Origin of the sequence: Streptomyces sp. NPDC050528 (assembly GCF_044457795.1) — a bacterium.
Taxonomy (GTDB): Bacteria; Actinomycetota; Actinomycetes; order Streptomycetales; family Streptomycetaceae; genus Streptomyces.
On sequence record NZ_JBITHH010000022.1, the window covers coordinates 1 to 56,123 of the forward strand.

The 56,123-nt window shown below is 70.7% G+C and carries 54 protein-coding genes (1 of these 54 running past the window's edge); 39 read left to right on the forward strand and 15 right to left on the reverse strand.

Annotated elements, in window-relative coordinates; all coding sequences use genetic code 11:
* Nucleotides 1–144 precede the first annotated feature (144 nt).
* Nucleotides 145–645: a transcriptional regulator BldD gene (gene bldD, locus ACIBK4_RS47830; RefSeq protein ID WP_003956405.1), complete on the reverse strand. Its 501-nt coding sequence runs from the start codon at nt 643–645 to the stop codon at nt 145–147.
* A 252-nt stretch (nt 646–897) separates the two neighbouring features.
* On the opposite strand from bldD, the gene pyrR reads away from it, so the two are divergent.
* The 13 genes from pyrR to metK all read left to right on the forward strand — a co-directional run bounded on the left by pyrR (nt 898) and on the right by metK (nt 15,283).
* On the forward strand, nt 898–1,479 hold the full coding sequence (gene pyrR, locus ACIBK4_RS47835) for a bifunctional pyr operon transcriptional regulator/uracil phosphoribosyltransferase PyrR (protein WP_366323163.1): 582 nt from the start codon (nt 898–900) through the stop codon (nt 1,477–1,479).
* 118 nt (nt 1,480–1,597) lie between these two features.
* On the forward strand, nt 1,598–2,575 hold the full coding sequence (locus ACIBK4_RS47840; RefSeq protein ID WP_399006024.1) for an aspartate carbamoyltransferase catalytic subunit: 978 nt from the start codon (nt 1,598–1,600) through the stop codon (nt 2,573–2,575).
* A 5-nt stretch (nt 2,576–2,580) separates the two neighbouring features.
* On the forward strand, nt 2,581–3,867 hold the full coding sequence (locus ACIBK4_RS47845) for a dihydroorotase (RefSeq protein ID WP_399006026.1): 1,287 nt from the start codon (nt 2,581–2,583) through the stop codon (nt 3,865–3,867).
* Nucleotides 3,864–4,442 (forward strand): hypothetical protein, encoded by a 579-nt coding sequence (locus tag ACIBK4_RS47850; RefSeq protein WP_399006028.1) that lies wholly within the window; start codon nt 3,864–3,866, stop codon nt 4,440–4,442. The genes ACIBK4_RS47845 and ACIBK4_RS47850 overlap by 4 nt, the downstream gene beginning before the upstream one ends.
* Nucleotides 4,439–5,581, forward strand: coding sequence for a glutamine-hydrolyzing carbamoyl-phosphate synthase small subunit (gene carA / locus ACIBK4_RS47855; RefSeq protein ID WP_399006030.1), 1,143 nt, complete (start codon nt 4,439–4,441; stop codon nt 5,579–5,581). Before ACIBK4_RS47850 ends, carA begins: the two co-directional genes overlap by 4 nt.
* On the forward strand, nt 5,574–8,882 hold the full coding sequence (gene carB / locus ACIBK4_RS47860) for a carbamoyl-phosphate synthase large subunit (RefSeq protein ID WP_399006032.1): 3,309 nt from the start codon (nt 5,574–5,576) through the stop codon (nt 8,880–8,882). The genes carA and carB overlap by 8 nt, the downstream gene beginning before the upstream one ends.
* 76 nt (nt 8,883–8,958) lie before the next feature.
* Complete coding sequence (locus ACIBK4_RS47865) at nt 8,959–10,068, forward strand: quinone-dependent dihydroorotate dehydrogenase (protein ID WP_399006034.1); 1,110 nt, start codon at nt 8,959–8,961, stop codon at nt 10,066–10,068.
* Nucleotides 10,065–10,910, forward strand: coding sequence for an orotidine-5'-phosphate decarboxylase (pyrF, locus tag ACIBK4_RS47870; protein WP_399006036.1), 846 nt, complete (start codon nt 10,065–10,067; stop codon nt 10,908–10,910). The genes ACIBK4_RS47865 and pyrF overlap by 4 nt, the downstream gene beginning before the upstream one ends.
* A 288-nt stretch (nt 10,911–11,198) precedes the next feature.
* The gene (locus ACIBK4_RS47875) at nt 11,199–11,522 is read left to right on the forward strand and encodes an integration host factor (protein WP_019059734.1); all 324 of its coding nucleotides are present in this window, start codon (nt 11,199–11,201) and stop codon (nt 11,520–11,522) included.
* A 59-nt stretch (nt 11,523–11,581) separates the two neighbouring features.
* Nucleotides 11,582–12,175, forward strand: a complete 594-nt coding sequence (gene gmk, locus ACIBK4_RS47880) for a guanylate kinase (RefSeq protein ID WP_078652511.1) — start codon at nt 11,582–11,584, stop codon at nt 12,173–12,175.
* 40 nt (nt 12,176–12,215) lie between these two features.
* Entirely contained in the window at nt 12,216–12,488 is a 273-nt protein-coding gene (gene rpoZ / locus ACIBK4_RS47885; RefSeq protein WP_019059732.1) for a DNA-directed RNA polymerase subunit omega, read from the forward strand.
* 132 nt (nt 12,489–12,620) lie between these two features.
* On the forward strand, nt 12,621–13,823 hold the full coding sequence (coaBC, locus tag ACIBK4_RS47890; RefSeq protein WP_399006040.1) for a bifunctional phosphopantothenoylcysteine decarboxylase/phosphopantothenate--cysteine ligase CoaBC: 1,203 nt from the start codon (nt 12,621–12,623) through the stop codon (nt 13,821–13,823).
* Nucleotides 13,824–14,074: 251 nt separating this feature from the next.
* Entirely contained in the window at nt 14,075–15,283 is a 1,209-nt protein-coding gene (metK, locus tag ACIBK4_RS47895; RefSeq protein ID WP_393763705.1) for a methionine adenosyltransferase, read from the forward strand.
* Between the two features lie 77 nt (nt 15,284–15,360).
* Here the strand turns inward: metK and ACIBK4_RS47900 are convergent, their stop codons facing one another.
* The 6 genes from ACIBK4_RS47900 to ACIBK4_RS47925 form a co-directional block, all read right to left on the reverse strand.
* Nucleotides 15,361–16,479 carry a hypothetical protein gene (locus ACIBK4_RS47900; RefSeq protein WP_399006042.1) on the reverse strand — a complete coding sequence of 373 codons (1,119 nt, stop codon included), beginning with the start codon at nt 16,477–16,479 and terminating at the stop codon, nt 15,361–15,363.
* A 26-nt stretch (nt 16,480–16,505) separates the two neighbouring features.
* Complete coding sequence (locus ACIBK4_RS47905) at nt 16,506–18,446, reverse strand: ABC transporter substrate-binding protein (protein ID WP_399006044.1); 1,941 nt, start codon at nt 18,444–18,446, stop codon at nt 16,506–16,508.
* Nucleotides 18,443–19,195 (reverse strand): TIR domain-containing protein, encoded by a 753-nt coding sequence (locus ACIBK4_RS47910; protein WP_399006046.1) that lies wholly within the window; start codon nt 19,193–19,195, stop codon nt 18,443–18,445. The genes ACIBK4_RS47905 and ACIBK4_RS47910 overlap by 4 nt, the downstream gene beginning before the upstream one ends.
* A 13-nt stretch (nt 19,196–19,208) precedes the next feature.
* Nucleotides 19,209–20,498 carry a helix-turn-helix domain-containing protein gene (locus tag ACIBK4_RS47915; RefSeq protein WP_399006048.1) on the reverse strand — a complete coding sequence of 430 codons (1,290 nt, stop codon included), beginning with the start codon at nt 20,496–20,498 and terminating at the stop codon, nt 19,209–19,211.
* Nucleotides 20,499–20,698: 200 nt separating this feature from the next.
* A complete protein-coding gene (locus tag ACIBK4_RS47920; protein WP_399006050.1) occupies nt 20,699–21,460 on the reverse strand; it encodes an ABC transporter permease in 762 nt (253 codons plus the stop codon).
* Nucleotides 21,450–22,364, reverse strand: coding sequence for an ABC transporter ATP-binding protein (locus tag ACIBK4_RS47925; protein ID WP_399006052.1), 915 nt, complete (start codon nt 22,362–22,364; stop codon nt 21,450–21,452). The genes ACIBK4_RS47920 and ACIBK4_RS47925 overlap by 11 nt, the downstream gene beginning before the upstream one ends.
* 98 nt (nt 22,365–22,462) lie before the next feature.
* Here ACIBK4_RS47925 and ACIBK4_RS47930 point away from each other — a divergent pair, with 98 nt between their 5' ends.
* Complete coding sequence (locus tag ACIBK4_RS47930) at nt 22,463–22,963, forward strand: TetR/AcrR family transcriptional regulator (RefSeq protein ID WP_399006054.1); 501 nt, start codon at nt 22,463–22,465, stop codon at nt 22,961–22,963.
* 61 nt (nt 22,964–23,024) lie between these two features.
* Nucleotides 23,025–25,178 carry a primosomal protein N' gene (locus ACIBK4_RS47935; protein WP_399006056.1) on the forward strand — a complete coding sequence of 718 codons (2,154 nt, stop codon included), beginning with the start codon at nt 23,025–23,027 and terminating at the stop codon, nt 25,176–25,178.
* Between the two features lie 216 nt (nt 25,179–25,394).
* On the opposite strand, the gene ACIBK4_RS47940 is transcribed toward ACIBK4_RS47935, so the two are convergent.
* A complete protein-coding gene (locus tag ACIBK4_RS47940; RefSeq protein ID WP_366434318.1) occupies nt 25,395–25,940 on the reverse strand; it encodes a hypothetical protein in 546 nt (181 codons plus the stop codon).
* A gap of 299 nt (nt 25,941–26,239) precedes the next feature.
* Between ACIBK4_RS47940 and fmt the strand changes: the two genes are divergently transcribed.
* Both fmt and ACIBK4_RS47950 read left to right on the forward strand, forming a co-directional pair.
* Nucleotides 26,240–27,184 carry a methionyl-tRNA formyltransferase gene (gene fmt, locus ACIBK4_RS47945; protein ID WP_399006059.1) on the forward strand — a complete coding sequence of 315 codons (945 nt, stop codon included), beginning with the start codon at nt 26,240–26,242 and terminating at the stop codon, nt 27,182–27,184.
* Nucleotides 27,185–27,601: 417 nt separating this feature from the next.
* Complete coding sequence (locus tag ACIBK4_RS47950; protein ID WP_399006061.1) at nt 27,602–29,020, forward strand: RsmB/NOP family class I SAM-dependent RNA methyltransferase; 1,419 nt, start codon at nt 27,602–27,604, stop codon at nt 29,018–29,020.
* A 309-nt stretch (nt 29,021–29,329) separates the two neighbouring features.
* Here ACIBK4_RS47950 and ACIBK4_RS47955 read toward each other — a convergent pair whose 3' ends face one another.
* The 3 genes from ACIBK4_RS47955 to ACIBK4_RS47965 all read right to left on the reverse strand — a co-directional run bounded on the left by ACIBK4_RS47955 (nt 29,330) and on the right by ACIBK4_RS47965 (nt 32,030).
* A complete protein-coding gene (locus ACIBK4_RS47955) occupies nt 29,330–30,502 on the reverse strand; it encodes a lactate 2-monooxygenase (RefSeq protein WP_399006063.1) in 1,173 nt (390 codons plus the stop codon).
* 164 nt (nt 30,503–30,666) lie between these two features.
* On the reverse strand, nt 30,667–30,939 hold the full coding sequence (locus tag ACIBK4_RS47960) for a hypothetical protein (RefSeq protein WP_399006065.1): 273 nt from the start codon (nt 30,937–30,939) through the stop codon (nt 30,667–30,669).
* Nucleotides 30,900–32,030, reverse strand: coding sequence for an acyl-CoA dehydrogenase (locus ACIBK4_RS47965; RefSeq protein WP_399006067.1), 1,131 nt, complete (start codon nt 32,028–32,030; stop codon nt 30,900–30,902). The genes ACIBK4_RS47960 and ACIBK4_RS47965 overlap by 40 nt, the downstream gene beginning before the upstream one ends.
* A 314-nt stretch (nt 32,031–32,344) precedes the next feature.
* Here ACIBK4_RS47965 and rpe point away from each other — a divergent pair, with 314 nt between their 5' ends.
* The 5 genes from rpe (at nt 32,345) to ACIBK4_RS47990 (ending at nt 35,544) form a co-directional block, all read left to right on the forward strand.
* A complete protein-coding gene (gene rpe / locus ACIBK4_RS47970; protein ID WP_366434324.1) occupies nt 32,345–33,031 on the forward strand; it encodes a ribulose-phosphate 3-epimerase in 687 nt (228 codons plus the stop codon).
* 78 nt (nt 33,032–33,109) lie between these two features.
* A complete protein-coding gene (locus ACIBK4_RS47975) occupies nt 33,110–34,156 on the forward strand; it encodes a sugar-binding transcriptional regulator (RefSeq protein ID WP_399006070.1) in 1,047 nt (348 codons plus the stop codon).
* Nucleotides 34,157–34,196: 40 nt separating this feature from the next.
* A complete protein-coding gene (locus ACIBK4_RS47980) occupies nt 34,197–34,583 on the forward strand; it encodes a ribonuclease domain-containing protein (protein WP_399006072.1) in 387 nt (128 codons plus the stop codon).
* A complete protein-coding gene (locus ACIBK4_RS47985; protein WP_399006074.1) occupies nt 34,580–34,897 on the forward strand; it encodes a barstar family protein in 318 nt (105 codons plus the stop codon). The genes ACIBK4_RS47980 and ACIBK4_RS47985 overlap by 4 nt, the downstream gene beginning before the upstream one ends.
* Nucleotides 34,898–34,932: 35 nt before the next feature.
* Nucleotides 34,933–35,544, forward strand: a complete 612-nt coding sequence (locus tag ACIBK4_RS47990; RefSeq protein WP_399006076.1) for a hypothetical protein — start codon at nt 34,933–34,935, stop codon at nt 35,542–35,544.
* A 12-nt stretch (nt 35,545–35,556) separates the two neighbouring features.
* Here ACIBK4_RS47990 and ACIBK4_RS47995 read toward each other — a convergent pair whose 3' ends face one another.
* Together ACIBK4_RS47995 and ACIBK4_RS48000 are read right to left on the reverse strand one after the other, a co-directional pair.
* Nucleotides 35,557–37,185, reverse strand: a complete 1,629-nt coding sequence (locus tag ACIBK4_RS47995; RefSeq protein WP_399006078.1) for an LPXTG cell wall anchor domain-containing protein — start codon at nt 37,183–37,185, stop codon at nt 35,557–35,559.
* A 76-nt stretch (nt 37,186–37,261) separates the two neighbouring features.
* Entirely contained in the window at nt 37,262–38,161 is a 900-nt protein-coding gene (locus ACIBK4_RS48000; protein ID WP_399006080.1) for a helix-turn-helix transcriptional regulator, read from the reverse strand.
* Between the two features lie 149 nt (nt 38,162–38,310).
* Between ACIBK4_RS48000 and ACIBK4_RS48005 the strand changes: the two genes are divergently transcribed.
* From ACIBK4_RS48005 to ACIBK4_RS48030, 6 genes are all read left to right on the forward strand, one after another.
* Entirely contained in the window at nt 38,311–38,649 is a 339-nt protein-coding gene (locus ACIBK4_RS48005; RefSeq protein WP_399006082.1) for a carboxymuconolactone decarboxylase family protein, read from the forward strand.
* 61 nt (nt 38,650–38,710) lie between these two features.
* A complete protein-coding gene (locus tag ACIBK4_RS48010; protein WP_399006084.1) occupies nt 38,711–39,118 on the forward strand; it encodes a cupin domain-containing protein in 408 nt (135 codons plus the stop codon).
* Between the two features lie 228 nt (nt 39,119–39,346).
* Complete coding sequence (locus ACIBK4_RS48015; RefSeq protein WP_399006086.1) at nt 39,347–40,363, forward strand: zinc-dependent alcohol dehydrogenase family protein; 1,017 nt, start codon at nt 39,347–39,349, stop codon at nt 40,361–40,363.
* Nucleotides 40,364–40,435: 72 nt separating this feature from the next.
* Nucleotides 40,436–41,206 (forward strand): glucose 1-dehydrogenase, encoded by a 771-nt coding sequence (locus ACIBK4_RS48020; RefSeq protein ID WP_399006088.1) that lies wholly within the window; start codon nt 40,436–40,438, stop codon nt 41,204–41,206.
* A 63-nt stretch (nt 41,207–41,269) separates the two neighbouring features.
* Nucleotides 41,270–42,241, forward strand: coding sequence for an aldo/keto reductase (locus ACIBK4_RS48025; protein ID WP_399006090.1), 972 nt, complete (start codon nt 41,270–41,272; stop codon nt 42,239–42,241).
* Nucleotides 42,242–42,302: 61 nt separating this feature from the next.
* Nucleotides 42,303–42,764 carry a DUF4279 domain-containing protein gene (locus tag ACIBK4_RS48030; protein WP_399006092.1) on the forward strand — a complete coding sequence of 154 codons (462 nt, stop codon included), beginning with the start codon at nt 42,303–42,305 and terminating at the stop codon, nt 42,762–42,764.
* Between the two features lie 50 nt (nt 42,765–42,814).
* On the opposite strand, the gene ACIBK4_RS48035 is transcribed toward ACIBK4_RS48030, so the two are convergent.
* Nucleotides 42,815–44,275, reverse strand: a complete 1,461-nt coding sequence (locus ACIBK4_RS48035) for an alpha/beta hydrolase family protein (protein WP_399006094.1) — start codon at nt 44,273–44,275, stop codon at nt 42,815–42,817.
* Between the two features lie 310 nt (nt 44,276–44,585).
* Here ACIBK4_RS48035 and ACIBK4_RS48040 point away from each other — a divergent pair, with 310 nt between their 5' ends.
* The 6 genes from ACIBK4_RS48040 to ACIBK4_RS48065 all read left to right on the forward strand — a co-directional run bounded on the left by ACIBK4_RS48040 (nt 44,586) and on the right by ACIBK4_RS48065 (nt 50,053).
* Nucleotides 44,586–46,052 carry a GuaB1 family IMP dehydrogenase-related protein gene (locus ACIBK4_RS48040; protein ID WP_366434338.1) on the forward strand — a complete coding sequence of 489 codons (1,467 nt, stop codon included), beginning with the start codon at nt 44,586–44,588 and terminating at the stop codon, nt 46,050–46,052.
* A 294-nt stretch (nt 46,053–46,346) separates the two neighbouring features.
* Complete coding sequence (locus ACIBK4_RS48045; RefSeq protein WP_399006097.1) at nt 46,347–46,925, forward strand: GNAT family N-acetyltransferase; 579 nt, start codon at nt 46,347–46,349, stop codon at nt 46,923–46,925.
* 15 nt (nt 46,926–46,940) lie between these two features.
* On the forward strand, nt 46,941–47,336 hold the full coding sequence (locus tag ACIBK4_RS48050; RefSeq protein WP_399006099.1) for a hypothetical protein: 396 nt from the start codon (nt 46,941–46,943) through the stop codon (nt 47,334–47,336).
* Nucleotides 47,337–47,592: 256 nt separating this feature from the next.
* Nucleotides 47,593–49,068, forward strand: coding sequence for an amino acid permease (locus ACIBK4_RS48055; protein ID WP_399006101.1), 1,476 nt, complete (start codon nt 47,593–47,595; stop codon nt 49,066–49,068).
* Between the two features lie 10 nt (nt 49,069–49,078).
* Nucleotides 49,079–49,531 (forward strand): Lrp/AsnC family transcriptional regulator, encoded by a 453-nt coding sequence (locus ACIBK4_RS48060; RefSeq protein ID WP_019059706.1) that lies wholly within the window; start codon nt 49,079–49,081, stop codon nt 49,529–49,531.
* Between the two features lie 93 nt (nt 49,532–49,624).
* A complete protein-coding gene (locus ACIBK4_RS48065) occupies nt 49,625–50,053 on the forward strand; it encodes a VOC family protein (protein WP_399006103.1) in 429 nt (142 codons plus the stop codon).
* 19 nt (nt 50,054–50,072) lie between these two features.
* On the opposite strand, the gene ACIBK4_RS48070 is transcribed toward ACIBK4_RS48065, so the two are convergent.
* Entirely contained in the window at nt 50,073–50,813 is a 741-nt protein-coding gene (locus tag ACIBK4_RS48070) for a GntR family transcriptional regulator (protein WP_399006105.1), read from the reverse strand.
* Between the two features lie 225 nt (nt 50,814–51,038).
* On the opposite strand from ACIBK4_RS48070, the gene ACIBK4_RS48075 reads away from it, so the two are divergent.
* The 5 genes in view from ACIBK4_RS48075 to ACIBK4_RS48095 are tightly spaced (at most 48 nt apart) and all read left to right on the forward strand, a layout consistent with a single transcriptional unit that may run on beyond the window.
* On the forward strand, nt 51,039–52,196 hold the full coding sequence (locus tag ACIBK4_RS48075; RefSeq protein ID WP_399006107.1) for an ABC transporter substrate-binding protein: 1,158 nt from the start codon (nt 51,039–51,041) through the stop codon (nt 52,194–52,196).
* A complete protein-coding gene (locus ACIBK4_RS48080) occupies nt 52,193–53,092 on the forward strand; it encodes an ABC transporter permease (protein ID WP_399006109.1) in 900 nt (299 codons plus the stop codon). The genes ACIBK4_RS48075 and ACIBK4_RS48080 overlap by 4 nt, the downstream gene beginning before the upstream one ends.
* Complete coding sequence (locus ACIBK4_RS48085) at nt 53,077–53,895, forward strand: ABC transporter permease (protein ID WP_399006111.1); 819 nt, start codon at nt 53,077–53,079, stop codon at nt 53,893–53,895. Before ACIBK4_RS48080 ends, ACIBK4_RS48085 begins: the two co-directional genes overlap by 16 nt.
* 3 nt (nt 53,896–53,898) lie before the next feature.
* Nucleotides 53,899–54,972: an ABC transporter ATP-binding protein gene (locus tag ACIBK4_RS48090; protein ID WP_399006113.1), complete on the forward strand. Its 1,074-nt coding sequence runs from the start codon at nt 53,899–53,901 to the stop codon at nt 54,970–54,972.
* A 48-nt stretch (nt 54,973–55,020) separates the two neighbouring features.
* Nucleotides 55,021–56,123, forward strand: the 5' portion of a protein-coding gene (locus ACIBK4_RS48095) for an HAD-IA family hydrolase (RefSeq protein WP_399006115.1). 373 nt of this gene lie beyond the right edge of the window; the window shows 1,103 of its 1,476 coding nt (coding positions 1–1,103); it begins with the start codon at nt 55,021–55,023; its stop codon lies off the right edge, out of view.

Here is a 56,123-nt window from a genome sequence, read left to right on the forward strand (position 1 = left end):
GGGGTGGGGGGGGGGGTGGGGGGCGGGGGGGGGCCCGCCCCCCCCCGCCCCCCCCCCCCCCGCGCGGGGGGGGGGGCGGCCGCCCCCCCCCCCCCCCCCCCCCCCCCCCCCGGGCGCCACGTTTCTGCTCAGACGTGGAGCGGCTCAGCTCTCCTCGTGCGAGACCGCGCGACGCGCGTCCGCGTCCAGCACGCCCCAGCTGATGAGCTGCTCGGTGAGGACCGAGGGCGACTGATCGTAGATGACGGCGAGTGTGCGCAGGTCGTCCTGGCGGATCGAGAGCACCTTGCCGTTGTAGTCGCCGCGCTGGGACTGGATCGTCGCCGCGTAGCGCTGCAGCGGGCCGGCCTTCTCGGCGGGCACGTGGGCCAGTCGCTCCAGGTCGAGGACCAGCTTCGGCGGCGGCTCGGCGGCCCCGCCCGGCGTGGTGCCCGGCAGCAGCTCCTGCACCGGAACCCCGTAGAAGTCCGCCAGCTCGGCGAGGCGCTGCACGGTGACGGCACGGTCTCCGCGCTCGTACGACCCGACCACGACCGCCTTCCAGCGTCCCTGGGACTTCTCCTCGACACCGTGGAGGGAAAGGCCCTGCTGGGTGCGGATGGCCCGGAGCTTGGCCCCGAGCTGTTTGGCGTATTCGCTGGACATATAGCTCCCGGACACTGTGTCGACGCGGCTGCAGTGTTTCCGCGCCGCGCGGCTGGTAACTCACTGTGAGGTTACGCAGCGTTACGCTTCCGCGTCAAGCCGAATGGTCCGCACCGGCTCTTCCGTGGTAGCGGTGTCCGATTACGCCATAGGGGTGATCTGGGGTGTCGCCTCGGCCTGCTACCGTGGATGGCGCAAATCCGACGTCCTTTAAGGTCCGTCCCGTGAGGCGGAGAAGGAGGTCCGTTTCTTATGGACACCCAGCAGTACGAGTCCGATGCCCGGCCGGTTCTCGAAGCCCCCGACATCGCGCGGGTCCTGACCCGCATCGCCCACGAGATCGTCGAGCGCGCCAAGGGCGCCGACGACGTGGTTCTCCTCGGCATCCCGACCCGGGGCGTCTTCCTCGCCCAGCGGCTCGCCGTCAAGCTCGAAGAGATCACCGACCGCAAGATCCCGGTCGGCTCCCTCGACATCACCATGTACCGCGACGACCTGCGCATGCACCCGCCGCGCGCGCTGGCCCGCACCGACATCCCCGGTGACGGCATCGACGGCCGCCTGGTCGTCCTCGTCGACGACGTGCTCTTCTCCGGCCGCACCATCCGCGCCGCCCTCGACGCCCTGAACGACATCGGGCGCCCCCGCGCGGTGCAGCTCGCGGTCCTGGTCGACAGAGGCCACCGCGAACTGCCCATCCGCGCCGACTACGTCGGCAAGAACCTCCCCACGTCGCTGCGGGAGACGGTCAAGGTCCAGCTCGCCGAGGAGGACGGTCGCGACACCGTGCTGCTCGGCGCCAAGCGGACCTCCTCGGGCGAGCAGCAGCAGTAGCACGCACGCGTACGGACCGTCGTACGCGCCGCCGCCCCTGCCTGCCCGGCTGTGCTCCCTGGGGGACACCCCCAGGCCCCCGGTCCCCAAACCTGAACTGCCTTACGGAGCCTGACAGATGCAGCGTCATCTCATCTCGGCCGCCGACCTCACCCGCGACGACGCCGTCCTGATCCTCGACACCGCCGAGGAGATGGCCAGGGTCGCCGACCGGCCGATCAAGAAACTGCCGACCCTGCGCGGCCGTACCGTCGTGAACCTCTTCTTCGAGGACTCCACGCGTACGCGTATCTCCTTCGAGGCCGCCGAGAAGCGCCTCTCCGCCGACGTGATCAACTTCACCGCCAAGGGGTCGAGCGTCTCCAAGGGCGAGTCCCTGAAGGACACCGCGCAGACCCTGGAGGCCATGGGCGTCGACGCGGTCGTCATCCGGCACGGGGCCTCCGGGGCGCCGTACCGGCTCGCCACCTCCGGGTGGATCGACGCGGCCGTCATCAACGCCGGAGACGGCACCCACCAGCACCCGACGCAGGCCCTGTTGGACGCGTTCACCATGCGGCGCCGGCTCGTCGGCCGGGACACCGGGATCGGGCAGGACCTGGACGGCAAGCGGATCACGCTCGTCGGCGACATCCTGCACAGCCGGGTCGCCCGCTCGAACGTCGACCTGCTGCACACCCTCGGCGCCGAGGTCACCCTCGTCGCCCCGCCCACCCTGGTGCCGGTCGGCGTCGAGTCCTGGCCCTGCGAGGTGTCGTACGACCTCGACAGCACGCTCTCCAAGTCCGACGCGGTGATGCTGCTGCGCGTGCAGCGCGAGCGCATGAACGCGGCGTTCTTCCCGACCGAGCGCGAGTACTCGCGGCGCTACGGCCTCGATGGCGACCGCATGGCGAAGATGCCCGAGCACGCCATCGTGATGCACCCGGGGCCGATGGTCCGGGGCATGGAGATCACCGCCGAGGTCGCCGACTCGGACCGCTGCACCGTCGTCGAGCAGGTCGCAAACGGAGTGTCCATCCGGATGGCCGTGCTCTATCTGCTTCTGGGCGGCAACGAACCCGCCGTCAGCCACGCCCGTATCGAGGAGAAGTAAGTCACATGAGCAAGATCCTGATCCGTGGTGCGAAGGTGCTCGGCGGCGAGCCGCAGGACGTCCTGATCGACGGGGAGACCATCGCCGAGGTCGGTGTCGGTCTCAGCGCCGAGAGCGCCGACGTCGTCGAGGCCGACGGGAAGGTCCTCCTCCCCGGTCTCGTCGACCTGCACACCCACCTGCGCGAGCCCGGCCGTGAGGACTCCGAGACCGTCCTGACCGGTACGCGGGCTGCCGCGAGCGGCGGTTACACGGCCGTGTTCGCCATGGCCAACACCTTCCCCGTCGCCGACACCGCCGGTGTCGTCGAGCAGGTCTACCGGCTCGGCCAGGAGCACGGGTACTGCGATGTGCAGCCCATCGGTGCCGTCACCGTCGGCCTGGAGGGCAAGAAGCTCGCCGAGCTGGGCGCCATGCACGAGTCGGCCGCCGGGGTCACCGTCTTCTCCGACGACGGCAAGTGCGTCGACGACGCGGTGATCATGCGCCGCGCCCTGGAGTACGTGAAGGCCTTCGGGGGAGTCGTCGCCCAGCACGCGCAGGAGCCGCGGCTCACCGAGGGCGCCCAGATGAACGAGGGTGTCGTCTCGGCCGAACTGGGGCTCGGGGGCTGGCCGGCGGTGGCCGAAGAATCGATCATCGCCCGGGATGTCCTGCTCGCCGAGCACGTCGGTTCCCGCGTCCACATCTGCCACCTGTCGACCGCCGGGTCCGTCGAGATCGTCCGCTGGGCCAAGTCCCGGGGCATCGACGTGACCGCCGAGGTCACCCCGCACCACCTCCTCCTCACGGATGAGCTGGTGCGCTCCTACAACCCCGTCTTCAAGGTGAACCCGCCGCTGCGCACCGAGCGCGATGTGCTGGCCCTGCGTGAGGCGCTCGCCGACGGCACGATCGACATCGTCGCCACCGACCACGCCCCGCACCCGCACGAGGACAAGGACTGCGAGTGGGCCGCCGCCGCCATGGGGATGGTCGGCCTGGAGACCGCGTTGTCAGTGGTGCAGGAGACCATGGTGGACACCGGGCTCCTCACCTGGACCGGGGTCGCCGAGCGCATGTCCGTCAAGCCCGCCGAGATCGGCCGGGCCACCGGACACGGGCGTCCCGTCTCGGCTGGTGAGCCCGCCAACCTCACGCTCGTCGACACGGAATACCGTGGGTCGGTGGACCCCGCGGGCTTCGCATCGCGCAGTCGCAACACCCCGTACGAGGGGCGTGAGCTGCCGGGCCGTGTGACGCACACCTGGCTCCGGGGCAAGGCCACGCTCGTCGACGGGAAGCTCACGTGACACCTCTGGAACTGACCCACCTCGCGGCCGGGGAGAAGTCCGCCCCGGTGACCGACTGGGCCGCCCGCATCGGCTGGCTCGTCGGCCTCGCCCTGTTCATCGCGCTCGTCTACTGGCTGATGCGCGAGGGCTGGAAGTGGCGCGGCACGCTCCAGGGAGACCTGCCGGACCTTCCCACCGCGCCGACCGACCCCGGTCCGGCGAAACTGACGATGAGCGGCCGCTACCACGGCTCCACCACCGCCGGGCAGTGGCTCGACCGCATCGTGGCGCACGGCCTGGGCACCCGCAGCCGGGTCGAGCTGACCCTGACGGAGGCCGGCCTGGATGTCGTACGACCGGGAGCCACCGACTTCTTCATCCCGGCCGGGGCGCTGCGCGAGGCCCTGCTCGGCAAGGGCATCGCCGGGAAGGTCCTCAGCGAGGGCGGTCTCCTGGTCGTGACGTGGGCGCACGGCGACCGGCTGATCGACTCCGGGTTCCGGTCCGACACCGCGGCCGAGCACGGTGAGTGGGTCGAGACCTTGAACAGCATGATCAACAAGAAGAGCATCGACACGGAAGGCGCACGATGACCACCTCCACCAGGGGAGCCGCCAAGGTTCCCGCCGTACTCGTCCTGGAGGACGGCCGGATCTTCCGCGGCCGTGCCTACGGGTCCGTGGGGGTGACCTTCGGCGAGGCCGTGTTCTCCACCGGCATGACCGGCTACCAGGAGACCCTGACCGACCCGTCGTACCACCGCCAGGTCGTCGTGATGACCGCCCCGCACATCGGCAACACCGGGGTGAACGACGAGGACCCCGAGTCGGCCCGCATCTGGGTCGCCGGTTACGTGGTGCGCGACCCCGCGCGCGTGCCGTCCAACTGGCGCTCCCGCCGCTCGCTCGACGAGGAGCTGCGCAACCAGGGCGTCGTCGGGATCTCCGGCATCGACACGCGCGCGTTGACCCGCCATCTGCGCGAGCGCGGCGCCATGCGCGTCGGCATCTTCTCCGGCACCACACTGCCCGACGACGACACCATGCTCGCCGAGGTGCGCGAGGCCCCGGAGATGAAGGGCGCGAACCTCTCTGCGGAGGTCGCCACCAAGGAGGCGTACGTCGTCCCCGCGATCGGTGAGAAGAAGTACACCGTCGCCGCCGTCGACCTCGGCATCAAGGGCATGACCCCGCACCGCATGGCCGAGCGCGGCATCGAGGTGCACGTGCTCCCGGCCACCGCGACCGTCGAGGACGTCTACGCGGTCCAGCCCGACGGCGTGTTCTTCTCCAACGGCCCGGGCGACCCCGCCACCGCCGACCACCCGGTCGCCGTCATGCAGGCAGTCCTGGAGCGCGGCACCCCGCTCTTCGGCATCTGCTTCGGCAACCAGATCCTGGGCCGCGCGCTCGGCTTCGGCACCTACAAGCTGAAGTACGGCCATCGGGGCATCAACCAGCCCGTCCAGGACCGTACGACGGGCAAGGTCGAGGTCACCGCGCACAACCACGGCTTCGCCGTCGACGCGCCCCTCGACAAGGTCTCCGAGACCCCCTACGGCCGCGCCGAGGTCTCCCACGTCTGCCTGAACGACCAGGTCGTCGAGGGGCTCCGGCTGCTCGACCGGCCGGCGTTCAGCGTCCAGTACCACCCCGAGGCGGCAGCCGGCCCGCACGACGCCGCCTACCTGTTCGACCGCTTCGTATCCCTGATGGAGGGCCAGCGTGCCTAAGCGCTCCGATATCCAGTCCGTCCTGGTCATCGGCTCGGGTCCGATCGTCATCGGCCAGGCCGCCGAATTCGACTACTCCGGTACCCAGGCCTGCCGCATCCTGCGCGCCGAGGGCCTCCGCGTCATCCTGGTGAACTCCAACCCGGCGACGATCATGACCGACCCGGAGATCGCCGACGCCACCTACGTCGAGCCGATCACCCCGGACTTCGTCGAGAAGATCATCGCCAAGGAGCGCCCGGACGCCCTCCTGCCCACCCTGGGCGGCCAGACGGCGCTCAACACCGCCATCTCGCTGCACGAGGCGGGCACCCTGGAGAAGTACGGCGTCGAGCTGATCGGCGCCAACGTCGAGGCCATCAACAAGGGCGAGGACCGCGACCTCTTCAAGGGCGTCGTCGAGGCCGTCCGCCAGAAGATCGGCTACGGCGAGTCCGCCCGCTCGGTGATCTGCCACTCCATGGACGACGTGATCGCCGGTGTCGACACGCTCGGCGGCTACCCGGTGGTCGTGCGTCCCTCCTTCACGATGGGTGGCGCCGGTTCCGGTTTCGCGCACGACGAGGAGGAGTTGCGCCGCATCGCCGGCCAGGGCCTGACCCTCTCGCCGACCACCGAGGTCCTCCTGGAGGAGTCCATCCTCGGCTGGAAGGAGTACGAGCTGGAGCTGATGCGCGACAAGAACGACAACGTAGTTGTCGTCTGCTCCATCGAGAACTTCGACCCCATGGGCGTGCACACCGGCGACTCGATCACCGTCGCCCCGGCGATGACGCTGACCGACCGCGAGTACCAGGTGCTGCGTGACGTGGGCATCGCGATCATCCGCGAGGTCGGCGTCGACACCGGCGGCTGCAACATCCAGTTCGCGATCGACCCGGTCGACGGCCGCGTCATCGTCATCGAGATGAACCCGCGCGTGTCCCGCTCCTCGGCGCTGGCCTCCAAGGCGACCGGCTTCCCGATCGCCAAGATCGCCGCCAAGCTGGCCGTCGGCTACACGCTCGACGAGATCCCGAACGACATCACGCGCGAGACCCCGGCCTCCTTCGAGCCGACCCTCGACTACGTGGTCGTGAAGGCCCCGCGTTTCGCCTTCGAGAAGTTCCCGAGCGCCGACTCCACCCTCACCACCACCATGAAGTCGGTCGGCGAGGCCATGGCCATCGGCCGCAACTTCACCGAGGCCTTCCAGAAGGCGCTGCGCTCGCTGGAGAAGAAGGGCAGCCAGTTCACGTTCGTCGGCGAGCCCGGCGACAAGGTCCAGCTGCTGGAGGAGGCCGTACGGCCCACCGACGGCCGGATCAACACCGTCATGCAGGCCATCCGCGCGGGCGCCACCCAGGAGGAGGTCTTCGCGTACACGAAGATCGACCCCTGGTTCGTCGACCAGCTCTTCCTCATCAAGGAGATCGCCGACGAGCTGGCCGCCGCCGACAAGCTGGACCCGGAGCTGCTCGCCGAGGCCAAGCGGCACGGCTTCTCCGACCAGCAGATCGGCGAGATCCGCGGCCTGCGCGAGGACGTCGTCCGCGAGGTCCGGCACGCGCTGGGCATCCGTCCGGTCTACAAGACGGTCGACACCTGTGCCGCCGAGTTCGCCGCGAAGACGCCGTACTTCTACTCGTCCTACGACGAGGAGAACGAGGTCGCCCCGCGCGAGAAGCCCGCGGTCATCATCCTGGGGTCGGGCCCCAACCGCATCGGCCAGGGCATCGAGTTCGACTACTCCTGCGTCCACGCCTCCTTCGCGCTCAGCGACGCGGGCTACGAGACCGTGATGGTCAACTGCAACCCCGAGACCGTCTCCACGGACTACGACACCTCCGACCGCCTGTACTTCGAGCCGCTCACGCTCGAAGACGTGCTGGAGATCGTCCACGCGGAGCAGAAGGCGGGACCGGTCGCGGGCGTCATCGTCCAGCTCGGCGGTCAGACCCCGCTCGGCCTGGCACAGGCACTGAAGGACAACGGCGTCCCGGTCGTCGGCACGTCCCCGGAGGCGATCCACGCCGCCGAGGACCGCGGCGCCTTCGGCCAGGTCCTCGCCGAGGCGGGCCTCCCGGCCCCCAAGCACGGCACCGCGACCACCTTCGTGGGCGCCAAGGCCATCGCCGACGAGATCGGCTACCCGGTCCTCGTCCGCCCGTCCTACGTCCTCGGCGGACGCGGCATGGAGATCGTCTACGACGAGACCCGCCTGGAGTCGTACATCGCCGAGTCCACCGAGATCAGCCCTTCGCGGCCGGTCCTGGTCGACCGCTTCCTGGACGACGCCATCGAGATCGACGTCGACGCGCTCTACGACGGCCACGAGCTCTACCTCGGCGGCGTCATGGAGCACATCGAGGAGGCCGGCATCCACTCCGGCGACTCGGCCTGCGCCCTGCCCCCGATCACCCTGGGCGGCTTCGACATCAAGCGCCTGCGCGCTTCAACGGAGGCCATCGCCAAGGGCGTTGGAGTCCGCGGACTGATCAACATCCAGTTCGCGATGGCCGGCGACATCCTCTACGTCCTGGAGGCCAACCCGCGCGCGTCCCGTACGGTTCCCTTCACCTCGAAGGCGACCGCGGTGCCGCTCGCGAAGGCCGCCGCCCGCATCTCCCTGGGCGCGACCGTCGCCGAACTGCGCGCCGAGGGCCTGCTCCCGGCCCACGGCGACGGCGGCGAACTCCCGCTGGACGCGCCGATCTCCGTCAAGGAGGCCGTCATGCCGTGGTCGCGCTTCCGCGACATCCACGGCCGCGGCGTCGACACGGTCCTCGGCCCGGAGATGCGCTCCACCGGCGAGGTCATGGGCATCGACTCCGTCTTCGGCACGGCGTACGCCAAGTCCCAGGCGGGTGCCTACGGCCCGCTGCCCACCAAGGGCCGCGCGTTCATCTCGGTCGCCAACCGCGACAAGCGCTCGATGATCTTCCCGGCGCGTGAACTGGTCGCCCACGGCTTCGAGTTGCTCGCCACCTCCGGCACCGCCGAGGTCCTCAAGCGCAACGGCCTGAACGCGACGGTCGTCCGCAAGCAGTCCGAGGGCGTCGGCCCGAACGGCGAGAAGACCATCGTCCAGCTCATCCACGACGGCGAGGTCGACCTCATCGTCAACACGCCCTACGGCACCGGCGGCCGCCTCGACGGCTACGAGATCCGTACGGCGGCCGTGGCCCGGTCCGTGCCCTGCCTCACGACGGTCCAGGCGCTCGCCGCAGCCGTCCAGGGCATCGACGCCCTCAACCACGGTGACGTGGGCGTGCGTTCACTCCAGGAACACGCGCAGCACCTGACCGCGGCCCGCGACTAGCAGCCGAAGAGGGGGACACCGGAAACGGTGTCCCCCTTCTCGTGAGGCTCACGAGGTTTCGAAGGACACCTGAGACATGTACAAGCTTTTCTTCCGTCTGGTCTTCAAACGGATGGACCCGGAGCAGGCCCATCACCTCGCCTTCCGCTGGATCCGGCTCGCCCTCCGGATCCCGGCGCTGCGGACGTTCGTCGCGGCGGCCCTCGCGCCCCGGTTCGAGGAGCTGCGGACCGAGGCCTTCGGGCTGCGCATGCACGGCCCGTTCGGGCTCGCGGCCGGCTTCGACAAGAACGCGGTCGCGATCGACGGCATGTCGATGCTCGGCTTCGACCACGTCGAGATCGGCACGGTCACGGGGGAGCCGCAGCCCGGCAATCCCAAGAAGCGGCTGTTCCGCCTTGTGCCGGACCGGGCGCTGATCAACCGCATGGGCTTCAACAACGAGGGCTCCGCGGCCGTGGCGGCCCGCCTGGAGGCTCGCGCGACGGTTTTCAAGACCGTCGTGGGCGTCAACATCGGCAAGACCAAGGTCGTCCCCGAGGAGGAGGCCGTCGGCGACTACGTGAAGTCGACCGAGCGACTCGCCCGGCACGCCGACTATCTCGTCGTCAACGTGTCGTCGCCCAACACGCCCGGGCTGCGCAACCTCCAGGCGACCGAGGCACTGCGCCCGCTGCTGACCGCCGTCCGCGAAGCCGCCGACCGCGTGGTGACCGACCGCCGCGTCCCGCTCCTGGTGAAGATCGCCCCGGACCTCGCTGACGAGGACGTCGACGCGGTCGCCGACCTCGCGGTCGAACTCGGTCTGGACGGCATCATCGCCACCAACACCACCATCGCGCGCGAGGGCCTCGGTTTGAAATCCGAACCCGAGCTCGTCAAGGAGACCGGCGGACTGTCCGGGGCGCCGCTGAAGGCCCGCTCCCTGGAGGTACTGCGCCGCCTCTACGCGCGCGTGGGCGACCGCATCACCCTCGTGGGCGTCGGCGGCATCGAGAACGCCGAGGACGCCTGGCAGCGCATCCTCGCCGGTGCCACGCTCGTGCAGGGCTACAGCGCCTTCGTCTACGAAGGGCCCTTCTGGGGCCGCGCCATCCACAAGGGCCTCGCCGCACGCCTGCGCACGAGCCCGTACGCCACCCTCGCCGACGCGGTCGGCGCCGACGTAAGGAAGCAGCCGGTATGAGCCCCCTCGAACCCTTCGGCGCACGTCTCCGCTCGGCCATGGACGAGCGTGGCCCGCTCTGCGTCGGCATCGACCCGCACGCCTCGCTGCTCACCGAGTGGGGCCTGAACGACGACGTGGTCGGCCTTGAGCGGTTCAGCCGCACGGTCGTCGAGGCGCTCGCCGACCGGGTCGCCGTCCTCAAGCCGCAGAGCGCGTTCTTCGAGCGCTTCGGCTCGCGCGGGATCGCCGTCCTGGAGAAGTCCGTCGAGGAGGCGCGCGCGGCCGGCGCGCTGGTCGTGATGGACGCCAAGCGCGGCGACATCGGCTCGACCATGGCCGCGTACGCCGAGTCCTTCCTCCGGAAGGACTCCCCGCTCTTCTCCGACGCGCTGACGGTCTCCCCGTATCTCGGCTACGGCTCCCTCGCCCCGGCGATCGAACTGGCGCGGGAGAGCGGCGCGGGCCTCTTCGTGCTGGCGCTGACCTCCAACCCGGAGGGCGGCGAGGTGCAGCACGCGGTCCGCGCGGACGGCCGGAACATCGGAGCGACCATGCTGGCCCACCTGGCGGCCGAGAACGCGGGGGAGACCCCGCTGGGGTCCTTCGGTGCCGTTGTCGGCGCCACCCTGGGCGACCTGTCGTCGTACGACCTCGCCGTCAACGGTCCGATCCTCGCGCCCGGCATCGGGGCGCAGGGGGCCACTCCGGCCGATCTTCCCGGGGTCTTCGGGTCGGTGCTGCGCAATGTCGTTCCGAACGTGAGCCGAGGTGTTCTACGTCACGGTCCCGACGTCGGAGCCCTCCAGGAGGCCTCGGATCGCTTCGCGGAGGACATTCGCGTCGCCTTTGCGACCGTCTGAGGTGTTCGAACGGGTCGATCGAGTCCTCCGATGAGTGGTTCGACGGGCGACTCCGGAGCGACTTGAGTCTGAATACATCCTCAAATCAGGGGCATTATGTCGGGAATGTCCGGCCTGGCGCAGGCTGACCAGGACTTTTCCTCTGTTCTCGCTGACTCTGGCGTCCCTGGCCGCTAGTCTCCGAGCAGAGTCAACGGGCAGCGTGTTGCTCGTAGCTCCCCAGGTGTGGGGCGACTAGGTTCCTCACCGGTCCGTATCCGACAGTTCGACATCCGAGGTGACGTAGGCGTGGCTCTTCCGCCCCTTACCCCTGAACAGCGCGCAGCCGCGCTCGAAAAGGCCGCCGCGGCTCGCCGGGAGCGGGCCGAGGTCAAGAATCGACTCAAGCACTCCGGCGCCTCCCTGCATGACGTCATCAAGCAGGGCCAGGAGAACGACGTCATCGGCAAGATGAAGGTCTCCGCCCTGCTTGAGTCCCTGCCCGGCGTGGGCAAGGTCCGCGCCAAGCAGATCATGGAGCGACTCGGTATCTCCGAGAGCCGCCGTGTCCGTGGCCTTGGTTCCAACCAGATCGCCTCCCTGGAGCGTGAGTTCGGCAGCACTGGTTCCTGAGTCCGGGTACTCCGGACCGGGAGTCCCGGGCACACCGGGATTGCTGGAATAATCGCTGCATGGCTGCAACATTCCGGGGGACGACCCCCGAGCCCCCGGACGTACGTCCGCGGCTGACCGTGCTCTCCGGCCCCTCTGGGGTCGGCAAGAGCACGGTCGTCGCCCATATGCGCAAGGAACACCCCGAGGTGTGGCTCTCGGTGTCGGCGACGACCCGCAGGCCACGCCCCGGCGAGAAGCACGGTGTCCACTACTTCTTCGTCTCCGACGAGGAGATGGACAAGCTGATCGCCAACGGCGAGCTGCTGGAGTGGGCCGAATTCGCGGGCAACCGCTACGGCACACCGCGTACCGCCGTGCTCGAACATCTGGAGTCCGGCGTGCCGGTCCTCCTGGAGATCGATCTCCAGGGCGCCCGACAGGTCCGCGAGTCCATGGCCGAGGCGCATTCGGTGTTCCTGGCTCCTCCCTCCTGGGAGGAGCTGGTGCGCCGGCTCACCGGACGGGGCACCGAGCCGCCCGAGGTGATCGAGCGCCGCCTGGACGCGGCCAAGATCGAGCTGGCGGCGGAGCCCGAGTTCGACGCGACCCTGGTCAACACCTCCGTCGAGGACGTAGCGCGCGAGCTGCTAGCCTTGATGGAAGTTGTGTGATCGTTTTTCCGATCTCATCCCATCTTTCGGAAGGCAGAGCGTGTCCTCTTCCATCACCGCTCCCGAGGGCATCATCAACCCTCCGATCGACGAGCTCCTCGAGGCCACCGACTCGAAGTACAGCCTCGTGATCTACGCCGCCAAGCGTGCCCGTCAGATCAACGCGTACTACTCGCAGCTCGGCGAGGGCCTCCTGGAGTACGTCGGTCCGCTCGTCGACACCCATGTCCACGAGAAGCCGCTCTCGATCGCCCTGCGCGAGATCAACGCGGGTCTGCTGACGTCCGAGGCCGTCGAGGGCCCCGCGACCTGAGCCGCACCAGCTTTATCCACAGGCCCGGCAGCGACTGTCGGGCCTGTGGTGTGTCATGGAGTTGTACGGGTCGCACGAGTCGCACGCGAGTCGCATGAGTCGCACGCACGTTTCCGAGCTCGGGGAGAGACGGTGGACAAGCCCAAGGTCGTTCTGGGGGTCAGCGGTGGCATCGCCGCGTACAAGGCCTGTGAGCTGCTGCGCAGACTGACGGAGTCGGGCCATGACGTCCGGGTCGTCCCCACCGCGTCCGCCCTGCACTTCGTGGGCGCGGCCACCTGGTCCGCGCTCTCCGGGCACCCCGTCTCGACCGAGGTGTGGGACGACGTCCACGAAGTCCCGCATGTGCGCATCGGCCAGAGTGCCGACCTGGTGATCGTGGCCCCGGCGACGACGGACATGCTGGCGAAGGCGGCCCACGGCCTGGCCGACGATCTCCTCACCAACACCCTTCTCACCGCCCGCTGTCCGGTCGTCTTCGCGCCCGCCATGCACACGGAGATGTGGGAACACCCGGCCACCCAGGAGAACGTGGCGACACTGCGCCGCCGCGGTGCCGTCGTGATCGAACCGGCCGTCGGGCGACTGACCGGCGTCGACACCGGCAAGGGCCGGCTGCCCGACCCGGCCGAGATCTTCGAGGTCTGCCGCCGGGTGCTCGCGCGCGGCGTCACCGAGCCCGACCTCAAGGGCCGGCACGTCGTCGTCAGCGGCGGCGGCACCCGCGAGCCCCTCGACCCGGTCCGCTTCCTCGGCAACCGCTCCTCCGGCAAGCAGGGTTACGCCCTCGCGCGCACCGCCGCCGCCCGGGGCGCCCGGGTCACGCTGATCGCGGCGAACACGGAACTGCCGGACCCGGCGGGCGTCGACGTCGTCCCGGTCGGGACCGCCGTACAGCTGCGGGAAGCGGTGTTGAAGGCCGCCGCGGACGCGGACGCGGTCGTCATGGCCGCGGCGGTCGCGGACTTCCGGCCGGCGGAGTACGCGACCGGGAAGATCAAGAAGAAGGACGACAAGGACCCCGACCCCATCGTCCTGGTGCGGAATCCGGACATCCTCGCGGAGATCTCCGCCGACCGGGCGCGTCCCGGCCAGGTGGTCGTCGGGTTCGCCGCCGAGACGGACGACGTGCTCGCCAACGGCCGTACCAAACTGGCGCGCAAGGGGTGCGATCTGCTGGTGGTGAACGAGGTGGGGGAGCGCAAGACGTTCGGTTCCGAGGAGAACGAGGCGGTGGTGCTGGGGGCCGACGGCAGTGAGACCGCCGTTCCCCACGGACCGAAGGAAGCCCTGGCCGAGACCGTGTGGGACCTGGTGGCACAGCGTCTCGCCTGATTTGTTTCAGCCATCTGTCAGCTGTCTGTCAGTTCGCCGAAACCTGACATTCGCGCGTGGCGGCTCTGGCCAACGGCACTCGGCATTCGGCAAAATGCGCGTGCCGCAGGTCACAGCGTTTCCCGAGAGACGAGACAGGGGGACCGTCTGCCGACCGCGACCGATAAACTGTTCTCAGGACGACGTCGGGCGCAGCTCCCGTCCCGTCCGCCAATGATCAGCCAGCAGCCGCTGCAACCTCAGGGAGCGTTGTGTCCCGTCGCCTGTTCACCTCGGAGTCCGTGACCGAAGGTCACCCCGACAAGATCGCTGACCAGATCAGCGACACCATTCTCGACGCGCTTCTGGCGGAGGACCCGACCTCCCGGGTCGCCGTCGAGACGCTGATCACGACCGGCCTGGTGCACGTGGCCGGAGAGGTCACCACCAAGACCTACGCGCCCATCGCGCAGCTCGTCCGCGACAAGATCCTGGAGATCGGCTACGACTCCTCCAAGAAGGGCTTCGACGGCGCCTCCTGCGGTGTGTCGGTGTCCATCGGCGCGCAGTCCCCTGACATCGCGCAGGGTGTCGACACGGCGTACGAGAACCGTGTCGAGGGCGACGACGACGAGCTCGACAAGCAGGGCGCTGGCGACCAGGGCCTGATGTTCGGCTACGCGACGGACGAGACGCCGACGCTGATGCCGCTCCCGATCTTCCTGGCGCACCGCCTGTCGAAGCGCCTTTCGGAGGTCCGCAAGAACGGGACCATCCCGTACCTGCGCCCCGACGGCAAGACCCAGGTCACCATCGAGTACGACGGCGACAAGGCCGTCCGCCTCGACACGGTCGTCGTCTCCTCGCAGCACGCGTCGGACATCGACCTGGAGTCGCTGCTCGCCCCCGACATCCGCGAGTTCGTGGTCGAGGCCGAGCTGAAGGCGCTCGTCGAAGAGGGCATCAAGCTCGACACCGACGGCTACCGCCTGCTCGTGAACCCCACCGGCCGCTTCGAGATCGGCGGCCCGATGGGCGACGCCGGCCTGACCGGCCGCAAGATCATCATCGACACCTACGGCGGCATGGCCCGCCACGGCGGCGGCGCCTTCTCGGGCAAGGACCCGTCCAAGGTGGACCGTTCGGCGGCGTACGCGATGCGCTGGGTCGCCAAGAACGTCGTCGCTGCGGGCCTCGCCTCGCGCTGCGAGGTACAGGTCGCGTACGCGATCGGCAAGGCCGAGCCGGTGGGTCTGTTCGTCGAGACGTTCGGCACGGAGAAGGTCGACACCGACCGGATCGAGAAGGCGATCGACGAGGTCTTCGACCTCCGCCCGGCCGCCATCATCCGCGACCTGGACCTGCTGCGCCCGATCTACGCCCAGACCGCCGCGTACGGCCACTTCGGCCGTGAGATCCCCGACTTCACGTGGGAGCGCACGGACCGCGTGGACGCGCTGCGGAAGGCGGCGGGGCTGTAGGTCCCGCGCCGCTGTCAGGCTCTGCGAGGCCCGGCTTCCCTTTGGGGGAGCCGGGCCTCGGTGTTTTCACCAGGGCGTCAGGGCGTGGGTTCGCCGTCCGGGGGCGGAGCCGAGCCGTCCGGTCCGTCGTCCGCCTGGTCCGGCGGCTCGTAGGCGAAGCGGCGCTTGATCTCGTCGACGGCCTCGGTCTTGCCGTGAGCCGAGGCGATGTTGATCAGACGCTTGGCGAACAGGTCGACATCCGCGTCGGCGGCGGAGAATCCGAACCACTCCAGCAGCGAGTCGACGGAGAGGCCGTCCCCCGAGCCGTTGTCGGACGCCGTCGCGTCTTCCGTGCCGTACGGCTGCTGCCAGTCGGCCGGGGTCCCGCCGTCCGCGGTGCCGTCGGGAAAGACGGCTCGCGGCGGGGGCACCAGATGCTCGAACGGCGCCGCGACCGTCTCGTTCTTGGCCGCGGCGGAGAGCCGGGCGAGCAGGCCGATCCGGTCGACCGCACCCTCTACTTCCTTCTCGTTCCGGGAGAGCCACCACACCACGGCGCTCCCCGTGTCCTTGAGCACGTCCTCGCCGAGATAGGCGCGTTTGCTGCGCTCGTAGTTGCGTTCGTGCTCCCAGACGTCCTCGTCCTTGCGTACGTCGGAGAGCTTGGCGAGCCGCTCGCGGTCGTGCTCCGGAAGGCACAGCGAGACGTCCATCGCCATCGCCATGACCCGGCCGGTGGCGTCGACGCGCATCGTGGCCAGTGCGCCGTCGAGTTGATGCTGGACGAACGCGCTGCGGTGGGGCGGCTGTTGGGCCGTCACCCCACGAGCGCGCTGGAGCACGGCGTCGATCGCCAGGCCGGCGGGGTTGATGTACGGCGCGTCCGGGGGCGCGTCCAGCACCAGCCAGCGGACCGTCGCGGAGAAGGAGAAGTCGTAGTCGGCCACCGAGCTCGGCAGCGCCACATGGGCCACGCGCTGGTCCTGCCGCGCGGAATCCGGCAGCGGTAGATCCGGTTCCGGAAGCAGTTCGCGGGGGAACGCCTCGCGTTTCGGCGCGAGGGCTCTGTTCGTCACCACCCCGGTCACCGCCAGCAGCCCGGCGGACGCGGCCCAGGCCCAGCGCGGCCAGTCGGCGCACAGCCCGAGGATGACGAGGAGCAGGCCGAGGATGACGGTGACGAACAGCGTCATCGCCTTGTGTCCAGAACTCATGGAAGGCCCCCGATGGGTGCTCGCGATCAGACGGCGAGTGGGTAGGACTCGATGCCCTGCGCGGCGTTGATCTTCCGCAGCAGGACGGAGACGGTCTCGGCACGGGACGCGCTCGGCTCGGCGTACTGCCAGTGCACGGCGGCGCGGTAGAGGCACCCGGAGACCCGGATGTCCGTGTCGCAGGCGGCGGCGAGCACCCTGAGCACGAGGTCGCGGTGCCGGAGGTCCTCGCTCGCGGTGAGCCAGCGTGCCACGGGTGCGGACCAGGATTCGACGGGCCGGCGCAGCACGCCCTGCCAGCAGGTGATCAGCGACTCGCGGACGCTGCGATACCCCATGAGACGTACGGGGTCGGCGAGTTCGAGGAAGAGGGCGGGGTCCTTGCCCCACTGGCCGTGGGTGATCCCGGCACCGAGCCTCTCCAGCATCCGCCGGTACAGGCGGTGGTCCGACCGCGCCAGGTCCAGCAGCGCCTGGTGGGCCTCCGCGCCCACGACACCGTTCGTCCGACGCGCCAGATGGTGCAGTCGTACGAGTGCCTGGTCCGGATGCGAGCGGGACATGGTCCGGGAGCACACCAGCACGAGCACCCGCCTCAGCCCGTTGCCCGTCTCCGTCGACGTGCTCCAGTCGTAGATCTGCTGCCGGAAATAACGGCCGTGCTGCTCGTCGTCCAGTCCGAGTGCCAGTACCTGGGCCGCGTCCGGGACGAGATGTGCCGGTGCCTTGTCCGACGTCCACCGGTGTGCCAGCCAGGACAGATCCTCGGGGCGCGAGGTGCGCAGGCTCTGGGCGGCGAACCTGGCGACGACTTCCTTGCGGTCGGACTCCGCGAGCGAGGGCTCGGCCAGACATATGTCGAACCAGTCGCGCAACTGCCTGCGGATGTCCGGGAGGAACGTCCAGAAGTGGTCCCTCACCGCGCGGTCGTATCCCACGATGCGGAACCGCACCCGCCCGTCCGGCCGCGCCTCGGCGCCGATGTCGGAGAGTTCGGCGTGCAGGTCCGCCCGGTCCAGTCGGGGCAGCGGATCCGGTGGATGGCTGAGGATGCCCAGCAGGGCGTTCGCGCCCCGCAAAACCGTCCCCGGCACGGCCCCGTGGAACAGGGCCACGGACAGCAACAGCGCTCTGCGTCGCCCGTCCCGCTGGGACGCGAGGTCCGCCGCCACCCGGGCGGTCTGGTCGTGCTGGTCGCCCAGTGAGTCGGCCAGCCAGTGGGAGAAACCCCGGTCGGCCGGCGAGACGTCCCGGCAGCGCCGGATCCGGTGGGCGAGTCCGGCGACGTCGCGCATCGCGGCATGCGGCAGATAGGACGGGAGGCCACTGCCGTCCAGTTCGGACTGGGGCGGCTCGATGCCCTCGTGCCGGAGATGGGCGATCAGCACGCGCTGCGCCGAGGGACGGCCGATCTCCACCGTCAGGCGCTTCAGCTCACCTTGGAGCAGATAGCCGAGACGGTGCGGGAGCACCACGGCGAGGTGCGCGCCGTGGCGGACAAGGCTCTCGCGGAAGTCGGAGAGCGCGCTCTGGACCGCGATGTACCGGGACTCGTCCACCTCCGAGAGGTCCAGCAGTAGCCGGTCGCCGTCCCCGATGCCCTGTGCGTCGAGAGGCACCGTGGCCGTGTCGTCGGAGGTGTCCGGCAACTCGTGCAGACTGCCCCTGGCGTCGGACAGTTCGTGCAGCAGCATGATCGCGGCGGTGCGGCGACCGCTGCCCGGCACCCCGTCGATCAGTACCGTGTTCGTCTCGTCCAGCCGGTTGCGGGCGTGCTGCATACCGCGCGGCGGCACGAAACGCTCGGCGAGATGCTGACGATCCTCCTTCGCTATCGCCCGTGGACGCCTGCTCGCCTGCTCACGCAGCCGGGCCTCGGCCGCGTAGTAGATGTTGAACTGGGGCCCGTCGCCGCTGTTGACGGACCCGTGGGCTTCGTGGACGTACGAACCGAAGATCTCGGTCACCGGTCCTCGCCCCCGCGCGGGGTCCGGGTGCCGAAGCCCTGACGTATCCCGCCGTGGTTGTCCCCGGAGATGAAGTTCGTGCCGTCGCCGTTGACCTGCGGTGCGTTGAACTGACTGCCGCTGCCCGTGTTCAGCGGACCGCGGGCGTCGTGCACATACGTTCCCACGGTGCCGCTCACCTGGCCGATCCCGCCGCTCTGGTGGTCGTTGCGGACGGTCAAGTCGGGTTCGGTGGAAGGGGGTTCATCAGCCGGAGCGACACCGCGGTCCAGCGCGGCGAGGGCCGGCACGCGGCGTACGAGACGGTCGCCGAGCCGGGTGAGATCAGTGTCCAGACTGTGCAGTTCGACCCGCGTGTACTGGTACTCCGCCAAGCCGGCGATCGACTCGGGCAGCCGCCGGGGGTCGAGCTGCTCCACCCTGCGGCCGATGAACAGCGGCACGATCAGCACCCCGGAGACCAGGGCCTCCTCGATCTCGCGCCGGACCCAGTCCTGCGGGTTGTCGAGCGCCCGCACGTTCGGCCTGTCCCGGTCGGGTGCCTCGATCCACTGCTCGTCGATGAGGGCGAGTAAGACGTGGCTCCGCCGGGCCGCCTTGACGAGTGCGTCGATGTAGGTGCCGGGCTCGATCGACCTCCGGGCGAGGAAGACGCTGTCGGGGCCGAACCTGGCCGACAGCATGCGGTCGCACGAGTGGGCGACCTCCTTGCCGCCCTTGGTGCGGTAGTTGACGAAGATCTCGTGCATGGTCGTAGCCCTTCTAGAAGGTGTGGGATCGGGTGAGTGCACCGGACAGGTCCGGGATCAGCGCTCGTACGGAGGCGTTGCGGGGGTGCCGGCCGAGGGTGTGGGTGAGGCGGCGCAGGTCGGCGGAGATCGTGGCGGAGTGGGTGAGCCGCACGGACGGCAGGACGTCGGTGGTGATCAGGCAGGCGTGGTCGATCTCGCCCGCCGCCGCGTGGGCCAGGGCGCGTCGGACGCCGTAGCGGGCCCGGGTCCGGAAGGCGTGTTCCGGGATGCGGGCGGTCTCCTGGTCCAGCAGGGCGGCGGCCTGCTTCGGGCGGCCCAGGTCGTACAGGCACCAGCCGGTGAACATCGAGACGACGTCGGGTACGTGGGAGGCGCCGAGGACCGGTTCGGCCGGGTCGGCGGCGTCCTGTTCGAGGAGACGGCGTGCGTGGTCGAGGCTGGTCATGCAGGTGTCGTGGTCGCCGTCGGCGGCGGCGCCCTGGGCCAGATGCTGGGCGGCGAGGCCACGGATGCGGACGGGGGCGTCGCTCTCCAGCGCGTGGGTGGCCAGTTGTACGGCCTCCGCGATGTCTCCCCGGTAGAGACTGATCAGCGAGCGCCGGACCTGTGCGTAGGTGGCCAGCCCGGTGTCCGCACCGGCTGCCGCCAGGTGCACGGCGCGGTCCGTCCACCAGATCGCGGCCCTGTCGTCGCCGCACTCCTGGGCCATCCAGCCCGCGTACTCGGCGTAGCGGGAGGCGAGGAGCAGCAGGGTCCGCCGTCCGCGCGGGCCGCTGCGTCCGGCGAGCTGTTCCAGGCTGTGGGTCTGGGCGATGAGCGGCGGCAGCACACTCGCGGGTCCCGAGGTCTGGCCGAGCCGCCGGAACTGGTCGAACAGCATCCGTGAGGCGTCCACGAAGGTCTCGGCTCCTTCAAGGGGGAGCGAGCACGGATCGCCCGTGTTCATGGTCAGCACCGAGGCGGCACCGGCGGTGATGAGCCCGCGACGGGTCACGGGTTGGAAGGAACTCGAACCGTCCTTGCGCAGTTGCATCAGCCACACCTCGTCGTCGCTACCGGGGGACGGCAGAGGCGGTTCGGAGGGCCGGACGGTCACGAGCCGGCTCAGCGCGCCCCCGGCACGCAGCTCGGTGTCGCACAGACGCGCCAGTTCGGGCGTCGGACGCTTGATTCCCCGTTCCACCTTGCTCAGTTGGCTCTTGCTGTAGTGCACGCGCTGTCCCAGCTGGTACAGGGAGAGCTGGGCGGCCAGGCGCCTCCTGCGCAGTTCCGGCCCGAATTCGTGCGACTGATCCAGCACTTCGACCTCCGTCGTTCCTCGGCCGGCAGCCGAGGAGCGCCGTGATTCAGCGTGGGGCAGCCGGCTGGGCCGAACAAGGCGGAACGGGCGTTTCCCGTTTCCTCATCCGGAGCGAAGCCGACGTGAACCGCCGTGTCGAGTAAGCGGTTTCGGCCAGCTCCGGTCGCAAGTCGGCCGCTGCCGGGGCCTGTTCGGGCGGGTCAGCGGCGGATACGGCGAACCGACACCAGAAGTGCCGCCGCCGTGATGCCCGCGACGACCGCCGTCGACTCCGCGTAGGCGTGGGTGTCGCCGGTGACGGCTGACTGGAAGCCGTGCAAGGCCCAGTAGCCCGGGGTCGCGGGGGCCACCGTGGAGACCCAGTGGGGGAGGACGCCGAGGGGGACCAGGCAGCCGCTGAGGCAGGTGATCGTGAGGGCGCCGATGTCGGAGGTGGCGGCCAACTGGCCCTGGGTACGGGCGTGGACGCCGAGTGCCAGGCCGCAGGACGTGACGCAGGCCGCCCAGAGGAGGGACAGCAGCGGGAGGCGCCAGGTGCCGGCGGTGAGCGGGAAGCCGAAGGCCGCGGTCGCGACGAGGAACAGTACGGCCTGTTGGGCCAGGAACAGCGCGATCAGGGGGAGGGCCTTGCCGGTCAGGATCGTCGCGGGGGACGCCGGGCCGGAGCGCAGACGGTCCCAGGTGTGCCAGGTGCGTTCGGAGAGCAGGAGTTGGCCGGCCACGTCCAGGGCCAGCAGGGTGAACATCACCGCGATGCCCGGAGCGGCCTGGACGATGCCCGGTGTGCCGGGGGTCGCCAGGCGGTCGTACACGGGGTGGAGCACGGTCAACAGCACCAGGGACATGACGGTGTAGGCCAGCGGGGTTCCCGGGTCCCGGCCGAGCAGGACGAGGGTGTGGCGGGTCATGACCCAGGTGCGGTGGGCCGGGGCGGATACGGCCGTCGCCGGTTCAGGCCGCATCGTGGGCCTCCGTGGGGAGTCGGCGGGCGGCGAGACTGCGGTAGAGGTCGTCGAGCGACGGTTCGCGGATCGCGGCCGTACGGACCCGGGCGGTGTCCGGGCCCAGGTCCCGGAGCAGTCGGGCCAGTGCCTGGGCCGGGTCCGCGGTGCTGAAACGCAGTTCTCCAGGGGGAGTTGAAGTCTGTGCCAGGTGTTCCGGTACGGCGCCGGCGAACGTCACGGTGACCTCGCCGGGCAGGCCGTCCAGGAGGTCGGCGCGGTTGCCGCGGGCGATCACCCGGCCGGACGCGGCGACCGCGAGGGTGGCGTCCAGGTGCTCCAACTCCGGTAGGTAGTGCGTGGTGTAGCAGATCGCGGCGCCTTCGTCGGCGCGGGTCCTGACGAGCCGTAGCAGCGCTTCGCGGGTGGTGGGGTCGGCGCCGACGGTGGGTTCGTCGAGCAGCAGCACGCGGGGGCGGGGGAGCAGGACCGTGGCTGCCTGGGCGCGGCGCTGCTGGCCGCCGGAGAGTGTCGCGATCGGGCGGTCGAGTACGTCGGTGAGGAGCAACTCCTCTGCTACGACGGCCAGTTCGCTGCGCAGTTCGGATCGGCGCAGGCCGGCGAGGCCGCCGTAGAGGCGCAGGTTCTCGCGGAGGGTGGCGGTCGGGTAGAGGGCGAGTTCCTGGGGGGCCAGGCCGATCAGGCGGTGGGCGGAGCGTGGGGCGGTGGCGAGGTTCACGCCGGCTGCGTGGACCGTGCCCGCGTCGGGGTGCTCCAGGCCGGCGACCACGCGGGCGAAGGTGGTTTTGCCCGCGCCGTTGTGGCCGATCAGGCCGCAGATCTCGCCCGCTTCTATGTGTAGGTCGAAGCCGTCGAGGGCCCGGACGGGGCCCCAGCGTTTGCGCAGGCCGTTGACGGTCAGCATGGTCGCTCCCTCGATATATACAACGTATACGTATACTGTGTATACGTAGCTTCGAGGGAGGATGTCAAGTGACGCCACGGCGGATCAGTCGTGATCAAGTGCTGGATGTGACATGGGAGTTGGCGACCCGGAAGGGGCTGTCGGCGGTCACGATGCGGGCCGTCGCGCAGGAACTCGACGTCAACCCGATGACGCTCTACCGGCACGTCGGCGACAAACAGGGACTCCTCGACGGCCTCGTGGAACGGCTGTTGCTGGAGATCGAGGTGCCCGGGCCCGGAGTCGATTGGCGCGAGCAACTGCGCCTGCTCGCCCACAGCATGCGGGCCACGGCCCGCCGCCACCCCGACCTGTTCCTGCTGCTCTTCCAACGGCCGGCGGTCACGCCGGAGGCCGTCGGGCCTCGGAACGCGGTCTACGGCGCCCTGCGCGCGGCCGGTCTTCAGGAGGAGCGGATTCCGCGGGCCGAGCGGCTGTTGTCGACGTTCATGCTCGGGTTCGCCGCCTCGGAGGCCGGGGGGCGGTTCCGCGGCGGTGACCCGGACGAGGACATGGCGTTCGCGGAGGACCTCATCGGCAGGCTCTTGGCCGAGGGCTAGAAGGCCGAGTGCGTACGGCGGCGGTCGGCCGTTGTCAGTGGCGTTTGGTAAGAATGCAAGGGTGAGCAGCGCGGACGGGGAACGGGACGGTGGGGCGGAGGGTGCGCCGCCTGAGCAGCTTGCGCTGATTCGGGAGAGTGTGCGGCAGGCGAAGGGGCCGAAGGCCAAGCCGCGGACGTGGCGGGGGGCCGCGTTGGCCGGGGAGTTGCCGGTCGCGCGGGTGTTGGTCGACAAAGGCGTGCTGCATCTTGATCGGTATTTCGACTATGCGGTGCCCGAGGAGCTCGACGCCGATGCGCAGCCCGGGGTGCGGGTGCGGGTCAGGTTCGGGGCCGGGCGGCATCGGGTGCGGGACGGGCGGCGTGAGGGTGGGGGGCTGATCGACGGGTTTCTTGTGGAGCGGCTGGCTGAGTCCGACTACTCCGGGCCGCTTGCCGCGTTGGCGCAGGTCGTGTCGCCGGAGCCGGTGCTGAGTGCGGAGCTTCTGGGGCTGGCTCGGGCCGTTGCCGATCGGTATGCCGGGAGTCTGGCCGATGTGTTGCAGCTGGCCGTGCCGCCGCGTAGTGCTCGGGCCGAGCAGAAGGCGTCGCCTGCGCCCTTGCCGCCGCCTGAGGTGCCCGCGGTGGGGTCCTGGGGGCGGTACGAGCGGGGGGCCGGTTTCCTGGAGGCGCTCGCTTCGGGGGGTGCGCCTCGGGCTGTGTGGAACGCGTTGCCTGGGCCCGAGTGGAGCGAGGAGATCGCTCGGGCCGTTGCCGCGACGCTTGCCTCGGGGCGGGGGGCGCTTGTCGTCGTACCGGACGGGCGGGCTGCGGGGCGGGTCGATGCCGCGTTGACGGCGCTGTTGGGGGAGGGGCGGCATGCGGTGCTCACCGCCGATGCCGGGCCCGAGAAGCGGTATCGGCAGTGGCTGGCCGTGCGGCGGGGGGCCGTGCGTGCGGTGGTCGGGACGCGGGCCGCGATGTTCGCGCCGGTTCAGGATCTGGGGCTTGTCGTGATCTGGGACGACGGGGACGGGAGTCACAGCGAGCCGCACGCTCCGCAGCCGCATGCGCGGGAGGTGTTGCTGTTGCGGGCCGCGTTGGACAAGTGCGGGTTCCTGTTGGGGAGTTGGAGTTGCACGGTGGAGGCCGCGCAGCTGGTGGAGAGTGGGTGGGCTCGGCCGTTGGTCGCGTCGCGGGACCAGGTGCGGGTGGCCGCGCCGCTCGTACGGACCGTGGGGGACGGGGACTTGGCGCGGGACGAGGCCGCTCGGGCCGCGCGGTTGCCGACGCTGGCCTGGCAGGCGGTGCGGGAGGGGTTGAAGCACGGGCCTGTGCTGGTGCAGGTGCCTCGGCGGGGGTATGTGCCGCGGATGGCTTGCGCCCAGTGTCGGGCCGCCGCGCGGTGTCGGCATTGTGCGGGGCCGTTGGAGGCGCAGGATGCGGGGGTGCTGCGCTGCGGGTGGTGCGGGGCCGAGGAGAACTCCTGGCACTGTCCCGAGTGCGGGGGGTTCCGGTTGCGGGCCCAGGTTGTGGGGGCGCGGCGGACCGCGGAGGAGTTGGGGCGGGCGTTTCCGGCTGTGCCGGTGCGGACGTCCGGGCGGGAGCAGGTGTTGGACACCGTGCCGGGGACGCCTGCGTTGGTGGTGAGTACGCCGGGGGCCGAGCCGGTTGCCGACGGGGGGTATGCGGCGGCGTTGTTGTTGGACGGGTGGGCGATGCTGGGGCGGCCTGATCTGCGGGCCGGGGAGGATGCGTTGCGGCGGTGGATCGCGGCGAGTTCGTTGGTGCGGCCGCAGGGGGGTGGGGGGACTGTGGTTGTGGTTGCGGAACCTACGTTGCGGCCTGTGCAGGCGTTGGTGCGGTGGGACCCCGTCGGGCATGCGGTGCGGGAGCTTGCGGAGCGGGGGGAGTTGGGGTTTCCGCCGGTTTCTCGGATGGCTGCGGTGGCGGGGGTCGCGGGGGCTGTTGCCGAGTTTCTTGCCGCTGTTGAACTGCCGCCGGATGCTGAGGTGTTGGGGCCTGTGCCGGTGCCGGTCCCTGTGGCGGGGGGGCCTCGGCGGGTGGGGGGGCCGCCTGTGGGGGAGCAGTGGGAGCGGGCGTTGATTCGGGTGCGGCCTGGGAGTGGGGGGGCGTTGGCTGCGGCGCTGAAGGCTGCGCAGGCTGCTCGGATGGCTCGGGGTGGGGGGGATGTGGTGCGGGTGCGGGTGCGTGTGGATCCGCCGGATATCGGGTGAGCCTCGGCCTTCGGCCTCGGATTTGTCTCCCACCCGCGCACCACCCGTTCACCGTTCGTTGAGAGGTGGGCCTTTGCCGTGGGGGTTCTCGCCGTTGGCGGCTGGGCGTTCGCCGTTTGTTGGGGGGCCTTGGCCTCGCCGGGTAGAGGTGCGGGGGCTCTGCATGCGGCTGCCTCCCGGGTTTTGGCCGGGAGGCAGGCTTGGTTCGTTGGTGGGTCAGCCGTTGCGGGGGCCGGGGAACGCCGTTGGCCTGGCCTCGTCGCGGAGGGTGGGGCTGCCCGCTGTGGGCTGGGTCGGCATGGAGCGGGCCGCGGGGACCGTGGGGAGGGCCGGCATTGTGGGGAGGCCGGTGTTCACGCCCACCGGGCGCTCGGTCGTCGTCGTGCGCTCGGCGTCGGCCGCGGCCTGGGTCGCGGCGCGGCGGGCGCCGTAGCGGCGGTGGACCGCCTGCTTGGTGACACCCAGGGCGGAGCCGACCGCGTCCCACGAGAAGCCGAGTGAGCGGTCGAAGTCCACGGCGGCCGTGACCAGGGTCTCGACACTGTCCCGCAGCTCCTGCGCGAGACGGACCGTCGGGGCGGGAGCGCGTCCGTAGACGACGAAGCCCGTGGACGGGCCGGAGCGGCGCGGGCGGTAGACGTTGCCCAGCTGGGCGGTGAGCGTGCGCAGTGCGTCCACCTGCCGGCGGACCCGCTCGATGTCCCGCACCAGCAAGTGCAGGCTGGCCCGAGCCTGGGCGTCGTGGGTTGCGTGGTCGGCCATGAACAAGCCTCTCGAACCGGCGTTGAAAAGGATCGGGCCGCGCGAATGCGGCCCAAGGAGGTCAACTCTTTCTTGACCAACGCCTGTGCGCTCCGCTGGTCACGCGAAGGGGGCGTAGGGGCATATGCGTACGCCCCCGCCGAAACGGTGTGCGCTGCGGGCGCCGGGGAGTTGGGGGAGTTGTCGGTGAGTTGACGGAGGGGAGTTGACGGGTGTGAGCCGCCGGGCGCTCATGCCGGGGCGCGCCATAGACTGGTGCGCTGCCCGCCCACCTCCGCCCGAGAGGCCCGAACCCTCCCATGAAGCTCGTCTTCGCCGGTACCCCCGAGGTCGCCGTTCCCGCCCTGGACGCCCTGATCGCCTCCGGGCGGCACGAGGTGGCCGCCGTCGTCACGCGGCCCGACGCGCCGGCCGGGCGTGGGCGCCGGCTGGTGGCGAGTCCCGTCGCCGAGCGGGCCGAGGAGGCGGGCATCGAGGTGCTGAAGCCCGTCAAGCCGCGCGACCCCGAGTTCCTGGAGCGGCTGCGCGAGATCGCGCCCGACTGCTGTCCCGTCGTCGCCTACGGCGCCCTGCTGCCCCGCGTCGCCCTCGACATCCCGGCCCACGGTTGGGTCAACCTGCACTTCTCGCTGCTGCCCGCATGGCGCGGCGCCGCCCCCGTGCAGCACTCCATCATGTCCGGCGACGAGATCACCGGCGCCTCCACCTTCCTCATCGAGGAAGGCCTCGACTCCGGTCCCGTCTACGGCACGGTCACCGAGGAGATCCGCCCCACCGACACCAGCGGCGATCTGCTCACCCGGCTCGCGTTCGCCGGCGCGGGGCTGCTCGCCGCGACCATGGACGGCATCGAGGACGGCACCCTGAAGGCCGTACCGCAGCCGAACGAGGGCATCACCCTCGCCCCGAAGATCAACGTCGAGGACGCGCAGGTGGATTGGGCGGCTCCGGCGCTGAGGGTGGACCGGGTGGTGCGTGGGTGCACGCCCGCGCCCGGCGCCTGGACCGTGTTCCGGGGCGAGCGGCTCAAGCTCATTCAGGCGGTGCCCGTGACGGAACGGACCGACCTCGCGCCCGGTGCGTTGGCCGTCGGCAAGAACAATGTGTACGTGGGCACCGGTTCGTACGCCGTCGAGCTGCTGTGGGTGCAGGCACAGGGCAAGAAGCCGATGCGGGCGGCGGACTGGGCGCGGGGGGCGCGGATCGGGGCGGGGGAGAGCGTCGGGGCGCTCGGGACTTCCTAGACTCCGGCACTCCGGCACCCTGAGACGTCTGGCACCCCGGGTCCCTGGGGCTCCGGGCATCCCGGGACTTCGGGCATCCCGGGCCCCTGAGGCTTCGGGCACCCCAGGGCACCCGGCATGCCGGGACCCGCAGCATCCCCGGGACTTCGGGCACCCAGGCATCCGGGTCACCCCGGCATCCCGAGCACCCCGAGCACCCGGGACCTCGGGCACCCGGGCACCCAGCACACCGAGACCTCGGGCATCCGGCACCTCGGCACCCCGGGCACCCGGCACCCCAGGACCCGCAGCATCCCCGGCACCTCCAAGTCCCCAGGACCCCCGGCATCCCCGTGCGCCTGACATCCCGCGCACGGTCACCGCGCTGCGACGTACGCTGGGTGCACATCTCAGCCAGAAATCCGGAGCACCTTTTTCGTGAGTGAGCAGTCCCCGCGACCCCGTAAGCCCGGCAAGCCCTACCGTCGGCCGCAGAAGGACCCCGTCCGTTTCCTCGCCTTCGAGGCGTTGCGGGCCGTGGACGAGCGGGACGCGTACGCCAACCTCGTCCTGCCGCCGCTGTTGCGGAAGGCGCGGGAGAAGGGCGACTTCGACGCCCGGGACGCGGCGCTCGCGACCGAGCTGGTGTACGGAACGCTGCGCAAGCAGGGGACCTACGACGCGATCATCGCCTCGTGCGTCGACCGGCCGCTCCGCGAGGTCGACCCGCCGGTGCTGGACGTACTGAGCCTCGGCGTGCACCAGTTGCTCGGAACGCGGATCCCGACGCACGCCGCCGTGTCCGCCTCCGTCGAACTCGCCCGGGTCGCCCTCGGCGACGGACGGGCCAAGTTCGTCAACGCCGTGCTGCGGAAGGTCGCGCAGGACGACCTCGACACCTGGATCGAGCGGGTCGCGCCGCCCTACGACGACGATCCCGAGGACAACCTGGCCATCGTGCACTCGCACCCACGCTGGGTCGTTTCCGCGCTCTGGGACTCCCTCGGCGGCGGACGCGCCGGCATCGAGGACCTGCTGGAGGCCGACAACGAACGGCCCGAGGTGACCCTGGTCGCCCGTCCCGGCCGCTCCACCACCGAGGAACTGCTCCGCGAGGAGGCCGCGGTGCCCGGGCGCTGGTCGCCGTATGCCGTGCGGCTCAGTGAGGGTGGCGAGCCCGGGGCCGTGGAAGCGGTGAAGGAGGGGCGTGCGGGGGTCCAGGACGAGGGCAGTCAGCTGGTCGCCCTCGCGTTGGCCAACGCGCCCCTCGACGGGCCGGACGAGAAGTGGCTCGACGGGTGCGCCGGTCCCGGAGGCAAGGCCGCGCTGCTCGCCGCCGTGGCCGCCGAGCGCGGGGCGATGCTCCTCGCCTCCGAGAAGGCGCCGCACCGGGCGGGACTCGTGGCGAAGTCCCTTGCCGGGAATCCGGGGCCGTACCAGGTCATCGCCGCTGACGGGACCCGGCCGCCGTGGCGGCCCGGCAGCTTCGACCGCGTTCTGATGGACGTGCCGTGTACGGGGCTCGGCGCGCTGCGTCGGCGCCCCGAGGCCCGCTGGCGGCGCCGTCCGGAGGACCTCGAAGGATTCGCGCCCCTGCAACGGGATCTGCTCCGCACCGCGCTCGAATCCGTACGTGTCGGCGGTGTCGTCGGCTACGCGACCTGCTCACCGCACCTCGCCGAGACCCGGGCCGTCGTCGACGACATCCTCAAGCAGTACCCGCACACCGAACTGATCGACGCCCGCCCGCTCCTGCCGGACGTTCCGGCACTCGGTGAGGGGCCCGACGTACAGCTGTGGCCACATCTGCACGGGACCGACGCGATGTACCTGGCGCTGATCCGCCGGACTGGGTGACCTGCCGGCCGCACGGGGGTCCGGGTCTGGGAGGGCTGGTCGGTCGTCGTAGGTGACGACGTTCTACGGGGGGCGTCGGCTGAGCGGTGGCGCGGTGCGCTGCGGGCGGGTTGTCGAACGTCGGGGTGGGCGTAATGCCATGCCATGCCGGTGGCGTGGTGGCGCGGCATGCCGACCGCCCTCAGCTGTCCGGCCCCCCAACCGCCAACCCCCAACTGCCGCCCCCAACCACCGTCGTCCGCCTAGCCGTTCTCGTAGCGTGGTCGTTCGGGCACCGCTTCCCGGCCCGCCCCGCTCGCGTTCCCGTCGTCACCCCACCCGCCGAAGCCCCTCCCGCGTGAGATCCGCAAGCGTCGGATACCCGTCGACCGCCATGATCAGGTCGGCCTCCGCGAGGAGGGAGCGGAGGACGTGGACGATGCCGTCCGTGCCGCCGAGGGCGAGGCCGTAGGCGTACGGGCGGCCGATGCCTACGGCGGTGGCGCCCAGGGCGATCGCCTTGACGATGTCGGCGCCGCTGCGGACGCCCGAGTCGAACAGGACCGGGAGACCGTCCGCCGCGTCGACCACGGCCGGGAGCGCGTCCAGGGCGGGGAGGCCGCCGTTGGCCTGGCGGCCGCCGTGGTTGGAGCAGTAGATGCCGTCGACGCCTCCGTCCTTCGCGCGGCGTACGTCCTCGGGGTGGCAGATGCCCTTGACGATCAAGGGGAGGCTCGTGAGGGACCGTAGCCAAGGGAGGTCGTCCCAGGTGAGGGGGTTGCCGAAGAGCTGGGTCCAGAGGAGGACCGCGGACTGGGGGTCCTCCTCCGGGGTGCGGGCGAGGCGGGCGCGGAAGACCGGGTCGCTGGTGTAGCTGGCGAGGCAATGGCCGCGCAGCTGGGGGAAGTTGGCGGTGGACAGGTCGCGTGGGCGCCAGCCGGTGACCCAGGTGTCCAGGGTGACCACGATGCCCTTGTAGCCCGCCTCCTCGGCTCGGTGGACGAGGCTTGCGGCGAGGTCCTTGTCGGTGGGCGTGTAGAGCTGGAACAGGCCCGGGGTGTCTCCGAACTCGCCCGCCACCTCCTCCAGCGGGTCCACCGTGAGCGTCGACGCGACCATCGGGACACCGGTCTGCGCGGCGGCCCGTGCCGTCGCCAGGTCGCCGTGGCCGTCCTGGGCGCACAGGCCGATGACGCCGATCGGGGCCATGAATACGGGGGCGGGCAGAAGCATCCCGAACAGGTCGACGGACAGGTCGCGTTCGGCCGCGCCGACGAACATCCGGGGGACCAGGCCCCAGTGGTCGAAGGCGGTGACGTTGGCGCGCTGGGTTCGTTCGTCGCCGGCGCCGCCCGCGACGTACGACCACACGGAGGGCGGCAGCGCGGAACTCGCCCGGTCCTCCAGTTCCGCGAAGGCCATGGGGTAGGACGGCACGATGCCGCCGAGCCCGTTCAGGTAGATCTCGTTCTGGTAGGAGCCGAACGGCTGTCCCGTGCCCATGCCATCTCCCTCTGCGCTGAGGTGCCCTGCCCGCTGCTGAAAGCCGGTGAAGTGCAGGATTCTCGCACCCCGGGTCGGGCGGGGGCGGGCGCGGGGGCCCGTCGGACCGGCAACTCCCGTGGTGGTGGGTGGGGGCGGGGTGATGACTCCGATACCGCCGATGCTCACGGCAGCACGGCGTCCGTGTCGCGGCGGCTTCCGGTCAGCCGTATGTCCGGGCCCAGTAGGCCGCGCACGATGAGGCTCATGGTCTTGTCCCATGCGCGCATCGCGACCGGGGTGACGATCTGTTCCAGGCTGGGGATGCCCAGGAAACCCGCGAAGTCGCCGGTGAGTTGGTCGAAGTACCGCGCGTAGTCCTTTGGGACGTCGGTTCCCGGCTGTTCGGGTGCCGTGGTCAGCCCAGCACCAGCGGGGCGCCCGCGAAGGCCGCGCACATGCCCTCCGCGGCCCGTCTGCGTGACGGCGGGTGGAACTTCAGCGCGGCCGAGCACGCGGCGAGGTACGCGGTGTCGTCGGTGGAGACGTACTCCATGCCGCCCAGCGCCTCCAGGCAGCGCGGCACCACGCGGTCGATGGTGTCCTGCGTCGCGAAACGGCAGACCAGCGCGCGGAGCAGGTCGTCCTGGCCGAGCGGCCGGCCCGCGTCCAGTGCGGCGGCGGCACCCCGGATGCCGCTCATCGCCGACTCCAACTCCACGAGAATCGCGGCCCGTTCGGCCGCGCTGGCCCGTTTCGCCAGCAGCACGCGCTCGGCCAGCGCGCTCGCCATCCCCAGATACGACGCGGCCATCAGCAGCTCGAACCACACGAAGCCCACTGTCTGGACCGGGTCCGACGTACGGTCCTCCCCGAGCCCGGTGCGGACCACCAGATCCGGCGGCACGCGGACGTCCCGCAGCCGGACCTCGTCGCTCTCCGCGCCGGCCAGGACGAAGCTGCCCCAGAACGGGTGCACGGAGACACCGGGTGTCGTGGCGGGGACCACCGCCACCGCGAGCTCCGGACCCTGCCCCTCGTCGAGCGTCACCGACACGCTCAGCAGATCCATCGACGCCGACAGACCGCACGGCTTCTTCGCGCCGTTGAGCACCACGTCGGTGCCGTCCCGGTGCGCCCTGATGGCAGAGTCGAGGACCGACTGTCCCGACCGGCCCTCGGCGACCCCCGAAGCCACCAGCAGCCGTTGATCCGCTACGGCCTCCAGCAGCACCCGCTCACTGCCCTGCGCGACCTCGTACGCCTGGACCAGCCCGGCCACCGACAGGTGGTGCATGGTGGTCGCCACCGCCAGGGACGGGCCGCGCGCCCCGATCGCGCGCTGCAAGGAAACGGCGTCCTCGGCGCCGATGCCGAGGCCTCGGTGGTCCGCCGGCACCAGCAGCGCGGGGCCGCCCGCGGCCTTGAACAGGGGCAGTGCCGGCCCGCTCGGACGCTCCCGTTCCCGCTGCGGCAGTTCGGCGAGCCGCTCGTCCAGGCCGGGCAGGTAGCGGTCCAGCACCGCGCGTTCGGGGTCAAGGAAGTACATCGCCGTCTCCTCCTCGAAGAACACCGGCAGCGCGTTGGTGCCGCCGCACCGCAGCGGGGCGGTCCCCCTCTACCAAGTCACGTCGGCACGAGCATGGACACGCACGAACACCGGGTCACGCCCGGGTCCACTCACCGGAACGGGACTTTCTCGACACGGCCCAGAACGGCGCCCCTGGAAGGGGCGCGGGGCAGTGTCGATGTGCGGGTCCGCCGCGGGGCGCGACCAGCCACGGCGGACCCGCACCCGAAATCGGACCCCACCCACAACGGACCGATGCGGCCAACCCCCGGAGGGCATGGCAGGCTTGGGGCATGGCCGTCCAGATCAACCCCAGCATCCTGTCCGCAGACTTCGCCCGCCTCGCCGATGAAGCGAACGCGGTGCAAGGCGCCGACTGGCTCCACGTCGACGTCATGGACAACCACTTCGTCCCGAATCTCACGCTCGGCGTGCCGGTCGTAGAGTCGCTGGCCCGGGCGACGGACACCCCGCTGGACTGCCATCTGATGATCGAGGACGCCGATCGCTGGGCGCCGCAGTACGTCGAGGCGGGTGCCTCCTCCGTCACCTTCCACGTCGAGGCGGCCGGAGCGCCGGTGCGGCTGGCCCGTGAGATTCGGGCCAAGGGCGCCCGCGCCTCCATGGCGCTGAAGCCCGCGACGCCCATCGAGCCGTACGAGGATCTGCTCCCCGAGCTCGACATGCTGCTGATCATGACCGTGGAGCCGGGCTTCGGTGGCCAGTCGTTCCTCGACATCATGCTGCCGAAGATCCGCCGCACCCGGGAGCTGATCAAGAAGCACGGACTGGAGCTGTGGCTGCAGGTCGACGGGGGAGTTTCGGCCTCGACGATCGAGCGCTGCGCCGACGCCGGCGCGGATGTCTTCGTCGCCGGTTCGGCGGTGTACGGGGCATCCGACCCGGCCGCGGCGGTACGTGCATTGCGCACGCAGGCGGAGGGGGCCACCGGCAAGGCATCCTGGGCGTGCGACCACTGAGCGGCAGGTATGTGAACGGCGGCCATCAAGGCTGATCAAGTGCGCCGGATCTGCAAGGATGAACGGCGAACCCAGAGTGTGAACAGCAGTGAGGAGATCGCCGTGTCGGGTATGTCGGCGGGCCGGTCAGCCATGCGGATGGGACCCGCAGAGCTGGTGCAGGCGGCGGCCATGGCCCGCCGCTTCTACCTCGAGGGCAAGTCCAAGATCCAGATCGCGGAGGAGTTCGGCGTCAGCCGCTTCAAGGTGGCCCGGGTCCTGGAGACCGCTCTCGAACGGGATCTCGTACGCATCGAGATCCGAGTACCGGCCGAACTGGACGCGGAGCGCTCGGACGCGCTGCGTGCCCGGTACGGCCTGAGGCACGCCGTCGTGGTCGAGTCCCCGGCCGAGGTCAGCGAGGAGTCGCCCGATCCCGAGAACCTCGGGGAGGTCGCGGCCGACCTGCTCGGCGAGCTGGTCAACGAGGGCGATGTGCTAGGCCTGGCCTGGGGCCGGTCCACCATCCACATGGCGGCCGCCCTCGACCGGCTGCCCCCCTGCACGGTGGTCCAGCTGACGGGCGTGTACGACGCCGGGACCGCCGAGCGCGGCTCCGTGGAGGCCGTACGGCGGGCCGCGCAGGTGTCGGGCGGCGACGCCCACCCCATCTACGCGCCGATGCTGCTGCCGGACGCGGCCACCGCAGAAGCGTTGCGTCACCAGACGGGGATCGCCCGGGCCTTCGAGTACTTCGACAAGGTCACGGTCGCCTGCGTCTCCATCGGCTCCTGGGAGCCGGGCATCTCGACGGTCTACGACATGCTCAGCGACGAGGAGCGGGCCCACTACTCGTCCCTCGGTGTCGCCGCCGAGACGTCCGCGCACCTCTTCGACGCCGAGGGCCGCCGGGTCGGCCGGGACCTGGGCGAGCGCTGCATCACCGTCAAGGCGGACCAGCTGCGCCGTATCCCCGAGGTCGTCGCGATCGCGGGCGGGCAGCGGAAGGCGGCGGCGATCGACGCCGTGCTGCGGTCCGGGCTGGTCACCAGCCTGGTGACGGACACGGCAGCGGCGGACTATCTCATGACGGCCGGTTCGTCGCCGAAGTCGGCGCTCAGCCGGACGGACCCCGACGGGATCTGACAGCAGGCCATCAGAGGACGGCCGTGGCAGCATCGGGCGCATGCTGCTGCGGTTCGTCCCCCGAGTGTTTCTCGCCTGCCGGGTGCTTCTCGTCTGTCTGGCCGTACTGCTGCCGGCCGGCTGTTCTTCTACGGCCACCGGCGGCACCGACGCGAGCAGCGTCAAGCTCTCCCAACTCCCCGCCGAGGCACGGCGGACCGTCGCTCTCATCGACCAGGGCGGCCCCTTCCCGTACGCCAAGGACGGGGTCGTCTTCGGGAACTACGAGAAGCTGCTGCCCCAGCAAAAGCGCGGCTACTACCACGAATACACCGTGAGGACGCCGGGCTCGCGCGATCGCGGGGCCCGGCGCATTGTCACCGGGCAGGACGGCGAGATCTACTACACCGATGATCACTACAAGTCGTTCAGGACGGTACTGAGATGACGGAGCTCGCGGTCACGCTCGACCTCGACGGGGTCACGGACAAGGCCGGCCTGATGGACCGCTGCGCCCGTGCCCTGTCCCTGCCCGACTGGTTCGGCCGCAACTGGGACGCCCTCGCGGACAGCCTCGGCGACCACACGGTGTGGCCCGAGGGCGCGGTGGAGCGGGGGCTGCTGGTCGTCGTACGGAACTGGCAGGCGTACGCCAAGGCGCGGCCCGACGAGTGGGAGACCGCTGTCGGCATCTTCGGTGACGCGGTCGACCGGACGCCCGCGCTTTCCGTCGTGCTCGCGCTGGGCGGAGCCGGGCGCTAGGCCGATTGTCCGAGGCGGCTGGCAGAGTGTTCGGTATGGAGCAACAGGAGCAGCGCACGTCGGTTCGTCTCGTGGTCGTGGACCCGGACCTCGAAGCGCAGTGCGACCAGGTGGAGGAACACTTGCTGGCGCCCCTGGCCGAGTCCGTCGGCCCGGCGAGCGACCACGCGCTGTTCGCGGACGGGCTCGCCGTCTTCAGGCGGGTGCGGGAAGCACTGGCCGACGCGGTGGCGCGGGGACCCAAGGTGTGGACACCGAACGGCCGTTGGGAACACGAGGGCCTGCGCATCGTCGAACTCCCCACCGAGGACACGGACTTGCTGTACGCGCTGCTGCGCGAGCTGTCCGGACTCCTCGTGGCGCCGCCGGACCTGCCCGACCCCTCGGGCGTCGTGGCCACCGTCCGCACCACCGTCCTGACCCCCGAGAAGACCGCCGTCGGCCTGGTCGGCGCGCTGGCGCGGGTGCTCTCCCTGGTGGACCTCACGCCCGACGCCGATACGGCCACCCTCTTCGCGGCGATCGAGGCGGGCGGCGGCGAGGACGTGAGACTCGGCTACGGGGAGGACGAGGCGTGGCAGCGCCTCGCCCACCGGCTCACGATGCTGCTGACGGAGTCGGCTCCGTTGCACCGCTTCCTGTACTGAACTTCCGTCGCGTCAGCGGGAGTTGCGCCTCCGGCGGGCGACGAACAGGGCTGCCGAGCCCAGGGCCACGGCGCCGGCCGCCGCGGTGGCGATGAGGGCCATGGGGCCCGTGCCCGTGTGGGGGAGCGTGCCGCCGGGCGCGTCCGTCGCGGTCGGTGCGGCCGACGCACCGCCCGACGCTCCCGGCGTGGGGGACGTGCCGGACGTGGGCGAGGACGCGGACGCGCTCGGCGTCGGTGACGCGGCCGACGTGTCGAAGGCGAACGTGGCGCTGTCATTGGCCGGGTTCGGGTCGTGGAGCGGGATGCCGGCCGGGCCGGGGAGGACGGTCGCCGTGCCCTTGCCGCCGGTGTAGTCCTTGGCCGGCTTCACCCACAGCACGAACAGCTGGTTCTTCCCGGCTGCGATACCTCGCGGCACGGGGCACACGTAGTGCCGGTGACCGGCCGCGAAGGGGGCCGTCTTCCCACTGCCGACCCAGAGGAAGCACTCGCCGTACGGTGTGTCCTCCCCCTCCTCGAAAGCGTTGCCGGTCGCGACCGTGCCCTTGGGCAGGACGACATCGACCAGGGCGACGGCCTTGTTGCCGACGCCGTACGCGGAGGCCGGGCCGTGGTTCACGGCGTTGAGGGTCAGGGCCCACTGGCCGCCCGTGCCGCGAGGTGTCACCGCGGCGGTGGCGGCGAGATCGGCCGAGCTGTCGGCCGAGACCCGGACCTGGCCCGTGGCACCGCTCTCGAAACCGTCCCCCGCACCGGACGAGGGCACCAGGGTGAGCGCCGGACCGGTGCCCGGGTAGGCGCCGCCACCCGGGTCCACGCCGGGCTTCAGGAGTTCGGCCGAGTAGTCGGTCACGGCGGTCAGGACGTGCTCGCCGACCGTCGCGGTCAGCGGGCTGCTCAGTTCGACGGTGGCGCCCGCGGCCACCGGGGCGGTGAAGACGCAGGTGACGGAGGCCTGGCTGCCTGGCTCGACGGGGTCGTCGCCGTCGCCGTAGGCGCAGTTGGAGAACTTCCGGTCGAAGACCAGGCCGCCCACCTCCTCCCAGCGCAGCACGATGCGCCGGTCGGTGGCCAGGTCGCCGGTGTTGCGGAGCCGGAGCGGAAGCTCGATCCGGGAGCCGATCTTGGCGTGCGCCACGTCCGGCACCTTGCCGACGACCAGGTCGGGGACGCCGACGACCACCTTCGCCTGCGCGGTGGCGCCGGTGCCGTGCTCGGCGGAGACGGTGTACTTGAGCGTGCCGGTGGCACCGAGGGCGGCGCCCGCGTCCGCACGCACGGTGAAGTCGACGGCCTGGCGCTGCGACTCGTCGGTGTTGACGCAGGTGAAGACCTGCCCGTCGGCCGTGCACCTGGGGTCGTCGACCGTGACGCCCGCGACGCCGACCACGTCCCGGGCGTCGATGACGAGCGTCTGGTTCGTGGGTACGGGAACGTTCGCCCCGCCGTCGTAGAACATCCAGCTCACGTCGACCGACTGCGCCGTCGATCCCACGTTGAGCTGCTGGTCGGCCTCGATCGTCGCGTAGGCCTGCGTCGGCAAGGGGGAGGGACCGGCGGCCACGGCCGCTGATCCGGGTGCCAGGGCGAGCACCACGGCAGCGAGCACTGCCCCGAACACCGTGCGGTTGGAAGTCATGCACGTTCGATACGTGAGGTGGCCCGAAGGTTGCCCACACGTGAATCACAGGTTCGGCCGGAATCGCGCAACTCGGCTATGCGCTGCGCTCGTTGTCGCTGACGCCGGCGGTGTCCGTCTGGTTGTCCTGGTCGAGGGTGGCGGCCCAACTGGCGAGCAGTTGAAGGCTGTCGTGGGCGGGGGTGCCGGGTTCGGCGCTGAGGGCGGTGAGGGTGAGGCCCGGCTCGGTCGGGATGGGCATCGCCTCGAAGGGGAGGGCGAGTTCGCCGATGGCGGGGTGGTGGAAGTGCTTGACGCCGGTCTGGTGGAGGCGCACGTCGTGGGCGGCCCACAGGGTGCGGAACTTCTCGCTGCGGGTGGAGAGTTCGCCGACGAGGTCGGTGAGGTCCCGGTTGTAGGGGTCGCGTCCGGCCTCGGTGCGCAGCAGCGCGACCGCTCCGGCGGCCTGGCGTTCCAGCTGGGGCAGGAAGTCGGCGGCGCCGGGGTTGAGGAACTCGTAGCGGGCGAGGTTGACGGGTCGGGCGGGGTCGGCGAACACGGGGGCGTAGAGGGCGCGGCCGAGCCGGTTGGTGGCGAGGATGTCGAGGCGGCGGTTGCGGATGAAGGCGGGTGCTTCGGTCATCGCGTCGAGCAGGTGCTGGAGGCTGGGGCGGATCGGCTGCGGGGTCCGTCGGCGGGCCGGGCGGCGGGTGGTGTTGGCGGTGCGGGCGAGGTCGTCGAGGTGGGCGCGTTCGGCGTCGTCGAGCTGGAGGGCGCGGGCGAGGGAGTCGATGACGGGTTCGGAGACGCCGGTGAGGTTGCCGCGTTCCAGGCGGGCGTAGTACTCGGCGCTGACGCCGGCGAGCAGTGCGACTTCTTCCCTGCGCAGTCCTTTGACGCGGCGGTTGCCGGTGTGGGCGGGCAGGCCTGCCTGCTGGGGTGTGATCTTGGCGCGGCGGCTGGTCAGGAACTCGCGTACCTCGCTCCGGTTGTCCATGGTTTCGAGGCTACGTCGGCTGGTCCGGTGGTGTCTCCGGGTGAAGGGTGTACTGGCAGTACACGTATCAACGAGTCCTTCCACGCGCGTGTGACCTGCCGTTTCATCGGTGGTGGCGCAGGATGCGCCGCGGTGGAAAGGACACGACGATGACCGAGAAGACGACGGAGAAGACCCAGCCCCCGGGTCCGCGCGAGCTGTTCGGGGACATCGCTCCGGCACTGGCCGGTTACAGCGAGGACGTGTTGTTCGGGCAGGAGTGGAAGAGCCCGGAGCTGTCTCCGAGGGACCGCAGTCTGGTGACCGTGGCGAGTCTGATCACCAGTGGCAGCAGTGAGCAGCTCACCTTCCACATTCCGCTGGCCAGGCGGAACGGCGTCACCGAGGAGGAGATCGTCGGGGCGATCACGCACATGGCGTTCTACGCCGGCTGGCCCAGGGCGATGTCCGCGCTGACCGTGGCCCGGGAACTGTTCCGTACGGCCTGACACCCCCTCCCATTCACACGACCCCCTCTTACTGACGCTGACGCAAGGAGCACGTACCGCCATGGAGATTCTCAAGCAGCCCGCGACGATGAAGCTGCCTCCGCACACGTTCGCCGGTGATGTCTGGGCGGATGTGATCCTCCGGGGTGAGGAGCCTTCGCGGGCGCGGGCCAACATGGTCCGTTTCGCGCCCGGTGCTCGGACCGCCTGGCACAGTCACGGTCTGGGGCAGACCCTGCATGTGGTGTCCGGAGTCGCCCTGGTCGGCACCCGGGACGGTGTGATCATCGAGGCTCACCCGGGTGACACGATCGGCTGCCCGCCCGGTGAGGAGCACTGGCACGGGGCGAGTCCGGACCAGTTCATGGAGCACCTCGCCCTGTGGGAGGGCGACGAGGTCGAGTGGCTGGAGCATGTCACCGACGCGGAGTACGGCGGCCCGCGCACCAGTACGCGTACGGCTCGCTGACCACAGCCGACACGAGCGTGAGCTCTGGCGTCGGCGCGACCGGGGACGGCAGCCTCAAGCAGCACCAGGCGGCCACACGATGGCGGTGAACACGCACGCGGGAGACCGCCGAGCGGAACCGCCACCCACCTCCCCGACAACGCCGTGACGGCCGACCAGTTCCCCTCGCCCGGTTCCGGCACCCGGCACCCCACCCCGTTCACCCTTCCCCTCACTCTGGAATGAGTCATGCGCGCAATCGTGCTCCACGCCCCCGGTGACATCCGGGTGGAGAACCTCCCCGAACCGAAGATCCTCGCACCCACCGACGCGGTCATCCGTACCGTCGCCGCCTGCGTGTGCGGCTCCGATCTGTGGGACTACCGAGGCATCAACCCCGTCACCCAGCCCACGCCGATCGGCCACGAGTACGTCGGCGTGGTCGAGGAGATTGGCGCCGAGGTGCGGGACGTCAAGCCGGGGCAGTTCGTCATCGGCTCCTTCTTCGCCTCCGACAACACCTGTCCGGTCTGCCGCGCCGGGTATCAAACCTCGTGCCCGCACCGGGAGTTCGTCGGTGGCTGCCAGGCCGAGTACATCCGCATCCCGCTCGCTGATGGCACGCTCGTCGCCCTTGACGGGCAGCCCGACGACACGTTGATGCCGAGCCTGCTCACCCTCTCGGATGTGATGGGCACCGGCTGGTACGCGGCCGTGGCCGCCGAGGTGCAGCCCGGGTCCACGGTGGTCGTGGTGGGCGACGGCGCGGTCGGCCTCTCCGGGGTCATCGCCGCCCGCGAACTCGGCGCCGAACGCGTCATCGCGATGAGCCGCCACGCCTCCCGGCAGCGATTGGCGAGCGAGTTCGGGGCCACCGACATCGTCGCCGAGCGCGGTGCGGGGGGCATCGCCCGCATCAAGGAACTCACCGCCGGCATCGGCGCCGACTCCGTCCTGGAGTGCGTCGGCACGCAGGAGTCGATGAGCCAGGCGATCCGCTCCACCCGCCCCGGTGGCAACGTCGGTTTCGTCGGCGTCCCGCACGACGTGGCCATCGACGGCCAGGAACTCTTCTTCTCCCACGTCGCTCTGCGCGGTGGCCCCGCCCCGGTACGCCGTTTCCTGCCCGACCTGATCGACCGCGTCCTTACCGGCCGTATCGAGCCCGGCAAGGTCTTCGACCTGACCCTGCCGCTGGACCAGGCCGCCGAGGGCTACCGGGCCATGGACGAGCGCCGCGCGATCAAGGCACTGCTGCGCCCCTGACCCGCCAACCCGCAATCCACAACCCGCAATCCACAACCCGCGACCCGCGACCCGCGATGGGAATCACCTCTCATGACCCCGACCTACGACTTCCACGGCCAGGTCGCCCTCGTCACCGGCGCCGCCTCCGGCATGGGCCTCGCCACCGCCCGCGCTTTCGCCGAGGCCGGTGCCGCGGTCGTCCTGGCCGACCTCGACGAGAAGGCCGTACAGCACGCGGCCGAGGAACTCACGGCAGCCGGCCATCAGGCGATCGGTGTCGCATGTGACGTGACGGACGAGGCGCAGGCCGCCGCGACGGTCGACCGCGCGGTCGCGGAGTACGGCCGCCTGGACATGGCGTTCAACAACGCCGGCATCCAGGTCCCGCCCAGCGACGCGGCCGACGAGACAGCCGCCGACTTCGACCACGTCAACGCCGTTAATCTGCGCGGTATTTGGGCCGCCCAGAAGCACGAACTGCGCCGGATGCGGGAGCAGGCCAGTGGCGGCGCCATCGTCAACTGCTCTTCCCTGGGCGGGTTGGTGGGGCTTCCGGAACGTGCCGCCTACCACGCGTCCAAGCACGGCGTGATCGGCCTGACCAAGAGCGCGGCGGTCGAGTACGCGCCCAAGGGCGTGCGGATCAACGCCGTGTGCCCCGGGGTGATCGACACCCCGATGGTCGCGGACATGCTCGAAGGGCAGGCCGAGGCCATGGCCGAGATCATGAAGCAGCAGCCGATCGGACGGCTGGGCCGGGCCGACGAGATTGCCGCGGCCGTCCTGTGGCTGTGCAGCCCCGCCGCGAGCTTCGTCCTCGGTGTCGCCCTGCCCGTCGACGGCGGATACACCACCCACTGAAGAAGCCGCGCGTCGGCCAACTCCCCGGCACGCAGCCGTACTTGACCGCGAAGGAGCCTCACCATGGAGTACACCCGTCTCGGCACCACCGGCCTGAAGATGAGCCGCCTCGCCCTCGGCTGCATGAGCTACGGCGACCCGACCGTCCCGCGTGCCCACCCCTGGGCGCTGACCGAGGACAAGGCTGCGCCGTTCTTTCGGCAGGCCGTCGAGTTGGGCATCACCTTCTGGGACACTGCCAACGTCTACCAGGCGGGCACGTCCGAGGAGTTCACCGGCCGCGCGATCCGCGAGTATTCCCGGCGCGAGGACATCGTGCTGGCCACCAAGGTGCGCGGGAAGATGCACGACGGTCCGGGCGGTGAGGGTCTGTCCCGCAAGGCGGTCCTGGAACAGGTCGACGCCTCGCTGACCCGGCTGGGCACGGACTACATCGACCTCTACCAGATCCACCGTTTCGACGACGAGGTCCCGGTCGAGGAGACGATGGAGGCGCTGCACGACGTCGTCAGGGCGGGCAAGGTCCGTTACCTCGGGGCCTCGTCGATGTACGGCTGGCAGTTCGCCAAGCTCCAGCACGCGGCCGAGCTCGGCGGCTGGACCCGCTTCGTGTCCATGCAGAACCAGTACAACCTGCTGCGCCGCCAGGACGAGCCCGAACTCATGGCCCTGTGCGGCGACTTGGGCGTAGGCCTGATCCCGTACTCCCCGAACGGCAAGGGCCGCCTCGCCCGCCCCGCCGGCGAACAGAGCACCCGCTCCACCACCGACCACGTCGTGCAGGCCTTCGACAGCGAGTACGACGAGCCGGTCATCAACGCCGTGCAGAAGCTGGCGGAAGCCCGAGGCGTCCCCATGGCCCAGATCGCCCTCGCCTGGGTCCTGCGCAACCCGCTCGTCTCGGCGCCGATCGTCGGCGCCACCCAGCCCCATCACCTCCAACAAGCCGTGGACGCCCTTGCGTTGAGGCTCTCCGACGAGGAAGCGGCAGCACTCCAGGCGCCGTACACCAACGCTGGGCCTTCCTGGTTCTGACGACCGGACCTACCGCACCATCACAGTCGGCCCCACCTCCCGCGGGGCTATCCTCCACGGGATGCCACTTCGCCAGTACGCCTACTTCGCACTGTTCAGCCGGCACACCTCGGCAGCCGACATGGCCTCCCAGCTGGGCATCACCCCTGACGAGGTGGCTGTTCGCGGAAGCCGGTTCACCGAGCCGGCGGTGGTTCCGGTCGAGCACTCATGGATGGTTGTCTGCAAGGAGCCGGGTCTATGCGTCGACGAGCAGATCGCCCGCATTCTCGACAGACTCCAGCCCCACGCAGACCGCATCCGCGACCTCACCGGGCAGCTGGCCCGCACCGGCGGCGGAGCGGTGCTTCACATCGTGCGCTACTTCAACGACCCCGACCAAGCCCGGCCGGGCGCGGCGGACGCCCCCAACCTCTTTGGCTGGCACCTGGACCGCAGGGTCCTGGACTTCCTCAGCTCCACCGGCGCGGAGCTCGACGTCGACGAGTACGACATGGCCGGAGTCGACGACGTGAGCACCTGACTCCGTACACGCCGTGGCACTCGCCCCGGACGGCCTCGGGCAGCCGGACCTCAGGGCGCGATCCCCACCCCGTCGATCCGGCTCCACGCCCGCTCCTGGGCCGCCGTCATCGCGGGCCACGCGAGCCCGCCCGGCCGGGGGCGGATCCGGGAGGCGTACGGCGCGGGGTGGAAGGCCGGGTCGTAGAAGCAGCCGGTGCCGTACTTCTGGTCGAAGGTCGCGCAGGAGGTCGCGAGTGAGCGGGCGGTCGGCTTGCGGCCGTGGCGGACCCAAGTGTCCAGTGCCGTAATCGAGTTGGCGTACTCGGCGTCGCTGAGCGCGCTGTGTTCGGTCTCCGTGGTGAAGGTCTGGACGAGGTTGCCGGCCCGGCCGGCGCCCTGGAGTGTGGCGCGGTAGGCCGACTCGTGTTCGACGAACGCCGTCGGGTCGTCGATCGCGTGCAGCGTGAGGACGGGGATGGAGACCTTGCCGGTCAGATCGCTGTCGTAGGAGAGGTCGCGGCGGGCGGTGGGGTCGGCGGAGAATCGTTCGACGCCCGCGTTGAGCGCCTTGTCGTCGTGTGAACCCGTGTACCGAACACCCTGGTTGCTGAAGGGATTTCGGCCGCCGAGCCGTTTCGACACGATGTCGCGGAACGTGAAGGTCGCGAACTGCAGATGGGACGCGAGCGAGCGTTCCGGGATGCGGGTGACGGCGAGGATGTCGTCGAGGTTGCGCTGTTGCAGCGCGGTCCGGTCCTTGGGGTCGGACGTGTAGCCGGTGCACTCCTGGAGGCGGGCGCGGAGTCCGGCGGTCGTCATGGTGGAGTCCGCCCGCAGGCCCTGCCAGAGCGGGTACTGCGGCTCGGTCGGACGGGGGTGGTTGTGGCAGTAGTACTGGTAGACCACGCGCAGGTCGACGCGGTAGTCGTAGCCGCGCGAACCGCCGCCGAGGACACCGCTCGTCAGCAGCGCGCCGTCGTAGGCGCCCGGGTGTCTGCCGTAGGTCTCCGCGACCTTGGCGGCGACGTCGCCGCCCCAGGACTGGCCGTGCACATAGGTCCGCCTGGGCTTGCCGAACTCCGAGACGAACAGCTTTCGTACGTTCTCGGTGTCGGCCGCGGCCATCCGCGTGCCGTAGCCGCCGCGACGGTAGGACGAACCGGCCCAGGCGTACCCCTCCTCGACCATCACCGCCCAGCGCGACAGGTCGTCGGTGCTGCGGGCCGGGTCCGAGGCGTCGCCGAGGTCGGGTCCGCCGTGGGCGTGCACGACGAGGGATCCGTTCCAGCGGGTCGGGACGGCCATCGTGTAGTACGCCCCGTTGGTGTCCTGGCCGGTGTAACACGTCGCCTTGCCAAGCAAGTTGGCCGGGCAGGCGGCCACCGCGGGCGGCGCGGTCTGCGGTCGGGGCGCGGGGGCGTTGCCGAGCGTGCCGACGAGTGCCGTGGCGAGGCCTGCGGCCAGCACCGCCGGACGGTGGCGGGCGGCCGGACGTCGTCGGCGTGCCGGTACGGGCCTGGTGAGTGTCATCACGGGAGCGGCTCCTATGAATGCGCTGTGCGAGGTTGCACCGCGATCCGTGATGTTAGGAAGCGCCGCCTGCGCGGACCACCCGTCGATCATTGCGTTCATAGTGTTCGCCCGCCCCGGTGCCGGGGCCCGACGGATGGCGGGGACGGAGTGTGACACGCCCGTTCGGGTAAACTCTCGGGGTAAGGCAGGTTCCACTGCCTGGCACCGGAGCCCCCGTACCTCGCTGGAGGAACATACGAACGCGGGGGCGTTTTGCTGTGTCCCTGTGGGAGTGACCTGCGCCGTTTCGCGTGAAAATGTGAGACTTATGCGCTTTCTTGAGCCCGGTACGGGACGGCCCGTAGATTCAGCCCCGGTTCCCTACGACCTGACGTACGACGACGTCTTCATGGTGCCGCGCCGCAGCGCGGTCGGCTCGCGTCAGGGTGTGGACCTCAGCTCCCCGGACGGCACGGGCACCACCATCCCGCTGGTCGTCGCCAACATGACCGCCATCGCCGGGCGCCGCATGGCCGAGACGCTGGCCCGGCGCGGCGGGCTCGTGGTCATCCCGCAGGACATCCCGATCGAGGTCGTCACCGAGGTCGTGGCCTGGGTGAAGAGCCGCCACCTCGTGCTGGACACCCCGATCCGGCTGGCCCCGCACCAGACCGTCGCCGACGCGCTGGCCCTGCTGCCCAAGCGCGCGCACAACGCCGGTGTCGTCGTCGACGAGGCCCAGCGCCCGGTCGGCGTCGTCACCGACGCCGACCTCACCGGTGTGGACCGCTTCACGCAGCTCGGCGAGGTCATGTCCCGTGACCTGCTGCTGCTCGACGCGGACATCGACCCGCGCGAGGCGTTCAACAAGCTGGACGGCGCCAACCGCCGTTACGCGCCCGCCGTGGACAAGGACGGCAAGCTCGCCGGCATCCTCACCCGCAAGGGCGCCCTGCGCGCCACGCTGTACTCGCCGGCCGTCGACGCGGACGGCAAGCTGCGCATCGCCGCCGCCGTCGGTATCAACGGCGACTTCGTGCAGAAGGCCAAGCAGTTGCTCGACGCGGGCGTGGACACGCTCGTCATCGACACCGCGCACGGCCACCAGGAGTCGATGATCAGCGCGATCAAGCAGGTCCGCGCCCTCGACCCGCAGGTCCCCATCGTGGCCGGCAACATCGTCGCCGCCGAGGGCGTCAAGGACCTCATCGAGGCCGGCGCCGACATCATCAAGGTCGGCGTGGGCCCCGGCGCGATGTGCACCACCCGCATGATGACCGGCGTCGGCCGGCCGCAGTTCTCGGCGGTCAAGGAGTGCGCCGCCGAGGCGAAGAAGTACGGCAAGCACGTGTGGGCCGACGGCGGGGTCCGGCACCCGCGCGATGTCGCCATGGCGCTCGCGGCCGGTGCGTCGAACGTCATGATCGGCTCGTGGTTCGCGGGCACGTACGAGTCCCCGGGCGACCTCCAGCAGGACGCCAACGGCCGCCTCTACAAGGAGTCGTTCGGCATGGCGTCCGCCCGCGCGGTCCGCAACCGCACGTCGGACGAGTCGGCCTACGACCGCGCCCGCAAGGCACTGTTCGAGGAGGGCATCTCCACCTCCCGCATGTACCTCGACCCGGCCCGCCCGGGCGTCGAGGACCTGATCGACTCGATCATCGCGGGCGTCCGCTCCTCCTGCACGTACGCCGGCGCGGGCTCCCTGGAGGAGTTCGCCGAGCGCGCGATCGTCGGCATCCAGAGCGCGGCAGGCTACGCGGAGGGCAAGCCCCTGCACGCCAGCTGGAGCTGACCCAACTCCATGTCCTACGGCCTCTGTTGTTCCGGCGTCCGGATGTCGCGGGGGTCGCGCCGGGGCAAGTCGTCGTAGGTGGGCCGGAGTTGGCCGATTCGCTTCGCTACGGCCCTTGTTGTTCCGACGCCGGGACGTTTCCGGGGTCGCGGGCGTGCTGCGACGGTTGCTGCTCTGGGGCAAGTCGTCGTACGGCGGCCGGAGTTGCCCAACTCCCTTTCCTGCGGCCCCCGTTGTCCCGGCACCCGGGATATTCGGGGGCCGTCCGCATGCCCCGGCGGCTACCGTCGGGGCATGGAGATCGCCGTGTGCCGGGCCGCCGACGTGGCGCTGCTCGACCAGTACATCGGCTCGCCGGGGGCCGTCTCGACCCATGCCCGGCGGTTCGCGCGGCAGGAGGCTGGCGGGGGTGTCTATCTCGTCGCCTGGCTGGACGGCCGGCCCGTGGGGCACGGTGAGGTGATCTGGGACGGCTGCGCCGCCTCGGAGGTGCGGGCCGCGCTGCCCGGCTGCCCGGAGCTCAACGGGCTCGCCGTGTGGCCCCCGGAGCTGCGCTCGCTCGGCATCGGCAGCGCGCTGATCCGCCGTGCCGAGGAACTGGCCCGGGAGCACGGCCGTACGGTCCTCGGACTGGGCGTCGCGGCCGACAATCCGAGGGCCGCCGGCCTCTACGCGCGGCTCGGCTACCGGCCCCTGACGGACTACGTGGACCGCTGGTCGTACGAGGACCGTGACGGGGTCACCCACGAGTGCGTCGACCCTTGCACCTTCCTCACCAAGGAACTGCCCTCGGGGCACCTCGCCGAAGAAGCGCCCTGTGACCACCTCACCGAAGAACCGCCGTCAGGCCCTCTTGACGTCAGGCAGCCTTGACGCAACGCTGCCTCCATGACCACACCCCAGAGCATCGAACCCGAACACACCCTCCTCACCGCGGTCGCCCGCCTCGACCACCTCCGCACCCGCGAGTCCCTCGCCGGCTTCGGCAGCGACGCCGAGGCGCTCGATCGGACCGAGACGCTGGAACTGCTCGCCCTGAGCGAGGTCGTCGCCCGCAAGTCCGCCTACGGACGCCAGCTCACCGTCCGCGCGGCCCGCGAGGCCGGTGCCTCCTGGACGCAGATCGGGGCCGCGCTCGGCATGAGCAAGCAGGCCGCGTGGGAGGCGCACACGCGCTGGATCGACGCGCAGGCGGAGGTGTTCGGGCAGCCCGGGCGGATCGGGTTCGACGAGGAGGACCTGGCCGCGGCGCGGGCGCTGGCGGGGGAGCTGGACGAGGGCTGAACCAGGTGTTGACGGAAGGTGAACCGGGCGCGGACGAGGCATCGCGCAACGCTCGACACCCACCGCGCAACGAATCCGCACCCGCACCCGATGAACGCAACGATCTTGCGGAGACGCGCAAGGTTGCCGCATTACGACCAGCACGCCTGGCCTCGTAGGGTCAAGCGCTGTACCCAGCGCGGCAGGACCCCCGCTCGGCGGCCCCTCCGTGGTGTCGCTCCCTGCCGCCTGCCCGGCAGCGACAAGGAGCCACCGCGTGCTCGACCAAGGCGCACCCCCGCACCACCGCAGTCAGACCGCCGAGCCGTCCCCGGGGCTCGGTGCGCGTCTGATGCGCCGCAAGCCCGTGGAACGCCTGGTCGCCGAGGGCGGCCAGGGCGAGGGAGGGTCGCTTCGGCGCTCGCTCGGGCTCTGGCAGCTGACGATGATCAGCATCGGCGCCACTCTCGGCACCGGCATCTTCGTCGTCCTCGGCGAAGCCGTCCCCAAGGCCGGCCCCGCCGTCACCCTCTCCTTCGTGATCGCCGGCCTCACCGCCCTCTTCTCGGCCCTCTCCTACGCCGAACTCGCGGGCACCATCCCGGTCGCCGGTTCCTCGTACTCGTACGCCTACGCCACGCTCGGCGAGCTGATCGCCTGGATCTGCGGCTGGTGTCTGATCCTGGAGTACGGCGTCTCGGTCGCCGCCGTCGCCGTCGGCTGGGGCGAGTACCTCAACGAGCTTCTCGACGGCACGATCGGGGTCACCATCCCGGACGCGTTGTCCGCCCCGCCCGGCGACGGCGGCGTCTTCAACCTCCCGGCGCTGATCGTCGTACTCCTCGCGATGGCCTTCCTGCTGGGCGGCGCCAAGGAGTCCGCGCGCGCCAACACGGTCATGGTGTGCGTGAAGATCGCCGCGCTGGTGCTGTTCTGCGCGATCGGCATCCAGGGCTTCAAGTCAGGCAACTACGACCACTTCATGCCGCTGGGCATGGCCGGTGTCAGCGCGGCCGGGGCGACGCTCTTCTTCTCGTACATCGGCTTCGACGCCGCCTCCACGGCCGGTGAGGAGGCGAAGAACGCCCAGCGCGACCTGCCGCGCGCGATCATGCTGTCCCTGGTCATCGTGACCGCGCTCTACGTCCTCGTCGCGGCCGTCGCCGTCGGCGCGAAGCCCTGGCGCCGCTTCAACGACTCCGAGGCCGCCCTCGCCCAGATCATGCGCGACGTCACCGGCCAGTCCTTCTGGGGCACCCTCCTCGCCGCCTGCGCGGTCATCGCCATCGCGAGCGTCGTCCTGACCGTGCTCTACGGCCAGACCCGCATCCTCTTCGCGATGTCCCGGGACGGGCTGGTCCCCAAGGTGTTCGGCAGGGTCCACCCGAAGACCGGGGCGCCGCGCGCCAACACCGTCATCGTGTCCCTGTTCTGCGGGGTCCTCGCGGCCGCCATCCCGCTGGGCCAGCTCGCGGACGCGACCAGCATCGGCACGCTCTTCGCCTTCGCGCTGGTCAACATCGCCGTTGTGGTGCTGCGCCGGACCCGCCCCGACATGTCCCGCACCTTCCGCGTCCCGCTGTCCCCGGTCCTGCCCGCCGTGGGCTTCGCGCTGTGCGTGTGGATGATGGGCAGCCTCTCGGCCGTCACCTGGGTGGTCTTCGGAATCTGGATGGCCGTCGGGCTCGTGTTCTACTTCGTATACGGCCACCGCCGTTCCCGACTGGCCACACCCGCACCGCCCGAGAAGTGATCGATCCACCGTGCTGAACGAACTCGACGAACGCATCGTGCACGCCCTCGCCGAGGACGCGCGCCGCTCCTTCGCGGACATCGGGCAGCTCGTCGGCCTGTCCGCGCCCGCCGTGAAGCGGCGCGTGGACCGGCTGCGGGCCACCGGCGCCATCACCGGCTTCACCGTACGGGTGGACCCGTCGGCGCTCGGCTGGGAGACCGAGGGGTTCGTCGAGATCTACTGCCGGCACAACACCTCCCCGGACACCATCCGGCGCGGCCTGGAGCGCTACCAGGAGGTCGTGGCCGCGTCCACGGTCACCGGTGACGCGGACGCGGTCGTCCAGGTCTTCGCCGCCGACATGCGGCACTTCGAGCGGGTGCTGGAACGGATCGCGGGGGAGCCGTTCGTGGAGCGGACCAAGTCGGTGCTCGTCCTGTCGCCGTTGCTGCGCCGCTTCTCGTCCGGCTCGCCCACGTAGGCGGACAGGTCGCCCACGTAGGCACACAGGGACGACCTCGCCGGCGCAGGCACTCGGGGGCGATTGTCAGTGGGGCGTCGTACGGTCGAGGGCATGGCAGCACGAATCGATCTCACCCTCGACTGCGACGACGCGCCGCTCCTCGCCGCGTTCTGGAAGACGGCCCTCGGCTACATCGACGAGCCACCGCCCGCGCCCTTCGCCACGCGTGCGGAATGGCTCGCCCAGTTCGACCTGCCGGAGGACGAATCCGAGGACGACGGCGCCTGGCTGTGCGACCCCGACGGAGCCGGCCCGCGGCTGTCCATCCTCAAGGTCCCCGAGCCCAAGTCCGCCAAGAACAGGCTGCACTTGGACATCCGCGTGCCGGTCCGGGGCGAACCGGAGGAGCGGTGGGCGACGATCAGAGCCGAGGCCGCGCGGCTGGTGGCGGCGGGCGGCCGGGTGCTCACGGAGTTCGACGGACACCATGTCGTGATGGCCGACCCGGAGGGCAACGAGTTCTGCGTGGCGGCCGGTTGAGCGCTCGAAGCCCCCGGGCTCACTCCGCCGTCTTGCGGGCCAGCGCGTTGTTCCCTATCGAGTTGTGCACGCTGAAGGTCACCGCGTCCGAGCGGTAGCGGTCGTCCGACCACTCAACGGGCCGCCCCTCACGGGTAGTTGTCACCCGGCGGACCCGGAGGAGGGGACTGGTCCGGCGGATGCCCAGCAGCTCCGCGTCCTGCGCGCCCGCGGCGACCGCGTCGATGACGTGCTCGCCGTAGGCGAAGACCAACCCCGTGTCGTCGTACAGGCGTTGGGTCACCGACGGGCACTCCGGCTCGATCGCCTCGACGGCGGGGGAGATCCAGTCGGCGTACACCGTCCGCTCCAGGAGGACCGGCTCGCCGTCCAGGCCGCGCACCCGCAGGACGTGCAACACCGGTGTCCCCGCGGTGAGTTGGAGGCGTACGGCGTCCTCGGCGGTGGCCGGGCGGTACTCCTGCGCGACCACGTGCCCGGTCGCCTCGCGCTCCATCGCACGGGCCCACTCGGCGAAGCTGCGCAGTTCCGCGAAGCTCTGGCTGCGGCGGCTGGCCAGCACCACCCGGCGGGCGCCCTGCCGGGAGCCGATCAGGCCTTCGGCGGTGAGGGCCGCGACGGCCTGGCGCACCGTGCCGCGCGAGACGCCGTACTGCGCCGCGAGGTCCGTCTCCGCGGGCAGCAGGCTGCCGACTGTGTACTCCTCGCGGTCGATGGCCTTGCGCAGCTCGTCGGCGATCTCCTCGTGTCGCGCCGTCATGCTTCCCCTCTGAGTTGATGACTGTGCACAGCGTGAGCAGCGTAGTCGAGTTCCTTTGGTGATCCGTGTCAGCCAGGAGTGTGCAGAGAAGAAGGGGTCACGGTTTCGCCAATGTTTACGAACAAGACACCATCGCCCGGCGTACTGAGGCCAACTTGTTCAGACAAGTTCTGCCGACAAGTTCTCCGCTCTGCTCTAACCCTCGTGCGCACCCCTGGAGAGACCGTGACCGTGTCCCCGCCGAGAAACGCCGTCCTGGGTGGATCCCTCGCCGTCGTCGCCGCGCTCGCCCTCAGCGCCTGCGGCGCCGCCCCGACCAACTCGTCGACCACCGCCGACGGCAAGAACGCCGCCACCGCCACCTCCGTCGCCGACTTCGGCGGCATGGACGCCCTGGTGAAGGCGGCCAAGAAGGAGGGCACGCTGCACGCCATCGCGCTGCCCCGCGACTGGGCCAACTACGGCGCCCTCATCGACGGCTTCACCAAGAAGTACGGCATCAAGATCACGGACGAGAACCCGGACGGCTCCAGCCAGGACGAGATCAACGCCGTCACCTCCCGCAAGGGCCAGGACCGTGCGCCCGACGTCCTCGACCTCGGCTCCTCCTTCGCGCTGAGCGCCGCCCAGCAGGGCCTGCTCGCGCCGTACAAGGTCGCCTCCTTCGACCAGATCCCCGCGGGCCAGAAGGACCCGAAGGGGCAGTGGTTCAACGACTACGGCGGCTACATCTCCATCGGCTGCGACGCCAAGCGCGTGAAGACCTGCCCGACCACCTTCGCGGACCTGCTGAAGCCGCAGTACAAGGGTCAGGTCGCCCTCAACGGCAACCCCACCAAGTCGGGTTCGGCCTTCGGTGGCGTGTACGCGGCGGCGCTCGCCAACAAGGGCTCCTTCGACGACATCCAGCCGGGCCTGGACTTCTTCGGCAAGCTGAAGAAGAACGGCAACTACACGCCCGTCGAGTCGACCCCGGCCACCGTCGAGAAGGGCGAGACGCCCATCTCCATCGACTGGGACTACCTGAACGCCGGTTACGCCGACGAGTTCAAGTCCAAGGGCGTCGACTGGAAGGTCTCCATCCCGAGCGACGGCCAGTACGCGCAGTACTACTCGCAGGCCATCAACAAGGACGCCCCGCACCCGGCGGCAGCCCGCCTGTGGCAGGAGTACCTGTACAGCGCCGAGGGCCAGAACCTGTGGCTCAAGGGGTACGCGCGCCCGGCGCTGATGACCTCCATGGAGTCGGCCGGCACGCTCGACAAGGCCGCCGCCGCCAAGCTCCCGCAGGTCTCCGGCACGCCGTCCTTCCCGACCGAGGCCCAGCAGAGCAAGGCCAAGACGGTCATCGCGTCCGGCTGGGCGAAGGCCGTCTCCGGATGACGGCCACGCTCACGCGGGCCGACGTCGGCGCCGCCGCTTCCGTGAAGCGGCGGCGCCGCGTCCCCGGCTGGATCGCCGTGGTCCCGCTGCTCGTGTTCGTCGCGGTCGCCTTCGGGGTGCCCGCCATAGCGATGCTGAACGGCGCCTTCACCGTCAAGAACCAGACGACGGGCGCCACTTCGTACAGCACCGCCAACCTGACCGAGTCGCTCAAGGGCGCCTACCTCACCGCGCTGATCGGCAGTGTCAAGCTGTCCGCCCTCTCGGCCGCCCTCGGCACCCTGCTCGGGCTGCCGCTCGCGCAGGTCGTCGTCACCTCCCGCTTCCGCGCGCTGCGCGAGGCCGTCCTCACCGCCTCCGGCGTCCTCGCCAACTTCGGCGGTGTCCCGCTGGCCTTCGCGTTCGTCGCCACCCTCGGCAACGCCGGTGTGCTGACGACCCACTTGGGCCTCAAGGACAAGGGCTGGGACCTCTACAGCTTCTCGGGTCTCGTCCTCGTCTACCTCTACTTCCTCATCCCGCTGATGGTCCTCACCATCACCCCCGCCCTGGAGGGCCTGCGCACCCAGTGGCGCGAGGCCGCCGCGAACAACGGCGCCACCGGCGTCCAGTATTGGCGGCACGTCGCCCTGCCCGTGCTGCTGCCCTCGCTGCTCGGCGGGTTCGTCCTCCTCTTCGGCAGCGCCTTCGCCGCGTACGCCACCGCCGCGGCCATGGTGGGCAGTTCGATCCCGCTGGTCACCCTGCAGATCGCCGACGCCATCTCCGGCAATGTGCTGGTCGGCCAGGAGAACGTCGCCCTCGCCCTCAGCCTCGACATGGTCCTGGTCGCGGGCGTGGTCATGGCCGTGTACCTGCCCCTGCAACGACGGAGCGCGCGATGGCTGGACGCCTGAACCTCTGGCGGTGGGTCGTTCTCGGCCTCGCCGCCCTGTACTTCCTGGTCCCGCTCGCCGCGTCCGTGGTCTTCACGGTCGACGTGCCCGGCGAGGGCATCACCTTCGACGCCTACACCCAGATCGTCTCCACCGACGGCTTCACCTCCAGCCTGTTGCTCTCGCTGGAACTCGCCGCCGCCACCATCGCCGTGGTCCTCCTCCTGATGGTCCCGGCCATGGTCGCGCTACGGCTCGGCGCGCCCCGCCTGCGCCCGGTCGTCGAGGTGATCTGCTCGCTGCCGCTGGTGGTGCCGCCGATCGCGTTCGTCGCCGGTATCGCCACGGTCTTGAAGTGGGGCCCCGACTACCTGTCCCGCACCCCGCTGTTCGAGACCTTCGTGGCCATCCAGAACCCGAGCTTCCCGTTCATCCTGGTCCTCGCGTACGTCGTGATGGCGCTGCCGTTCGTGTACCGGGCGCTGGACTCGGGGCTGCGCGCCATCGACGTGAAGACCCTGGTCGAGGCCGCCCGCAGCTGCGGCGCGAACTGGCCGCAGGCCCTCGTGCGGACCGTACTGCCCAATCTGCGCGGCGCGTTGCTCAACGCCTCCTTCCTCACCCTCGCCCTGGTCCTCGGCGAGTTCACCGTGGCCCAGCTGCTCGGCTTCCAGCCCTTCGCCGTGTGGATCTACAGCGTCGGCGGGTCCAACGCCCAGCTCTCCGTCGCCGTCTCCGTGCTCAGCCTGGTCGTCACCTGGGCACTCCTCCTCACGCTCGCCGGTGTCGGCGGACGTGACAAAACCGCTTCGTCCCGGGGATGAACCATGACCGCCACCACGCTTGAGAAGACCACGACGGACAACGCCGCGACCGTCGAATTCCGGGGCCTGCGCCGGGAGTTCGGCCCCACGGTCGCCCTCGACGGGCTCGACCTGACCGTGCGGCCCGGCGAGTTCCTGGCCCTGCTCGGCCCCTCCGGCTGCGGCAAGACCACCGCCCTGCGCATGCTCGCCGGCTTCGAACACCCCACCTCCGGCGAGGTGTTGGTCGACGGCAAGGACGTCACCGACGTCCCCGCGCACCGCCGCGACGCCGGTATGGTCTTCCAGTCGTACAGCCTCTTCCCGCATCTCAACGCGCTCGACAACGTCGCCTTCGGCCTCCGCATGCGCAAGGTGCGTACGGCTGAACGGCGGTCCCGTGCGGCCGAGTTGCTCGACCTCGTCGGGCTCGGCGACAAGGGCGAGCGCTTTCCGCACCAGCTCTCCGGCGGCCAGCAGCAGCGCGTCGCCCTGGCCCGCGCGCTCGCCCTGCGCCCGCGCGTGCTGCTCCTGGACGAGCCGCTGTCGGCGCTCGACGCCAAGGTGCGGTTGTCCCTGCGCGAGGAGATCCGCCGCCTCCAGCAGGAACTCGGCATCACCACCCTCTTCGTGACGCACGATCAGGAAGAGGCGCTGTCCATAGCCGACCGGGTCGCCGTGATGCGCGCCGGAAAGCTCGAACAGTGCGCCGCCCCGGCCGAGTTGTACGGCCGGCCCACGACCGCGTTCGTCGCCGAGTTCGTCGGCACGATGAGCCGCCTCCCGGGACGGCTCACGGACGGGGTGGTCGAGGTGCTCGGCCAGCGGCTCCCCGTCGACGGCGAGGCACCGGCCGGCCCCGACGTGGACGTGCTCGTACGGCCCGAGGCCCTCGACGTCCGGGCGGACGACGCCGGTGCCGCGCGCGTCGTAGGAACTGCCTTCCTGGGCGCGGTCGTTCGCGTCACGGTACGGCTCGGCGACGACACCGAGGTCAAGGCCGACCTGCCCACGCACGAGGCCACCGCGCTGGGCGCCGGAGTCGCGGTGACCGTGTCGCTGCCGGAACGGCCGGTTCTCGTGGCAGACCGCATCTAACCCGTAGGGCCATAGTGGCCCGTAGCGCCCGTACTGAAAGAGAGAAACGTGACCCCCCACGCCCAACTCCCGCTCCAGGCCGTCCTGTTCGACATGGACGGAACGCTCGTCGACACCGAGCGGCTGTGGTGGGAGGCGGTGGAGCAGGTCGCGGGCAGAACCCTGACGGACGCGGACCAGCCGGAGGTGCTCGGCCGCCCGGTCGAGCACACCGCCGACTGGCTGGCCCGGGCCACGGGCGCGTCGGCGGCGGACCTCGCGGCCGCCCTGCACCGCGAGTTCGCCGACCGCGTCCGCACCGGCATCGTGCCCCGCCCCGGCGCGCTCGCCCTGCTCGACGCCCTCGCCCGCGACGGCGTCCCCACGGCGCTCGTCACCGCGTCCCCCCGCGCGGTCGCCGACACCGTCCTCGACGCCCTCGGCACGAGCCGCTTCGCCGTCTCCGTCACCGCCGACGACACCGGGGCCACCAAGCCCGCCCCCGACCCCTACCTCGCCGCCTGCCGCGCCCTCGGCGTCGACCCCGCGGCCTGCGTGGCCGTCGAGGACACCCAGACCGGCGTCAGCTCCGCCGAGGCGGCCGGCTGCGCGGTCCTCGCCGTACCGTCGCTGGCCCCGATCGACGCGGCCCCCGGCCGGACGGTCCGGGACAGCCTCGTCGGGGTCACCCCGGCGGCCCTGCGCGCGATGGTGACGCGCGAACGGCCGTACGAGCTACGCGTGTTGACCTGGAATCTCTGGCTCGGGGGCAGCAAGGTCGACGACCACCGGACCAAGCAGTTGAAGGTGATCGCGGAGACCGGCGCGGATGTGGTCGGCCTCCAGGAGACGGGCGGCACGGCGGCGGAGGAACTCGCCGAGGCGCTCGGCTGGCACCACCACCGCGCGGGCGAGAACCTCGGCGTGATCAGCCGCCACCCGATCACCGCGCGCTTCGGTGACCCGGACGTCGGTTTCTACGGAGCGGCCGGGGTGCGGATCGCCGTAGGGGAGGGGCGTGAGGTCGACGTGTGGACCTGCCACCTCGACTACACGCCCTACGGCCCCTACGAGTCCGCCTACGACGGGCTGCCGGCCGCCCAGCTGATCGCCCACGAGGGAGTACGGCTCGCCCAGATGCGGGATGCCCTCGGCCGGATCGCGGAGGTGGG

What these genes read in the sequence shown, in the direction of transcription:
- bldD (WP_003956405.1), bottom strand. Translation starts at nt 645, where the DNA reads ATGTCCAGCGAATACGCCAAACAGCTCGGGGCCAAGCTCCGGGCCATC.
- pyrR (WP_366323163.1), top strand. Translation starts at nt 898, where the DNA reads ATGGACACCCAGCAGTACGAGTCCGATGCCCGGCCGGTTCTCGAAGCC.
- ACIBK4_RS47840 (WP_399006024.1), top strand. Translation starts at nt 1,598, where the DNA reads ATGCAGCGTCATCTCATCTCGGCCGCCGACCTCACCCGCGACGACGCC.
- ACIBK4_RS47845 (WP_399006026.1), top strand. Translation starts at nt 2,581, where the DNA reads ATGAGCAAGATCCTGATCCGTGGTGCGAAGGTGCTCGGCGGCGAGCCG.
- carA (WP_399006030.1), top strand. Translation starts at nt 4,439, where the DNA reads ATGACCACCTCCACCAGGGGAGCCGCCAAGGTTCCCGCCGTACTCGTC.
- ACIBK4_RS47865 (WP_399006034.1), top strand. Translation starts at nt 8,959, where the DNA reads ATGTACAAGCTTTTCTTCCGTCTGGTCTTCAAACGGATGGACCCGGAG.
- pyrF (WP_399006036.1), top strand. Translation starts at nt 10,065, where the DNA reads ATGAGCCCCCTCGAACCCTTCGGCGCACGTCTCCGCTCGGCCATGGAC.
- gmk (WP_078652511.1), top strand. Translation starts at nt 11,582, where the DNA reads ATGGCTGCAACATTCCGGGGGACGACCCCCGAGCCCCCGGACGTACGT.
- ACIBK4_RS47900 (WP_399006042.1), bottom strand. Translation starts at nt 16,479, where the DNA reads ATGAGTTCTGGACACAAGGCGATGACGCTGTTCGTCACCGTCATCCTC.
- ACIBK4_RS47910 (WP_399006046.1), bottom strand. Translation starts at nt 19,195, where the DNA reads ATGCACGAGATCTTCGTCAACTACCGCACCAAGGGCGGCAAGGAGGTC.
- ACIBK4_RS47920 (WP_399006050.1), bottom strand. Translation starts at nt 21,460, where the DNA reads ATGCGGCCTGAACCGGCGACGGCCGTATCCGCCCCGGCCCACCGCACC.
- ACIBK4_RS47925 (WP_399006052.1), bottom strand. Translation starts at nt 22,364, where the DNA reads ATGCTGACCGTCAACGGCCTGCGCAAACGCTGGGGCCCCGTCCGGGCC.
- ACIBK4_RS47940 (WP_366434318.1), bottom strand. Translation starts at nt 25,940, where the DNA reads ATGGCCGACCACGCAACCCACGACGCCCAGGCTCGGGCCAGCCTGCAC.
- fmt (WP_399006059.1), top strand. Translation starts at nt 26,240, where the DNA reads ATGAAGCTCGTCTTCGCCGGTACCCCCGAGGTCGCCGTTCCCGCCCTG.
- ACIBK4_RS47955 (WP_399006063.1), bottom strand. Translation starts at nt 30,502, where the DNA reads ATGGGCACGGGACAGCCGTTCGGCTCCTACCAGAACGAGATCTACCTG.
- ACIBK4_RS47965 (WP_399006067.1), bottom strand. Translation starts at nt 32,030, where the DNA reads ATGTACTTCCTTGACCCCGAACGCGCGGTGCTGGACCGCTACCTGCCC.
- rpe (WP_366434324.1), top strand. Translation starts at nt 32,345, where the DNA reads ATGGCCGTCCAGATCAACCCCAGCATCCTGTCCGCAGACTTCGCCCGC.
- ACIBK4_RS47980 (WP_399006072.1), top strand. Translation starts at nt 34,197, where the DNA reads ATGCTGCTGCGGTTCGTCCCCCGAGTGTTTCTCGCCTGCCGGGTGCTT.
- ACIBK4_RS47985 (WP_399006074.1), top strand. Translation starts at nt 34,580, where the DNA reads ATGACGGAGCTCGCGGTCACGCTCGACCTCGACGGGGTCACGGACAAG.
- ACIBK4_RS47990 (WP_399006076.1), top strand. Translation starts at nt 34,933, where the DNA reads ATGGAGCAACAGGAGCAGCGCACGTCGGTTCGTCTCGTGGTCGTGGAC.
- ACIBK4_RS47995 (WP_399006078.1), bottom strand. Translation starts at nt 37,185, where the DNA reads ATGACTTCCAACCGCACGGTGTTCGGGGCAGTGCTCGCTGCCGTGGTG.
- ACIBK4_RS48000 (WP_399006080.1), bottom strand. Translation starts at nt 38,161, where the DNA reads ATGGACAACCGGAGCGAGGTACGCGAGTTCCTGACCAGCCGCCGCGCC.
- ACIBK4_RS48005 (WP_399006082.1), top strand. Translation starts at nt 38,311, where the DNA reads ATGACCGAGAAGACGACGGAGAAGACCCAGCCCCCGGGTCCGCGCGAG.
- ACIBK4_RS48010 (WP_399006084.1), top strand. Translation starts at nt 38,711, where the DNA reads ATGGAGATTCTCAAGCAGCCCGCGACGATGAAGCTGCCTCCGCACACG.
- ACIBK4_RS48015 (WP_399006086.1), top strand. Translation starts at nt 39,347, where the DNA reads ATGCGCGCAATCGTGCTCCACGCCCCCGGTGACATCCGGGTGGAGAAC.
- ACIBK4_RS48020 (WP_399006088.1), top strand. Translation starts at nt 40,436, where the DNA reads ATGACCCCGACCTACGACTTCCACGGCCAGGTCGCCCTCGTCACCGGC.
- ACIBK4_RS48025 (WP_399006090.1), top strand. Translation starts at nt 41,270, where the DNA reads ATGGAGTACACCCGTCTCGGCACCACCGGCCTGAAGATGAGCCGCCTC.
- ACIBK4_RS48030 (WP_399006092.1), top strand. Translation starts at nt 42,303, where the DNA reads ATGCCACTTCGCCAGTACGCCTACTTCGCACTGTTCAGCCGGCACACC.
- ACIBK4_RS48035 (WP_399006094.1), bottom strand. Translation starts at nt 44,275, where the DNA reads ATGACACTCACCAGGCCCGTACCGGCACGCCGACGACGTCCGGCCGCC.
- ACIBK4_RS48040 (WP_366434338.1), top strand. Translation starts at nt 44,586, where the DNA reads ATGCGCTTTCTTGAGCCCGGTACGGGACGGCCCGTAGATTCAGCCCCG.
- ACIBK4_RS48045 (WP_399006097.1), top strand. Translation starts at nt 46,347, where the DNA reads ATGGAGATCGCCGTGTGCCGGGCCGCCGACGTGGCGCTGCTCGACCAG.
- ACIBK4_RS48050 (WP_399006099.1), top strand. Translation starts at nt 46,941, where the DNA reads ATGACCACACCCCAGAGCATCGAACCCGAACACACCCTCCTCACCGCG.
- ACIBK4_RS48065 (WP_399006103.1), top strand. Translation starts at nt 49,625, where the DNA reads ATGGCAGCACGAATCGATCTCACCCTCGACTGCGACGACGCGCCGCTC.
- ACIBK4_RS48070 (WP_399006105.1), bottom strand. Translation starts at nt 50,813, where the DNA reads ATGACGGCGCGACACGAGGAGATCGCCGACGAGCTGCGCAAGGCCATC.
- ACIBK4_RS48080 (WP_399006109.1), top strand. Translation starts at nt 52,193, where the DNA reads ATGACGGCCACGCTCACGCGGGCCGACGTCGGCGCCGCCGCTTCCGTG.
- ACIBK4_RS48085 (WP_399006111.1), top strand. Translation starts at nt 53,077, where the DNA reads ATGGCTGGACGCCTGAACCTCTGGCGGTGGGTCGTTCTCGGCCTCGCC.
- ACIBK4_RS48090 (WP_399006113.1), top strand. Translation starts at nt 53,899, where the DNA reads ATGACCGCCACCACGCTTGAGAAGACCACGACGGACAACGCCGCGACC.